The sequence below is a fragment of the Citrobacter sp. Cpo147 genome (assembly GCF_030332405.1).
Lineage (GTDB): Bacteria > Pseudomonadota > Gammaproteobacteria > Enterobacterales > Enterobacteriaceae > Citrobacter > Citrobacter portucalensis.
The window spans coordinates 111,593-169,263 of the sequence record NZ_JAOWHX010000039.1 but is presented as its reverse complement, the minus strand read 5'-3'; the positions used below and the strand labels follow the sequence as shown (position 1 = coordinate 169,263).

The 57,671-nt window shown below is 53.2% G+C and carries 54 protein-coding genes and 4 tRNA genes (1 of these 58 cut by a window edge); 33 read left to right on the top strand and 25 right to left on the bottom strand.

The window, feature by feature from the left end:
* The 9 genes in view from OGY06_RS19065 to OGY06_RS19025 are tightly spaced (at most 45 nt apart) and all read left to right on the top strand, a layout consistent with a single transcriptional unit that may run on beyond the window.
* Positions 1-1,785 carry the 3' portion of a sensor domain-containing phosphodiesterase gene (locus OGY06_RS19065; RefSeq protein WP_063940963.1) on the top strand. The gene continues 426 nt to the left of window position 1, outside the view, so the window shows 1,785 of its 2,211 coding nt (coding positions 427-2,211); its start codon lies beyond the left edge, outside the window; it ends in the stop codon at positions 1,783-1,785.
* 45 nt (positions 1,786-1,830) lie between these two features.
* Positions 1,831-3,921, top strand: coding sequence for a methyl-accepting chemotaxis protein (locus OGY06_RS19060; protein ID WP_063940964.1), 2,091 nt, complete (start codon positions 1,831-1,833; stop codon positions 3,919-3,921).
* The gene (locus OGY06_RS19055; protein WP_003825849.1) at positions 3,918-4,985 is read left to right on the top strand and encodes a chemotaxis protein CheB; all 1,068 of its coding nucleotides are present in this window, start codon (positions 3,918-3,920) and stop codon (positions 4,983-4,985) included. The genes OGY06_RS19060 and OGY06_RS19055 overlap by 4 nt, the downstream gene beginning before the upstream one ends.
* Complete coding sequence (locus tag OGY06_RS19050; RefSeq protein WP_063940965.1) at positions 4,982-6,394, top strand: CheR family methyltransferase; 1,413 nt, start codon at positions 4,982-4,984, stop codon at positions 6,392-6,394. The genes OGY06_RS19055 and OGY06_RS19050 overlap by 4 nt, the downstream gene beginning before the upstream one ends.
* A gap of 11 nt (positions 6,395-6,405) precedes the next feature.
* Entirely contained in the window at positions 6,406-8,538 is a 2,133-nt protein-coding gene (locus OGY06_RS19045) for a hybrid sensor histidine kinase/response regulator (RefSeq protein ID WP_125112828.1), read from the top strand.
* 22 nt (positions 8,539-8,560) lie between these two features.
* Positions 8,561-8,920, top strand: a complete 360-nt coding sequence (locus tag OGY06_RS19040) for a response regulator (RefSeq protein ID WP_286605877.1) — start codon at positions 8,561-8,563, stop codon at positions 8,918-8,920.
* Between the two features lie 17 nt (positions 8,921-8,937).
* On the top strand, positions 8,938-10,614 hold the full coding sequence (locus OGY06_RS19035; RefSeq protein ID WP_003825856.1) for a diguanylate cyclase: 1,677 nt from the start codon (positions 8,938-8,940) through the stop codon (positions 10,612-10,614).
* 11 nt (positions 10,615-10,625) lie between these two features.
* Positions 10,626-11,150 (top strand): chemotaxis protein CheW, encoded by a 525-nt coding sequence (locus tag OGY06_RS19030; protein ID WP_003825859.1) that lies wholly within the window; start codon positions 10,626-10,628, stop codon positions 11,148-11,150.
* Entirely contained in the window at positions 11,134-11,493 is a 360-nt protein-coding gene (locus tag OGY06_RS19025; protein ID WP_003825861.1) for a hypothetical protein, read from the top strand. The genes OGY06_RS19030 and OGY06_RS19025 overlap by 17 nt, the downstream gene beginning before the upstream one ends.
* 59 nt (positions 11,494-11,552) lie before the next feature.
* On the opposite strand, the gene OGY06_RS19020 is transcribed toward OGY06_RS19025, so the two are convergent.
* The 6 genes from OGY06_RS19020 to OGY06_RS18995 form a co-directional block, all read right to left on the bottom strand.
* On the bottom strand, positions 11,553-13,175 hold the full coding sequence (locus OGY06_RS19020; protein ID WP_003825862.1) for a serine hydrolase: 1,623 nt from the start codon (positions 13,173-13,175) through the stop codon (positions 11,553-11,555).
* A 94-nt stretch (positions 13,176-13,269) separates the two neighbouring features.
* On the bottom strand, positions 13,270-13,992 hold the full coding sequence (locus OGY06_RS19015; protein WP_003825864.1) for a cysteine hydrolase family protein: 723 nt from the start codon (positions 13,990-13,992) through the stop codon (positions 13,270-13,272).
* A 163-nt stretch (positions 13,993-14,155) separates the two neighbouring features.
* Positions 14,156-15,007, bottom strand: coding sequence for an iron/manganese ABC transporter permease subunit SitD (gene sitD, locus OGY06_RS19010; protein ID WP_286605876.1), 852 nt, complete (start codon positions 15,005-15,007; stop codon positions 14,156-14,158).
* Positions 15,004-15,861 (bottom strand): iron/manganese ABC transporter permease subunit SitC, encoded by an 858-nt coding sequence (sitC, locus tag OGY06_RS19005; RefSeq protein ID WP_008785642.1) that lies wholly within the window; start codon positions 15,859-15,861, stop codon positions 15,004-15,006. The genes sitD and sitC overlap by 4 nt, the downstream gene beginning before the upstream one ends.
* A 2-nt stretch (positions 15,862-15,863) precedes the next feature.
* Complete coding sequence (sitB, locus tag OGY06_RS19000; protein WP_003825870.1) at positions 15,864-16,679, bottom strand: iron/manganese ABC transporter ATP-binding protein SitB; 816 nt, start codon at positions 16,677-16,679, stop codon at positions 15,864-15,866.
* A complete protein-coding gene (locus OGY06_RS18995; protein ID WP_125112827.1) occupies positions 16,676-17,593 on the bottom strand; it encodes a metal ABC transporter substrate-binding protein in 918 nt (305 codons plus the stop codon). Before OGY06_RS18995 ends, sitB begins: the two co-directional genes overlap by 4 nt.
* 187 nt (positions 17,594-17,780) lie before the next feature.
* Here OGY06_RS18995 and OGY06_RS18990 point away from each other — a divergent pair, with 187 nt between their 5' ends.
* Positions 17,781-18,125 carry a nitrous oxide-stimulated promoter family protein gene (locus OGY06_RS18990; RefSeq protein WP_003825888.1) on the top strand — a complete coding sequence of 115 codons (345 nt, stop codon included), beginning with the start codon at positions 17,781-17,783 and terminating at the stop codon, positions 18,123-18,125.
* Positions 18,126-18,247: 122 nt separating this feature from the next.
* Here the strand turns inward: OGY06_RS18990 and OGY06_RS18985 are convergent, their stop codons facing one another.
* The 7 genes from OGY06_RS18985 to hypA form a co-directional block, all read right to left on the bottom strand.
* Complete coding sequence (locus tag OGY06_RS18985; RefSeq protein ID WP_003825890.1) at positions 18,248-18,676, bottom strand: TOBE domain-containing protein; 429 nt, start codon at positions 18,674-18,676, stop codon at positions 18,248-18,250.
* A gap of 44 nt (positions 18,677-18,720) precedes the next feature.
* The gene (gene flhA, locus OGY06_RS18980; protein WP_032944751.1) at positions 18,721-20,799 is read right to left on the bottom strand and encodes a formate hydrogenlyase transcriptional activator FlhA; all 2,079 of its coding nucleotides are present in this window, start codon (positions 20,797-20,799) and stop codon (positions 18,721-18,723) included.
* Between the two features lie 220 nt (positions 20,800-21,019).
* Entirely contained in the window at positions 21,020-22,030 is a 1,011-nt protein-coding gene (gene hypE, locus OGY06_RS18975; RefSeq protein ID WP_003825897.1) for a hydrogenase maturation carbamoyl dehydratase HypE, read from the bottom strand.
* On the bottom strand, positions 22,027-23,148 hold the full coding sequence (hypD, locus tag OGY06_RS18970; RefSeq protein ID WP_003825899.1) for a hydrogenase formation protein HypD: 1,122 nt from the start codon (positions 23,146-23,148) through the stop codon (positions 22,027-22,029). Before hypD ends, hypE begins: the two co-directional genes overlap by 4 nt.
* Positions 23,149-23,421, bottom strand: a complete 273-nt coding sequence (hypC, locus tag OGY06_RS18965; RefSeq protein WP_003037411.1) for a hydrogenase 3 maturation protein HypC — start codon at positions 23,419-23,421, stop codon at positions 23,149-23,151.
* Positions 23,412-24,284, bottom strand: a complete 873-nt coding sequence (gene hypB / locus OGY06_RS18960) for a hydrogenase nickel incorporation protein HypB (protein WP_003037409.1) — start codon at positions 24,282-24,284, stop codon at positions 23,412-23,414. The genes hypC and hypB overlap by 10 nt, the downstream gene beginning before the upstream one ends.
* A 103-nt stretch (positions 24,285-24,387) precedes the next feature.
* The gene (gene hypA / locus OGY06_RS18955; RefSeq protein ID WP_003825904.1) at positions 24,388-24,759 is read right to left on the bottom strand and encodes a hydrogenase maturation nickel metallochaperone HypA; all 372 of its coding nucleotides are present in this window, start codon (positions 24,757-24,759) and stop codon (positions 24,388-24,390) included.
* A gap of 198 nt (positions 24,760-24,957) precedes the next feature.
* Here hypA and hycA point away from each other — a divergent pair, with 198 nt between their 5' ends.
* The 9 genes from hycA to hycI all read left to right on the top strand — a co-directional run bounded on the left by hycA (position 24,958) and on the right by hycI (position 32,836).
* The gene (gene hycA / locus OGY06_RS18950; RefSeq protein WP_003825906.1) at positions 24,958-25,416 is read left to right on the top strand and encodes a formate hydrogenlyase regulator HycA; all 459 of its coding nucleotides are present in this window, start codon (positions 24,958-24,960) and stop codon (positions 25,414-25,416) included.
* A gap of 143 nt (positions 25,417-25,559) precedes the next feature.
* Positions 25,560-26,171 carry a formate hydrogenlyase subunit HycB gene (gene hycB, locus OGY06_RS18945; RefSeq protein ID WP_003825909.1) on the top strand — a complete coding sequence of 204 codons (612 nt, stop codon included), beginning with the start codon at positions 25,560-25,562 and terminating at the stop codon, positions 26,169-26,171.
* Positions 26,168-27,994, top strand: a complete 1,827-nt coding sequence (gene hycC, locus OGY06_RS18940) for a formate hydrogenlyase subunit 3 (RefSeq protein ID WP_063940968.1) — start codon at positions 26,168-26,170, stop codon at positions 27,992-27,994. The genes hycB and hycC overlap by 4 nt, the downstream gene beginning before the upstream one ends.
* A 2-nt stretch (positions 27,995-27,996) precedes the next feature.
* Complete coding sequence (locus tag OGY06_RS18935) at positions 27,997-28,920, top strand: respiratory chain complex I subunit 1 family protein (protein ID WP_003825914.1); 924 nt, start codon at positions 27,997-27,999, stop codon at positions 28,918-28,920.
* A 17-nt stretch (positions 28,921-28,937) separates the two neighbouring features.
* Positions 28,938-30,647 (top strand): formate hydrogenlyase subunit HycE, encoded by a 1,710-nt coding sequence (gene hycE / locus OGY06_RS18930; protein WP_003037393.1) that lies wholly within the window; start codon positions 28,938-28,940, stop codon positions 30,645-30,647.
* Between the two features lie 9 nt (positions 30,648-30,656).
* Positions 30,657-31,199, top strand: coding sequence for a formate hydrogenlyase complex iron-sulfur subunit (locus OGY06_RS18925; RefSeq protein WP_003825918.1), 543 nt, complete (start codon positions 30,657-30,659; stop codon positions 31,197-31,199).
* A complete protein-coding gene (gene hycG, locus OGY06_RS18920; RefSeq protein ID WP_003037388.1) occupies positions 31,199-31,966 on the top strand; it encodes a formate hydrogenlyase subunit HycG in 768 nt (255 codons plus the stop codon). Before OGY06_RS18925 ends, hycG begins: the two co-directional genes overlap by 1 nt.
* Positions 31,963-32,373 (top strand): formate hydrogenlyase maturation HycH family protein, encoded by a 411-nt coding sequence (locus OGY06_RS18915; protein ID WP_003037385.1) that lies wholly within the window; start codon positions 31,963-31,965, stop codon positions 32,371-32,373. The genes hycG and OGY06_RS18915 overlap by 4 nt, the downstream gene beginning before the upstream one ends.
* Entirely contained in the window at positions 32,366-32,836 is a 471-nt protein-coding gene (hycI, locus tag OGY06_RS18910) for a hydrogenase maturation peptidase HycI (RefSeq protein WP_003825921.1), read from the top strand. The genes OGY06_RS18915 and hycI overlap by 8 nt, the downstream gene beginning before the upstream one ends.
* A gap of 56 nt (positions 32,837-32,892) precedes the next feature.
* Here hycI and OGY06_RS18905 read toward each other — a convergent pair whose 3' ends face one another.
* The 3 genes from OGY06_RS18905 to ascF all read right to left on the bottom strand — a co-directional run bounded on the left by OGY06_RS18905 (position 32,893) and on the right by ascF (position 36,206).
* Complete coding sequence (locus OGY06_RS18905; RefSeq protein ID WP_003825923.1) at positions 32,893-33,132, bottom strand: SymE family type I addiction module toxin; 240 nt, start codon at positions 33,130-33,132, stop codon at positions 32,893-32,895.
* 172 nt (positions 33,133-33,304) lie between these two features.
* Complete coding sequence (locus tag OGY06_RS18900) at positions 33,305-34,729, bottom strand: 6-phospho-beta-glucosidase (RefSeq protein ID WP_286605875.1); 1,425 nt, start codon at positions 34,727-34,729, stop codon at positions 33,305-33,307.
* Positions 34,730-34,751: 22 nt separating this feature from the next.
* Positions 34,752-36,206 (bottom strand): PTS cellobiose/arbutin/salicin transporter subunit IIBC, encoded by a 1,455-nt coding sequence (gene ascF, locus OGY06_RS18895; protein WP_286605874.1) that lies wholly within the window; start codon positions 36,204-36,206, stop codon positions 34,752-34,754.
* Between the two features lie 264 nt (positions 36,207-36,470).
* Here ascF and OGY06_RS18890 point away from each other — a divergent pair, with 264 nt between their 5' ends.
* From OGY06_RS18890 to hypF, 3 genes are all read left to right on the top strand, one after another.
* Positions 36,471-37,484 carry a LacI family DNA-binding transcriptional regulator gene (locus OGY06_RS18890; RefSeq protein WP_284962427.1) on the top strand — a complete coding sequence of 338 codons (1,014 nt, stop codon included), beginning with the start codon at positions 36,471-36,473 and terminating at the stop codon, positions 37,482-37,484.
* Positions 37,485-37,629: 145 nt separating this feature from the next.
* Positions 37,630-38,175, top strand: a complete 546-nt coding sequence (gene hydN / locus OGY06_RS18885) for an electron transport protein HydN (protein ID WP_003037366.1) — start codon at positions 37,630-37,632, stop codon at positions 38,173-38,175.
* Positions 38,176-38,318: 143 nt separating this feature from the next.
* Complete coding sequence (hypF, locus tag OGY06_RS18880; RefSeq protein ID WP_286605873.1) at positions 38,319-40,559, top strand: carbamoyltransferase HypF; 2,241 nt, start codon at positions 38,319-38,321, stop codon at positions 40,557-40,559.
* A gap of 163 nt (positions 40,560-40,722) precedes the next feature.
* On the opposite strand, the gene norW is transcribed toward hypF, so the two are convergent.
* Together norW and norV are read right to left on the bottom strand one after the other, a co-directional pair.
* A complete protein-coding gene (gene norW, locus OGY06_RS18875; protein ID WP_286605872.1) occupies positions 40,723-41,856 on the bottom strand; it encodes an NADH:flavorubredoxin reductase NorW in 1,134 nt (377 codons plus the stop codon).
* Positions 41,853-43,301: an anaerobic nitric oxide reductase flavorubredoxin gene (gene norV, locus OGY06_RS18870; protein ID WP_003825935.1), complete on the bottom strand. Its 1,449-nt coding sequence runs from the start codon at positions 43,299-43,301 to the stop codon at positions 41,853-41,855. The genes norW and norV overlap by 4 nt, the downstream gene beginning before the upstream one ends.
* A 191-nt stretch (positions 43,302-43,492) precedes the next feature.
* Between norV and norR the strand changes: the two genes are divergently transcribed.
* Positions 43,493-45,013 carry a nitric oxide reductase transcriptional regulator NorR gene (norR, locus tag OGY06_RS18865; RefSeq protein ID WP_003825937.1) on the top strand — a complete coding sequence of 507 codons (1,521 nt, stop codon included), beginning with the start codon at positions 43,493-43,495 and terminating at the stop codon, positions 45,011-45,013.
* Here the strand turns inward: norR and gutQ are convergent.
* The 7 genes from gutQ to srlA form a co-directional block, all read right to left on the bottom strand.
* Positions 45,010-45,975, bottom strand: a complete 966-nt coding sequence (gutQ, locus tag OGY06_RS18860; RefSeq protein ID WP_003825938.1) for an arabinose-5-phosphate isomerase GutQ — start codon at positions 45,973-45,975, stop codon at positions 45,010-45,012. The genes norR and gutQ overlap by 4 nt on opposite strands.
* Positions 45,968-46,741, bottom strand: a complete 774-nt coding sequence (srlR, locus tag OGY06_RS18855; RefSeq protein ID WP_003037350.1) for a glucitol operon DNA-binding transcriptional repressor SrlR — start codon at positions 46,739-46,741, stop codon at positions 45,968-45,970. The genes gutQ and srlR overlap by 8 nt, the downstream gene beginning before the upstream one ends.
* A 70-nt stretch (positions 46,742-46,811) precedes the next feature.
* Complete coding sequence (gene gutM / locus OGY06_RS18850; RefSeq protein WP_003825941.1) at positions 46,812-47,171, bottom strand: transcriptional regulator GutM; 360 nt, start codon at positions 47,169-47,171, stop codon at positions 46,812-46,814.
* 55 nt (positions 47,172-47,226) lie between these two features.
* A complete protein-coding gene (gene srlD, locus OGY06_RS18845) occupies positions 47,227-48,006 on the bottom strand; it encodes a sorbitol-6-phosphate dehydrogenase (RefSeq protein ID WP_003037345.1) in 780 nt (259 codons plus the stop codon).
* Between the two features lie 17 nt (positions 48,007-48,023).
* Positions 48,024-48,386: a PTS glucitol/sorbitol transporter subunit IIA gene (gene srlB / locus OGY06_RS18840; protein WP_063940974.1), complete on the bottom strand. Its 363-nt coding sequence runs from the start codon at positions 48,384-48,386 to the stop codon at positions 48,024-48,026.
* 13 nt (positions 48,387-48,399) lie between these two features.
* Positions 48,400-49,371: a PTS glucitol/sorbitol transporter subunit IIB gene (srlE, locus tag OGY06_RS18835; RefSeq protein ID WP_063940975.1), complete on the bottom strand. Its 972-nt coding sequence runs from the start codon at positions 49,369-49,371 to the stop codon at positions 48,400-48,402.
* Positions 49,368-49,931, bottom strand: a complete 564-nt coding sequence (gene srlA / locus OGY06_RS18830; protein WP_003825953.1) for a PTS glucitol/sorbitol transporter subunit IIC — start codon at positions 49,929-49,931, stop codon at positions 49,368-49,370. The genes srlE and srlA overlap by 4 nt, the downstream gene beginning before the upstream one ends.
* A 264-nt stretch (positions 49,932-50,195) precedes the next feature.
* On the opposite strand from srlA, the gene mltB reads away from it, so the two are divergent.
* From mltB to OGY06_RS18780, 10 genes are all read left to right on the top strand, one after another.
* On the top strand, positions 50,196-51,275 hold the full coding sequence (gene mltB / locus OGY06_RS18825; RefSeq protein WP_003037336.1) for a lytic murein transglycosylase B: 1,080 nt from the start codon (positions 50,196-50,198) through the stop codon (positions 51,273-51,275).
* Between the two features lie 191 nt (positions 51,276-51,466).
* Positions 51,467-51,964 carry a nicotinamide-nucleotide amidase gene (gene pncC / locus OGY06_RS18820; RefSeq protein WP_218667216.1) on the top strand — a complete coding sequence of 166 codons (498 nt, stop codon included), beginning with the start codon at positions 51,467-51,469 and terminating at the stop codon, positions 51,962-51,964.
* A 92-nt stretch (positions 51,965-52,056) separates the two neighbouring features.
* Complete coding sequence (recA, locus tag OGY06_RS18815) at positions 52,057-53,121, top strand: recombinase RecA (protein ID WP_218667217.1); 1,065 nt, start codon at positions 52,057-52,059, stop codon at positions 53,119-53,121.
* An 86-nt stretch (positions 53,122-53,207) separates the two neighbouring features.
* Complete coding sequence (recX, locus tag OGY06_RS18810) at positions 53,208-53,708, top strand: recombination regulator RecX (protein ID WP_003825957.1); 501 nt, start codon at positions 53,208-53,210, stop codon at positions 53,706-53,708.
* 128 nt (positions 53,709-53,836) lie between these two features.
* A complete protein-coding gene (gene alaS / locus OGY06_RS18805; RefSeq protein WP_286605871.1) occupies positions 53,837-56,464 on the top strand; it encodes an alanine--tRNA ligase in 2,628 nt (875 codons plus the stop codon).
* A gap of 238 nt (positions 56,465-56,702) precedes the next feature.
* On the top strand, positions 56,703-56,888 hold the full coding sequence (csrA, locus tag OGY06_RS18800) for a carbon storage regulator CsrA (protein WP_000906486.1): 186 nt from the start codon (positions 56,703-56,705) through the stop codon (positions 56,886-56,888).
* A 336-nt stretch (positions 56,889-57,224) separates the two neighbouring features.
* A tRNA-Ser gene (locus OGY06_RS18795) sits at positions 57,225-57,317 on the top strand.
* Positions 57,318-57,320: 3 nt separating this feature from the next.
* Positions 57,321-57,397, top strand: a tRNA-Arg gene (locus OGY06_RS18790).
* A 60-nt stretch (positions 57,398-57,457) separates the two neighbouring features.
* Positions 57,458-57,534, top strand: a tRNA-Arg gene (locus OGY06_RS18785).
* A 60-nt stretch (positions 57,535-57,594) separates the two neighbouring features.
* Positions 57,595-57,671, top strand: a tRNA-Arg gene (locus OGY06_RS18780).

Sequence of the window (57,671 nt, the reverse complement as noted above, 5' to 3'; positions counted from 1 at the left end):
GCAATGTTTGTCGCCCACGGACAACGCCCCGATGTGGATAACATTCCGGCGTTGAGTCTGGGCATGCTGGTACGTATTCAGGGGATCATCAACGGTTGCCTGACGGGGATCCCTTTATTTTACAAGATTTACCGCATCATTCGTCGACCGTCTTTCTTGTTGACCTTTCTGCGGGCCATTGCCGAACAGTGTAAAGGCAATATCGGCGTCTACGGCGTTGCGTCCTGGTGCATCTTGCTGTTTTTTCTGATGTTTTTCTTAACATCACCGGATAATTTGGATGTTTTTTTCTCTATCTATAGCCTGATCCTGTTATTCCCGTTGATGTTATGGGGAGCAATCAAGATTGGCCACTTGTTCACAATGCTGGTGTGGACGATCGTATTAATCATCTTAGGCAAACATAACGACAGCTATATCGCCAGCGATGTTAACTTCATGCTGCATCAGGCGCTGGTTTCGACGTTGATCTTTGTCTTTTCACTCACCATTGTGATCATGGGGGTACTGGCAAAATTTACCCGTCAGCGCTTTAACCAGGCGCTGCTGCTGGGGCTGACTGACCCGATGACAGGCATGGCAAATTTACGGGCGCTGAAGACGGAGCTATTTACCACTGAACGCGCAACCGTATGTCTGATACAGATCCCTGAGCTGGAGCTTTTTTCGCGTCGCTATGGTTTTCATTTCCGCGCCCGCTACCAGAAGATCCTTGCTGAGCATTTGCGCAGACATCTGGTGAAAAGCGAGAAAGTCTATTACCACGCGGGTTATGATCTGCTCATCCGGCTGGAAAATGGCACCTGGGAGCGGCTATGCGATCTGTATCAGGCCGCCAACAGTTTTCGTCTCTTTTACAACAACCATCGATTGGGTTTTCGCAGTGGTTTGGGCTATTGCCTGATTAACGATCTGAGTGATGACATTTATCAGCTGGTGGGGAAACTGGGCATGGTGGCGGGTTTATCACTCACCAACGGCAGGCCGGAAAACCTTGAGGCGCAGCATAGCCGGATCCTTGGCAACCACATTGTTGATAAAACAGAAATTCGCACTGCGCTGCAAAATGCGCTGGATAACAATGCGTTTGTCCTGATGGCACAGCCAATAGTTAGTACCCACGGTGAAGCGCCGTATCATGAAATATTGATCCGTATGCTTAATGAACGGGGTGAATTTATTCCACCGAACAGTTTCCTGCCGGTTGCTCATGATGCGGGGCTGGCACCGGATATCGATCTCTGGGTTATCGAAAATACCCTCAAATTTATGCGTAACCACCCGCAGCATTGTTTTTCTATTAACCTGGCACCGGTGACGGTATGTCGTTCAAATATTGTCATGAAGATCACCCAACTCCTGCACGACTACGCGGTGGAGCCACAGCGGATTATTTTTGAAATAACGGAAGCAGATACGTTATCAGACAAAGAACAAACCGTGGAAACGCTACGTTTAATACGTCAGCTGGGATGTCGGGTGGCAATTGATGACTTTGGCACCGGGTTTGCGAGTCATGCGCGCTTGATGAACATCGAAGCAGATATCCTGAAAATAGATGGCTCGTTTATTCGACGGATCACCGAAAGTGAAATTAGTTACTACATCGTTGAGTCATTTTGCCGCGTTGCTGAAATGAAAAAAATGCAGGTGGTCGCTGAATTTGTCGAGAACGCCACTATTCAGGCCTGTCTGGAAAAAATGAATGTGGGCTGGTTACAGGGATATCACATTGGCAAACCTACGCCGCTGTTCACGCTCGAATCACAGGGCGCTAGCTCCTGATGACCAAAAAAAGAGTAATTTCTTCTCAGGTAGAGAATAAAAATCATGAGTGACATTATTAAAGTAAAAAATCGAACGGCGAATACCACTAGTGAGGGACCGCGCGCTCGACTATTGTCCTGGCTGCACAATATCCATCCCGGTGTGGCGATGAAGCTCGGTATGATTTTGGTTGTTTGTATCGCAACGTTGCTGATTGGCGCCTCTTTTATATTATCGTCTTATCTTTCCAGAGAATTGCAGGTCAATGCGCTGGAGATGATTAAAACCAACACGCGGATATTCCACAACAGTATTTCTAACGAGTTTCAGCGTGTGACTCGCGATGCGGAACATTACAGCAATGTTTATATTAATAATTATCAAAACGTTGCCAATAAACCGCTGCGTTATATGGACTCTACTGAATTAAAAGCGGTGCTGAGCAACCCGAATACCAACTCACATTTCACCGAATTAACCAGCGTATTTGCCAGTACGTTTATTCTGCAAGGCGAGCAATTTGTACGTGTCAGCAGTACGTTACTGGCGAGTTCAGGCAATACGGCAACGGCAACAGCACTAGGGCATGATAATCCGGCGTTGCCGCTGCTTTTGAAAAATAAACCCTTTTCCGGTGTGGTCACACTGTTCGGTAAACAGTTTATTAGTCACTACGAACCGATTGCTGACAAATATGGTCAGGTGGTGGGGGCCGTCGCGGTGGGTTTCGACGTCAAACAGAGTTTGCAACCGATCATTCAGCGTTTGTTGAATGTGCATATTGGTAAAGATGGCTACGCCTACGTGCTGGATGCCGGATTTGAACCCGGTCGTATGTTGGTCCATCCCTCGTTGAGCAACCAGCAGGCAATTAATATTACCGATGCCAATGGTTTTAAGCTGTTTGCCGACATGCTCGAACACAAGAATGGCATCACTTACTACAACTGGGTGAGCGGTTATGGCGCATTGCCGAAGACCAAGGTTGCCGTTTATGAATACGTTGAAGGGATTAACTGGATAATCGCCACCACCAACTATGTTGATGATGTCGCCAAGAGCAGCAATCTGGTGCGTAACGGTCTGCTGCTGTTCACCGCGCTGCTGCTGCCCATCATTTTACTGCTGATTGCTGTGGCCAGTCGTTTCCTGATCTCGCGGCGATTAAACCGTGTCCTGGGGATTGCACAAACCATTGCCGAAGGTGACTTAACGGTAGATGTTCAGGTCGATCACCACGATGAGATAGGCGAACTGCTGAGCGCGGTGGAGATGATGCGTCAGCGTCTGCACTCGTTGGTAGGCGGTATGGTTTCTCATGCAAATTCGGTACATCAGGCATCTTTGCATATTACCGAAGCGGTCGATGGGCAGGCATCAACCAGCGTGGAAACCTCATCTTCAGTAGCTGAAATTACCTCCACCATGGAAGAGCTGTCTGCCTCATCGACACAGATAGCCGAACACTCACGGGCGGTTGTGGATATTGCCAACCAGACGCTTGAGGACTGCAATAAAGGCTCCGAGTCGATGTCGCAATTGCTGATGCGTATGACGGATATTGATACCGACAATCAGCAAAACATGCGTGAAATCATGATGCTCGGTAATAAGTCGACGGAAATCAGTCGCGTGATGGTGATCATTAACAGCGTCGCGGATCAGACGAAACTTATCGCCTTTAACGCAGCGCTCGAAGCTGCCAGCGCCGGGGAAGCCGGTAAGCGTTTCTCGGTTGTGGCGGCTGAAATCCGTCGTCTGGCGGATTCGGTGACGGAATCGACGGTTGAAATTGAAAATAAGATCAGCGAGATCCAAAACGCGATTAATCGTCTGGTGCTGAACGCGGAAAAAGGTGGCGAGAGCATTAAAGCGGGCGCAATTGCCTGTAAAGTCAGCGCCGAACACCTGAACGATATTGTTGTGACTGCCGAGCAAACCTCGACGGCAGCGCTGCAAATATCGCTATCAACACAGCAACAGAAAACGGCGAGTAATCAGGTGGTGATGGCGCTGCGTGAGATCGTTGTTGCCAGTAACTATACCTCGCAATCTATCAAAGACATTCTGGTTGTCAGTCAGGATATGACACAACTGTCGAAAGCGCTGAAAGAGGCTTCGTCCTCATTCACACTGACGGAAACAGATGCATGAATAGCAGCAACATTCGGGTGCTGATCCTCGACCTGGGCAGCGCATCGCGTAATGAGCTGGTCAGGCAACTGGAGGATCACCCGCACATTAAGGTGGTGGGGCAAGTAGCCCATCGCAGGCAGGCGATCCGACTGTTGCAACAGCTGATGCCTGACCTGCTGATTCTGACGCTGGATATTTCGAGCGTCGATAACGTCGAGATCGTGGAAACGATCATGGCAACCAGCGCAATCCCGATCCTTGTCATGAGATTTTGTCCAGAGAATCAATGGGATGATGACTACATTTCCCGTGGTGCGTTGGCGGTGTTGCACCATAGCAGTGATTCACCACTCTCAACGGATGCTTTGCATCGTAAAGTAGAATTATTGGTCGGTGTGAAAGTTATTCGACATATCAAGGGATTACGCTATCCAGGCGAACCGGTAATCCCCACTGCACGACCGATGATAGACGTTGTAAAAACGCCACAGGACTGGCCCTTTGTGCTGGCGATTGCCTGTTCGACGGGCGGGCCGCAGGCGCTCAGTAAGCTGTTGCAGGATCTACCCGGTACGTTCCCGTGCCCGGTACTTATTGCCCAACATATTGCCGATGGCTTCGCGAAAAATATGGTGCATTGGCTGGATAGCGTGACCGATCTGAAGGTGCGACTGGCGCAGGAGGACGATCGGGTGGAAGCGGGGTATGTGTATATATTGCCGCCGGAGCAGCACCTGATCGTCAAAAGCAACCAGCGTTTAGCGGCGATCCCAAGACAGGAAAGCGACGTTTACCATCCCAGTTGCAACCTGTTGCTGGAGTCGGTGGCTGAGGTGTTTCGCGAAAAAGCCGTCGGACTGATTATGACCGGCATGGGCAGCGATGGCTGCCGCGGCATTGAGCTTATTGTCCGCCGTGGAGGAACAACGCTGGCGCAGGACGAAGAAAGTTCGGTGGTATTCGGTATGAATAAGAACGCGATTGACAAGCAACTAATACACCGCACGATCCCTCTGGATGGTCTTGCTGCGGTACTGCTTTCGATGGCTTGCCACGGGCATGTTGAGAGTAAATTGCCATGATCCCTAATCTTCCTGACTATGCGCGCCTGATCAAAGAGCGGGTCGGTTTGCATTTCGATAACGCCATGGAAGCATTGCTGAAAACGGCGCTGGGTCGGCGAATGGCCGAGCGAAAAATCAATGATTACTATGAATACTATGAACAACTGCGTAGCTCGCAGAATGAGTTTGATAGTTTCATCACGCTGATTACGATTAACGAAACCTATTTTTTCCGTGAAAGCGATACGCTGGATTTAATCTGCGATAAATGGATCCCGCGTCTGTTGCAACAGCGCAGCGGCCCGGTGCGTATTCTGAGTGCCGGATGCTCTTCCGGAGAGGAAGCCTACTCGTTGGCGATCAAGCTGCATGAGAAATACCTCGGCGGGATGGCCCAGCGCATCGAAATTTACGGCTGTGATATTGACCCGGCAATCCTGGCAAAAGCCCGCAACGCCTGCTATTCAAGCTACTCGTTTCGTGGCGTCGACCCGAGTATTCAGCAACGCTACTTCACCCGCTCGGGAAACCTCTACCGGCTGCATGATGAGATCCGTGAGAAGGTCTCCTTCCATCGCACCAACATTATAAAAGAACAGTTACTGCCGGAAGTGGACATCATTTTGCTGCGCAATGTGTCCATCTATTTTGATACGCCAACGCGTCGCGAGCTGCACAGTAATTTGCTGAAGATGTTGCAACCGCAGGGAGCCTTATTTTTTGGCAATGCGGAAACGCTGGCTAACAATTTCGACATTCTGAAGCTGGAGCAGGAAGAGGGGATTTTCTATTTTTGCCACCATAGTGAAGCGGCAAGGGTTGTGCCTGTCCCCAGAGTTGCGGTGCGCATTCCGCAGTCGAGAGCGGTGGTTGAACAGGTTCCTCTGGTGCCCACGGCGCAGCAGAGTAATGACTGGCTGAAGAAAGCACGCGCCAGCCTCGATGAAAAATGTTTTTCTGAAGCTGAAAAGTGTATCGCCTGTGTATTACGTGACGATCCCCGTAATCAGGATGCGCTGCTGATCCAGGGTGTTATTGCCCTCGAGCAGCGTGAATTTTCTCAAACAGCCGGAAACGCACAGCAGATCCTCGCCCAGGATGAGTGGTCGGCAGAGGCCAAAATGCTGCTCGGCCTGGCGATGATGTGGCAACACCAGACCCAGCAGGCCATCGCCTGGTTCAAGCAGGTGGTTTATCAGGAACCCGGCTACTGGCCTGCACATTATTATCTGGCTGAAATGTACCGGCAAAGCGAGTTATACCAGCCTGCTCAACGGACTTATCGTGTGGTGATGCAGTTACTGAACGACGAGATAAACAATCCGTCATCGGTTTGTCGTCTGCGTTTGCCAATGGTATTTCCTGGCAATACGTTTCGTTTCCTGTGTGAACATCAACTGGCGCAATTCGCCCATCAAAGTGGCTAATAAGAGCGATTATGGCTATCGATCTGAAAAAATTCGTTCTGCGCTTTATTGATGAAGGGAGAGGTCATTTGCAGACGATCAGCGAAGGGGCGTTTCTCCTCTCCGCTGATGAACATACCGACGCCTGGATAGGTGAGATGTTTCGCGCTGCGCATACCCTGAAAGGGGGCGCGCGGATGCTGAAGCTGCAAAGCATTGCCGATGTCACGCATCATCTTGAAGATGTATTGAGTGAACTACGTGATAACAAACTGACGCCGGACAGGGCGCTGGGCAATCTGATCCATGAGTCTGTGGAGTACCTTTCTGGTCAGCTTACCCAGCTTTTTGTCAGCGAAGGGGATAATCAGTTGCCACCGGCGGATGCCGGGCTGTGCGAACGCCTTGCCCGCGCCAGTCGGGGAGAGGATATCACGCTGGCTGTCGAAACTGCCGGGGTAACAGAAAAACCGGTAGTCCCTGCGCCCGCGACGCCAGCCAGCATGGATGCCGGTATTAAGCAGGCGGATTTCGTTCGGGTAAAGCTGAATAAGCTCGATGGCCTGATCGACATTCTGGGGGAGGTGCTCGCCGGACACGATCGCCTGGAACAGCAGATACAAAACCTGAGCCAACTGGTACCACGGTTACCGGGATTAAGCGCTGAACAGCTTCGCCAGCAGATCCACGACTTTAGCGCCCAGTTAAAAGAAAGCGTTCAGCTCCAGCATTTGCAGATGTTTGAACTATACGATGTGGCGGCGCGGATCCGTATGCTGCCACTTTCAACGTTGTTTGAACCCATTTCACTGCAGGTCAGCGAACTGGCTTCCACACTGAACAAGCAGGTGGTGTGCCGCTTTGTTGGCGGAGAGGTGGAAATCGACCGCCAGCTCATTGATCGGCTTTCGGAGTCGCTGACGCATCTACTGCGTAATGCCGTCGATCACGGGATTGGTGAGATCGACGAACGTCTGGCGCTCGGTAAATCCACTCGCGGCACGATTACCATCACTACTCAGCAGGACGGCAGCGGGATATTACTGCGTATCGAAGATGATGGCCGTGGTCTGAACTATGAGGCCATCAGCGCGAAGGCGGTCAGTAAAGGTCTGGTTCCTGCTTCAATGGCCGGGCAGCTCTCCGAGCAGGAATGTAATGAGCTGATTTTTCATCCCGGCTTTTCGACCAGCAAGATCGTCTCCGAGCTTTCTGGTCGCGGCGTTGGTCTTGATGTGGTGCGCAAAACGGTGGTGACAGACCTGCAAGGCGATTTGCAGGTTTATAGCCGCCCGGGAGTCGGAACCAGCTTTAACCTGCGGTTGCCTGTTTCGTTAACCATGATGCGGATTCTGCAATTTGAAGAGCAGGGACACCTGTTTGGACTGGCTGCGCAGTATGTGGTTGAGGTAGTGGAATGCACTGCTCAGGGGATCAGCGATATCGCCGGACGTCCTGCCATTATCTTGCATAACGAGTTTATCCCGGTGGTTTGCGTAGGCAGCTTGCTGGGCATTCATGAACGCCAGAGCAGCTTTTCAACGCCTGGACAGCGATTAATCGTGGTGCAGAACCAGTACAGCAAAATGGCGCTGCAAGTGGATAAGCTGCTCGATGAACGCAAGATGATGATCAAACCGTTACCGAAGCATATGCAACAGCAGTCGCTGGTCTCCGGGATGGTACAAACACCGGATAACCAACTGGTCAGCATCCTGCACGTTCCTGCGCTGATGGCGATGGCGCAACAATCACGGCAAACCAGTACACCAGCGCCCGCCACGAGCGTAACGCAGGATGCCTGGCATGTGCTGGTGGTCGATGACTCACTGAATACCCGTGAGATAGAAAAGAACGTGCTGGAAGCGCACGGCTATCAGGTGACTCTGGCAGAAGACGGGCTGTCGGGGCTGCAAAAAGCGAAACTGACCCAGTTTGATGCCGTACTGACGGATGTCGAAATGCCGTTTATGGATGGTTTTACCTTCACCAAATCGTTGCGTGGGGAGAAAAACTACCAGCATACGCCAATCATCATCGTGACGTCCCGCGCGAAGGAAGAGGACCGGCGACGGGGGATTCAGGTGGGCGCGGATGCCTACATCGCCAAGGGCGATTTCGAGCAGGACAGTTTGATAAAAACATTAAAAATGCTTTTGTGCTGATGGCGCAAAATCGAGAGAGAAAATGCGAATTTTATTAGTTGATGATGATCTTTTTGCGGCTGAACTGGCATTCATATTTTTGCAAATGGACGGCTACGATGTGGTGATTGTGGAAAGCGCGATTTCCGCCCTGGCATGCCTGGACTCGGATAACAGCATCGACCTGGTGATTAGCGATCTGCATATGCCAGAGATCAGTGGGTTGGATTTGCTGGCGCTGTTACGCGCTCAGGATTGGGCTAAGCCTTTTATTTTACTGAGTGCCAATGAAGTAACGGGCAGCGACGCTCTGTACGACCGTTGGGTGAAAAAAGATGAAAACCTCGCGGAAAATCTGGGGGCTGCTGTCAATGCGCTACTGCAACCATCTGCGATTAACTGAATAAGCCTACGTGTCTGATGAAACAAGAAAATAAGCATATAGCGATGGCGGCAGCGCAGGAAAAAATAGCGCGTTTGCGGCAGGGGTTTCTACGCCGAATTCCCGACATGCTGGCACAAGCGGAAAGATTACTCGTTCAACTGGTCGCAGAGCCTAGCGAAGCCTGCCGCAAACAGCTACATATCCTGCTGCACAGTATTCACGGTTCGGCAGGGTCCTTTGGCTTTAGCCCGCTGGCGAATGCCTCAGCAGAAGGTGAGCGTTTACTAACAGAGCCGGAAACAGAGCAAAGCACATTGCATTACGATGAGCTGCGGCGAATCATCAGGTGGTTGTACACCCTGACCCAGGAGCAGCTCAATCTTGAACATCGTATCAGCGATACGGAGTTCACATTACCGATCACCGCGCAGCGCCCGGAAGAGGGATATGTTCGGCGGGCCAATAAGCCTATCTACCTGTGTGATGATGATATTGACCAGGTCGAGCTTCTCGCGACCCAACTGCGCTGTTTTGGTTTTACCTGCCATGTGTTCGCGAACACGCAGGATTTCACTCAGGCCGTATTGTCGCAACCGCCCGCCGTGGTGATTATGGATGTTAGCTTTCCGGACAACGCCTACGGTGGACCGCTGGCGATGTCGGATCTGAAACAAAAAGTGGGCAAACCTTTCCCGGTGCTGTTCCTCTCGTGTCATAGCGATTTCAATGCCCGCGTCAACGCCATCAAATCTGGCTGCGATGGCTACTACGTAAAACCTGCGTCTATCACCGATTTAGTCCAGGAACTTCATCGCCTGACTCAACCGTCGCTGAAAAAGCCTTACCAGGTATTGTTGATCGATGACGAACCGGCGGTGGCGGAATACAACGCGGAGATGCTGCGCTTGGCGGGCATGGAAGTGCATGTGCTGGAAAAACCTCACTATCTACTGCATGTACTGAATGCGCAGCCGATCGATCTGGTGTTGATGGATTACCACATGCCGGAGTTCAGCGGTGAGGAACTGACAAAACTGATTCGCCAAATACCGCAGCATATTGGCCTGCCTATCGCCTATCTCTCCAGTGAGACCAACAAGCATGCGCAGTTGGGAGCAATGAGCATCGGCGCGGAGGATTTTATCCTCAAACAGAGCGACCCTGAGGAGCTGATCCGCGCCGTATCGATTCGCGCGGAAAGAATGCGCGTCCTGCGTGCCCGTATGTCGCAGGACAGTCTGAGCGGGTTATATAACCACTCAACGACCACCCATTTTCTCAAAAGCGCGATTGCCGAGTCGAACTACAGCGGCAACCCGTTTTGTATGGTGATGGTGGACCTGGATCGCTTTAAAAGTATTAACGATACCTACGGCCATGCGGTCGGTGACCAGGTAATTGTCGGTATTTCGCAGTTGTTCTCCCATCGATTACGCAGCACCGATATCGTTGGCCGTTACGGTGGTGAAGAGTTTGTCATCATTATGCCCAACACCAGCAGTGACAAGGCTGCGCGCGTGGTCGAACGATTGCGCAGGGATTACGAGCAGGTCACGTTTTCCGTTAACGACGCCAGTTTTCACAGTACCTTCAGCGCGGGCATTGCCCAGTGGCAGTTTGGCGATCGGATTGAAACGCTGCGCGAGCGTGCCGATCAGGCGCTGTATGCCGCGAAGCAAAATGGCCGTAACACTTTCTGCATTGCCGAGTAAAAGGAGTCAATATGAGCCAACAGCTGGAGCAGATGCTTGCGCTGAACCATGGTGAAAAACCGGAGTGTGAAAACGTTGATGAACCCCAGCGCACGCTGGTGTTATTTCAACTGGCGGGTAAAAATTTTGCCTTCTATGGGGCGCAAATTAAAGAGATCCTTGCTGAGCGCCCGATCTCCTGGGTTCCCTGTTGTGCGCCAATGCTTGAAGGGGTCATCAACTATCGTGGACGGGTGGAATCGGTGATGAGACTGGACAGCCTGATCGATAAACCTACCGTTAATTCGGCAGGTAAGCGCACTATTCTGATTGGATGCGCCGAGAAAATGCAAAGTGGGATCCTGATAGATAAATTGATTGATGTATTGGAAGTCGCCGAAAGCCAAATTCATTTGCCAGGAGATTCGTTGCCCCCGGCGTTACAAAGCATCGCTGTGGGGGTGGTGAACGTGATGGAAACCTGGTACACGCTGCTCGATCTAAATCTGGTCTTTGAGCGTTATCAGGAGACCAGCGGTTATGACGGCTCCCACTAATTTGGCGGCGGTACGTATTACTTTGGGAGCGCTAACGTTGTATATACCGGCAAACCAGGTTGGTGTGTGCTCGTTAGTGACTCAGGTTGTGCCTGAAATCCCCCGATTTAGCCAGTGGCTGGGGATTGCGGATGAGCCGCAGGAGGGATGGCATTTGCATTTGCGCGTCCCTGACAGTGGCGTTGAAACCGGCTGGTACCTATGGGGACAACTTGAGAATGTGATGCTCTCCGGCGACATTATTTTTGCCGTACCTCCGCTTCTGGCGCGTAACTGTCATCTACCTGCGCTTCGTGCCCTGGTGGGCCGCGAGGCGTTTAGCCCGCTATTAAGCTGGCGCTGACACGCTGCGGGAGCTTTAACGGTCCCGCAGCATGAGAAGGCTGGGAGTGCTATATCCCGTTACTGGATATAAGCATCAACAGCCCGACTGACCAGCTTAGTCATAAAGTTGTCAATCTTATCAATGGTCTGCTTGTCCTGAAGATCGTAGGTTTTTGCTACGTCATCCAGGTTTTCATAACCGACCCAAACTCGCCCGATCTTATCCTGCCATACGGAGACACGTAACGGCAGATCCAGCGCGACACCCTGTTTATCCTGCATCAGTTTTGTGCCGACTTTAGGGTTACCAAATACCAGGACTTTCGTTGGCCTCAGGTTCATTCCCGCGCCCTCGGCATTTTTCTCGTGATCAATTTCAGTGAATACCGGAACGCCTTCGCTTTTCAGAATGGCTTTCAGTCGGGAGACCGTTTCATCGACAGAGAATTTACTTTCCTGGTTTTTGATCTTCTCTGAATTTAACCCAGAACCCAGCCCGATTTTATAGGCTTCAGCGATATCACGAGCCACCTGAGTCATGTCTACGCCTTCTTTGTTGGTCAGCATTGTCACGCAAACCAGTTCATCACCGGCGGTAAAACGACTCAGATAGGCACTAAATCCACCTGTGGTTCCTTTGATTTCCAGAAAACCAGGATGGCGGGTAAATTCCCAGCCGGCCATGGCAGGCACGACTTTGCCATTTTTCAGTTTTGCCGGGCTATAGATAATGTCGCGCAGCTTTTTGTCTTTAACCAGCGTGCTGCCGGCAAGACCGATATCCCACTTACTGATGTCTTCCGCTGACGACCACAGACCACCATAGGCGTACAGATTATCAGTGGCGATCGCGCTGACAGGCGCCAGTTTGTCACCCGCTGCGACGTAACCTGTTGCAGGCTCAACAGGGTTGATCCAGTCAATTTCTGACTTAAATTTCGAATGCTGATTATGTTGCTTATCAGGCGTCGGGCGATCAAGGAATGCTTTCGTTGGCATGTCTTTTGCGAACATGGTGCTTTGCAGACCTAACGGCGCAATTTGGTATTTGTTGACGAAGTCCACGTAACTCATTCCGCTGACTTTCTCGATAGCCATACCTAGCAGGATAAAGTCAGTTGCGCTGGAGTTGATATCCGTGCCGTTTTTAAATTCGAGCGGTTTATCTTTAACAAGATCAACCAGCTGCGCAGGTGTATATTTTTGCTCTTGTTTATAGCCGAAAGATCTGAAATCAGGGATCCCGGATGAGTGCTGCATTAATTCCAGAATCGTAATGTTATGCCAGCTTTCCGGTAGGCCAGGCAAATAAACACTCACAGGAGTATTCAGATCCAATTTGCCTTGCTCTACAAGTTGCATTACTGCGACTGCAGTAAAAGCTTGCGTGATAGGGCCAATTCCCCACATGGTTTTGGTGGAAGCAAGCTCATCATTGGCTGCTGTTGCCAGACCGTATCCCGCTGAGCGCGGAATATAAGGCGCCTGAACAATCGCCATGGATAAACCCGGCAGATTATTTTTCGCCATTACCTCGGCAATGATCTGATCGATATATTTGCCGTTGACCTTTAATTGTGGATCACCACGGTTAACTAAGTAAGTTGTCTCATTTGTATTGGCAGCGGCCAATACCTGAGTAGCTGAAACTGACATGGAAAGTAAAATACATGCCGAAATAACCTTTAACTTAAGATTCATGGAAAAGCTCCGCGCTTAATGAAATTTATTTTGATGGCTAATGGATAAGCGATGTTGTACATACAATTACCCTCGGTAACCGTACTCATAGCTATTACTTAGCTGCTGCCTTTACCTTTTCAACCGTGGTGTCGGTGTCCCATAAATCATTGGCAATGATGCGGTAGTTGGTTAGAGCGGCGAGATAACCGTCACCTTCCGGAATGCGCGGACCCGCTGTCGCATCTTTAACGACGACAACTTCAAAACCTTGCTCAATCAATTCACGCATATGGGATTCAATACACAGATTGGCAGCCATACCGGCGAGAATGACCTGTGAGACACCGCGTTTTCTTAATTGCAGTACCAGGTCGTTGGTTTCTGGTCCGAAAATCTTATGCGGTGAGGCAATGACCGTTTCGCCATCATAAATATATGGCTTAAACTGCGGTAAAAAGTCTGCGCCGGAATTTTCAAAATTTTCCATTGTCAGTGGACCTTTACGATTGAACATTCCAGTGCCGTGCATAAATGTTTCTCCCGGTGCGGTAGATTGCCATTTATGGTCGTGCGGAAAGTAATAATGCGGAGAGACAAAAACAGGCATTTGTGCTTCTTTTGCCATTTTGAACAACGTCTCGAGATTTTCTACGGTATTATTTTCAATAATGCTGTCTTTGAAAACCTCCCAGCCAATACCCTGAGGGCTTAAAAAATCGATCTGTGGATCGACTACCACCAACGCAGCTTCCTTATTATTAAGTGTTATACCTTTGCGTGGTAAGCCATAGGCCTCTGGTTCAGAATAGATTTCTGACATGCTCATCTTGCTCATAAAATTTACCTGTATTTTTATCTAATGTGATAGTGACTATCTGATTATTAAATAGCGCTGGTAAATATGGCATGGTTTCAGAACGGGGCATTTGTTCAGGACGCTGGGAATATTGTCATTACGTATTCTAAAAACGATAGCGGGCATATCACTGCCCACTCCATCAGAGGTCGTATTGCTGGCGTCGCCGTTCTAAACGACGATCGCGCAGGGTGGAATAAATAAAGGTCATCACAAACAGTAGCGAAAATAGTACGACGATGGTGGGGGCCGGTGCACTGTCGATGAAAAAAGACAGGTACACGCCCATAAACGAGGTAACGACCGACATAATCACCGCCAGCCACAAGGCGTGGGAAAATTTCCGCGTCATTAAAATCGCAATGGCGCCAGGCGCAATCAGTGAGGAGATCGACAAAATAATCCCTACTGATTTTAGCGTGGCGACAATCGTCAGGGCGATCATGCACAGCAGGCCGTAATGTAGCAGCGCAGTATTAAGCCCACTGGCCCTTGCCTGATGCGGGTCGAACGCATGCAGCAGCAGATCTTTCCACTTAAGCCCAATAATAAGCGCTATCCCAAGCGTAATAACCGCGGTTTGTATGATGTCGCTGAACGATACGCCCAGCATGTCGCCGAACAGAATATGATCGAGATGGACCTCTGACTGGATAGAGACGTACAGCACCAGTCCTGCACCAAACATGCCGGAAAAGACGATTCCCATCAGGGTATCGCGTTTGATGCGGCTGTTATCGTCGAGATAACCCGTCGCCACCGCACAGAACAGCCCGGCGATAAATGCGCCAATTGCCAGTGGGATGCCCGCAATCCACGCCAGTACAATTCCCGGGAAAACCGCGTGGCTCATTGCATCGCCCATCAGAGCCCAGCCTTTGAGTACTAAAAATACAGACAGCAGCGCGCAGGGCACGGCGACAATGGTGGAGATTACCAGCGCATTGACCATAAAACCAAACTGAAAGGGTTCCAGCAGCGTTGTTAAGATCATACTGACTCCTTGTTCACCAGACGGGCGCGGCGGCGATTCGCCAGCAGACCGTGTTTTGGCGCGAAGACAAATGCCAGCAGGAACAGCAGCGTTTGCAGAACGACAATAATTCCGCCGGTTGCACCGTCCAGCCAGTAGCTCAGCCAGGCGCCGAAAAAGCTGGTCAGGCTGCCAATAGCTACGGCGATAGTGAGCAGGCGTGGAAAACGATCGGTCAGCAGCCAGGCCGTTGCACCTGGCGTAACCACCAGGCAAATCACCAGAAATGCGCCGACGGTTTGCAGCGCGGCGACTGTGGAAACGGAGAGCAGCGTAAAAAATAACAGCTTCAACCGGCCCGGATTCAGACCGATAGAGCGCGCGTGGTTTTCATCAAAAAAAACCACCATCAGATCTTTCCACTTCAAAAACAGGATGGTTAGCGAAATAACCCCGATGATGGCCAGTTGTAGAATATCTTCTGGCGCAATCGCCAGCACGTTGCCGAGAATAATGGTCTGAATGTTCACCGACATCGGATTGAGCGACACCATAAACAGCCCGATACCGAAAAAAGACGAAAAAATCAGTCCGATAATCGCATCTTCCTTCAGGCGCGAACGTTGATTAAGAAACAGCATACTGCCCGCCGCCAGTCCGCCGGAAAGGAATGCGCCAAGCGCGAAGGGAAGCCCTAACATATAAGCGCCTGCCACGCCCGGAACGATAGAATGCGACAGCGCATCGCCAATCAGCGACCAGCCTTTGAGCATCAGATAGCAGGAGAGAAACGCACACAGGCCGCCGACCATCGCCGAGACCCACATGGCGTTGAGCATGTACTGGTAGCCAAACGGTTCCGTTAGCCAGTTCATGGTTATTCCCCCTCGTTTGCCGTGCGTCGCGAAATAAACGGGCGTTCATCATCGGTAATCACGTGCTGTTCACCGCCGCTCAGCGCAACGTGACGCAGTACGCCGCTGAATGCCAGTTCAAGATTCTCGGGGGTAAAGGTGGTTTCGGTGGGGCCACTTGCCAGCACCGTGCCCTTAATCATCACCGTGTAATCACAAAACTCAGTGACGGATCCCAAATTATGGGTAGAGACCAGCATGGTTCGGCCCTCATCACGCAGTTCACGCAGCAGGTCGATGATCCGGGCCTCGGTTTTTACATCCACGCCGGTAAAGGGTTCATCCAGTAAAATAACCTGTCCGTCCTGTGCGATGGCCCTTGCCAGAAAAACACGCTTTTTCTGCCCACCGGACAGTTCACCTATCTGACGATGGCGATAATCCAGCATATCAACCCGCGCCAGCGCCGCATCTACGCAGGCGTGGTCAATTTGTTTTGGTCGACGCAGCCAGCCCATATGGCCAAAGCGTCCCATCATCACCACATCTTCCACCAGTACCGGAAACGACCAGTCCACCTCTTCTGACTGGGGGACATAGGCGATCAGATTCTGTTTGAGCGCCTTATTTACCGGCTGTTGCAGAATTGAGATTTCCCCCTGCGCCAGGCGGACAAAACCCATCAGCGCTTTAAAAAGCGTTGATTTTCCTGAACCGTTTACGCCGACCAGAGCGGCAATTGAGCCGCCCGGAACCTGAAAAGTGGCGTCCCGCAATGCGGTATGACCATTGCGATACGTCACCGTAACCTGATTTACGGTAATCGCAGAGTGACTCATGGTTGGCTCTCCAGACCCTTGTTGATGCCGTTAACAATGGTTTGCGTGGTGACGCGCAGTAAATCCAGATAGGTCGGTACCGGACCGTCGGCTGCACTGAGCGAATCGACATACAGCACGCCGCCGTAATGTGCGCCAGACTCACGGGCAACCTGACGCGCAGGTTTGTCGGACACCGTGCTTTCGCTAAATACCGTTGGGATATGATGTGCTCTGATGGCATCGATAACCTTGCGTACCTGCTTGGGCGTACCTTGCTGATCAGCATTGATCGGCCACAGATACAGCTCCTTGAGATTGTTATCACGAGCTAAATAAGAGAATGCGCCTTCGCTGGTGACCAGCCAGCGTTTATCAGCAGGGAGCTTTGCCAGCTCTGTATGCAGTGGCGCCAGAGTCTGCTGGATTTTCGCTTTATAATTCTGCGCATTATTCTGGTAGGTTGCGGCATTGTCCGGATCGTATTTGATCAGCGCATCACGAATGTTATCCACGTAGATAAGCGCGTTCTCCGCTGACATCCAGGCGTGCGGGTTTGGTTTACCGTTGTACGGCCCTTCGCTGATGCCCATTGGTTGCACGCCGTTTGAGACCATCACTTCCGGTACGCCGGACAAATTTTGGTAGAAGCGGGCAAACCATAGTTCGAGGTTAAGGCCGTTGGAGAGAATAAGCTGTGCGCCTTGCGCCCGTTTAATATCGCCTGGGGTTGGTTGATATTCGTGAATTTCAGCACCCGGTTTGGTGATAGAACTAACGTCCGCCGCGTCGCCTGCCACATTGCTTGCCATATCGGCAATCACCGTAAAGGTGGTTACCACTTTGAATTTTTCTTTCGCCCAGGCGGGTGACAGCGTCAGCGCTGTTAACACGCTGGCAAGGAGAAATGACTTCAGATGGGGCAGATGCGGCATAGTATCCCTCGCAACAAAATGGTTAATTTATCATCGAATATAGCCTTTGCTATGTTATATAGCACATGGCATAAATAAATGAAAATAATTCTTATTTGCGTAGGTTGCTAAGGATGTATCACCTTCAGGTAATAGTTCTGTGCTTAGTTAAGGTGTATTATTTATGCAACTTAATTGTGGAGGCATCATGTCCGGCAAACGCATTGCACGTGAAAAAATGACGATCCAGAGAATGATTTCGCTCTACGAGAGCCAGTGCCCGCAGGCTTCAGACGAGCCGGGGCATTACGATGCGTTATTTGCCTATGCGCAAAAGCGCCTCGACAAGTGCGTATTTGGTGAGGAAAAACCGGCCTGTAAACAGTGTCCAGTGCACTGTTATCAACCGGCTAAACGCGAAGAGATGAAGCAAATTATGCGTTGGGCTGGGCCGAGAATGCTCTGGCGTCACCCGATTCTGACCGTACGCCACCTGATTGATGACAAACGTCCAGTGCCGGAGTTACCCGAGAAGTACCAGCGGAAAAAATAAGGTCGCTGTGCGCCGGATGGCGGCTGCGCCTTATCTGGCCTACGAGAATAAGTGCATCTGCCGCGTAGGCCCGATGCGCATTGCGCCATCGGGCAACTTAGCCATGCGGTGATGAATGGCGATTACGCTTTGGTGGCAATCAGAATAGCTGAGGCTTTGATCAGCGCAACAACACGGCTTCCCTGACTCAGTTTCATCTCTTGCTGACTTTCGTTGGTGACGACGGCAACAATCTCGAAGCCTGCGTCAGTTTTGATATGTACCGTGGCGTTGACTGCGCCTTCTGTGACCTGGGAAACACTGCCAGCAAACTGGTTGCGCGCAGAGAACTTCAGACCACAGTCTTCAGTTGCCAGCGTCACCCATGGCGCTTTAATCAGAGCAATTGCTTCTTTCCCTTTCGCCAGACCCAGCGCCTGCTGGCTGCTATGGGTTACAATCGCGACCAGTTTTGCGCCGCCAGCCAGCGTCAGTTCAACTTCATCATTCACTGCGCCCGTAGCGACTGCGCTCACCGTACCGGTTAATTGATTACGTGCTGATACCGCCATACTGCCTCCTTTCGTTGAGATATCACCCAGTATAGCCACACTAGCTAAACCAGTGCATCCTTATCAATACCCAATCTCTTCATGCGTGAGAGTAACGTTGTACGTTTCAGCCCCAGCCTTTGTGCCGCGCCTTTGGGACCGGCAACCACCCCGTTGGTTTCTTTCAGTACGCGCATAATCAACTGGTATTCATCTTCACCGTCCTGTGCAACTTCGGTTGCCACCGGAGGCGTAGACGGCGTCAAAGGGGCAATATCCGGAAGGGACAGTTGCAGTACGTTGCCTCGGGTAAGCAGAACCGCACGTTCCACCACGTTTTCCAGCTCACGCACGTTACCCGGCCATTCCATACAGCTCAGCGTGCGCAGAGCCTCGGCGGGAATACTGTCGATATTGCGTCCCATCCGACGAGCAATTTTAAAGGTGAAGGCTTTTACCAGCAGCGGAATATCTTCCGGGCGCTCACGCAGCGGCGGCAGATGGATCGGGAAGACGTTCAGTCGGTAATACAGATCGTTACGAAATTCGCGATCGGCAACCATCTTCTTCAGATCGCGGTTGGTCGCGGCGATCAAGCGCACGTCGGTCTGGATCAGCTTATTACTGCCCAGGCGTTCAAATTCCTGCTCTTGCAGAACCCGCAGTAGCTTAGGTTGAAGCTCCAGCGGCATATCGCCAACTTCATCGAGGAACAGCGAACTTTTATCTGCCAGCTCGAAACGACCAATCCGCTGCGTGCTGGCACCGGTAAACGCGCCACGCTCGTGACCAAACAGATCGCTTTCCAGTAATCCGGCAGGCATTGCCGCGCAGTTCATCTTCACCATCCGACGGGCGTTACGTCCGCTCAGGTTGTGAATGGCTCGTGCGATCAGCTCTTTACCCGTTCCGGTCTCACCCAGAATCAAGACGGTGCTGTCGCTTTGCGCCACCATTTCGACCTGCTTGAGTACGCTGTACATCGCTTCGCTGCGACCAATGATTTCGCCGAACTCACTCTCTACGTTGTTGAGTTGTTCAGTCAACGCCAGGTTTTCATCGACCAGACGTTCCTTTAGGCGGTGGATCTCCTGATAGGCGAGGGCGTTATCCACGGCAATTGCCACACGCTCAGCAATCTGGCGCAATAGCTTGAGGTTGGCGGTAGTGAAAACTTTCTCTTCGCACTGTGCTAGTTTGAGTACACCGAGCATAGTATTGCCGGACATCAGCGGTAGCAGACACAGGGTTTGTAGCTGGTTGCCCCAGGTTTCGAACAGCATCCGTTCGTAAGGGGCAAGGATGTCACGTTCGCTCAGGTTAATCAGCAGCATCTCTTTGCTTTTGAAGACCCGTTCAGAGAGCGTTCCCGCTTCGTCCACTTCACTCTGTTCGTGTGCCGGATGATGTTCATCCAGATAGTGAGTGGAATAGATACTGAGTTTATTTTTGCGATCGCTGCGTAACACGATGCTGATGGCATCGATGTCGAAGTAGTGGTGGATCTCTTTGGCGACTTCGCTGACCAGCTCATCAATATCCAGTCGGGAGAGCACGGCATTGGTGATGGCGACCAGGATGCGAAAGTTGTCACGCTCACGACACAGCAGATCGTAATCGACGTTGTTGCTGACTCTGCTTTGAATTTGTTCAGCAACGACGCCGACTATCTGAGTGAAGGTCTGTAGACGGTTATATTCTTTTTCACTCCACGGACGGTCTTCGTTACGGATGAATTCGCAACCGCCAAAGATGCGCCCATCTGCCGCCAGCGGCAGCAGGCAGTAGTGGCCAAATTCAGAATACAGTCCACCTGAAGCCAATTGTGGCCATGTTTCCGTAAACTCATGATAGTTGCAGTGCAACGCATCAGGGCGAGACAAAATACGGCGTACCGGACCATGTGCCAGCACCGTTTCGTCTTCATAATCGATGGGTTTACCATTTTCACGCGTTGCAAAATAACGCGCACGTTGCGTTTGTGCCTGCCATAAGACAATAGCCGCGCAGTCGGCCAGCGCTGAACGCTTGACCAGCTGCGAAAGCGCCTCGCTAAGAGACGGGAGATCGGGCTGCTGTAATAATGTACGAGTAATATCGAACAGGCCTTGCTGTCCGAGGTCACTCATCGGTGTATACGACATATTGCTTTTCCAGGGAAAGCACCGCAGAACGGTGCGAAAACGGTAAATGAATTATAGGTATAAGTCGTAAATTATTGCCGGATGGCCTGCCACTGAACTGGCCAGGATATACAATCCGTTGGCCCGATCAGCAAAGCGGTATCAGGCATAATGCAGCATTAACGCCGGATGTTGACGCTAATGCGTCTTATCCGGCCTACAGCATGCTGCCAACCGGCTGCTAGCATATACGAGGTAATGGTTCGGCGTGTGGTAAATCGAGGGTTCGTTTCACGCCGTAGAGTCCGGCAAGACGAACACCTTTGCGTTCGACCACTTCACCAATCATTGCAGCATCGCACCCTAACGGATGCGCGCGCAGCGCGGCAAGTACGGTTTCAGCGGCCTGGCGTTCAACGGCAATCACTAGTTTGCCTTCGTTAGCAAAGTTGAGCGCATCCAGACCCAGCAGCTCGCAAACGCCACGCACCGCAGGCTTCACGGGCAGGGCAGCTTCAGACAGCTCAATACCAAATCCGCATGCAGCGGCAAATTCATGCGTGACCGCATTCACGCCGCCACGGGTGGCGTCACGTAGCGCCTTCACGCCAGGAATATCACGCAGCGTCTGGATAAGCGGCGTTAATACCGCACAATCGCTGACCAGTTCGCCATCCAGACCTAGCTGTTCACGTAGGTTAAGGATAGTTGCGCCGTGATCGCCAAGAGAGCCACTTACCAGCAGCACATCACCCACGCTGAGAGTCTGTGCACCCCAGTGAATGTTGGCGGGAATTGCCCCCATTCCGGCAGTGTTAATGAACAGCTTGTCTGCTGCACCACGCTGCACGACTTTGGTATCGCCAGTCACGATGGCGATACCTGCTTCGCGCGCGGTTGCTGCCATGCTGTTAACAACGGTTTTCAGTGTCTCCATCGGCAGGCCCTCTTCGAGGATAAAACCGCAGGAAAGGTAGCGTGGAATAGCTCCGCTGACCGCCACGTCGTTAGCCGTACCGCAGATGGCCAGCTTGCCGATATTGCCGCCGGGGAAGAACAATGGATCGATAACGTAGCTGTCAGTTGAAAACGCCAGACGGTCGCCTTCTGCCACCAGTTGTGCCAGTTCCAGACGCGCTTGATCTTCTTGTTCCGCCAGCCACGGATTCGCGAAAGCCTCCATAAACAGACTGTTGATCAACTGCTGCATAGCCTGACCGCCGCTACCGTGGGCGAGTTGTACGCTGTTCATGCTTCACACTCCTGCTGACGATACTGATACCAGGCGGCACATGCGCCTTCTGAGGAGACCATCAGGGCGCCAAACGCGGTCTCCGGGTTACACGTTTTGCCAAATAACGGGCACTGATGTGGTTTACATCTGCCCGTCAGCACTTCCCCACAACGCGCGCGCGGATCGTCATACACCTGCTGCGGCGCTGGCTGGAAATGTGCTTCGGCATCAAAGCGCTGATAGTCCGGCGTCAGGTGAACGCCAGAAGATTCGATAACGCCCAGACCGCGCCATTCGCTGTCACCATTGACGCAGAACACCTCGGCAATGGCCTGTTGCGCTAACGCGTTACCGGCATCCGGTACCACGCGGCGGTACTGGTTTTCTACCTGGCTTTGGGCTGCAATTTTCTGCTCAATTAACATCACTACGCCTTGCAGGAGATCGAGCGGTTCAAAACCGGCGACCACCAGCGGGCGATGGAAATCTGAAGCAATGAAGTTGTAGGCGTCGGTGCCAATCACCATGCTGACGTGGCCCGGTGCTAAAAAGGCGTCGATACCGTTGTCCGGCTGTTCCAGCAGGCTACGCAGCGTAGGGATAAGCGTGATGTGCTGGCAGAAAAAGTAAAAGTTCTGCACGTCACGCTGCTTTGCCTGTTGCAGGGTGATAGCGGTCGTTGGCATTGTGGTTTCAAAACCCAGGCCAAAGAACACCACTTTACGCGTTGGGTTTTCCTGTGCCAGCTTCAGTGCATCCATCGGTGAATAGACAATACGGATATCCGCACCGCGCGCCTTGGCTTGCAGCAGGGAGCCTTGCTTACCCGGGACGCGCATAGCGTCGCCAAAGGTGCAGAAAATCACTTCTGGATGGCTGGCAATTTCTACACAGCTGTCGATTCTGCCCATTGGCAGAACGCAAACCGGGCAACCCGGACCATGAATAAACTCCACGTTTTCCGGTAACAACTGGTCGAGCCCGAATTTGAAGATAGCGTGGGTATGACCACCACAAACTTCCATGATTCGCAGCGGGCGTTCAGCCGTGTAGGAGAGGTGGGCGGCACGTTCACACAGGTGCTCTATCAACTGCATCACCTGCTCTGGTGCGCGGTATTCGTCAACAAAACGCATTTATTTTTCCTCGCCGTACAGCAACGCGCCGACATCCGGCTCAACGTCAAACATGTTTTGCAGCGCGTCGAGCGTATCGCGCGCTTCAGCTTCATTAATGATGCTCATGGCAAAACCGACGTGGACCAGTACCCACTGGCCGAGGCGCGGTTGGCCATGTTCATCACAGCTACCGACCAGCGTCAGGTCAACGTCGCGCTGAATACCGCAAACGTCGACTTTGGCCTGGTTGCCATCAATGGTGCGGATTTGACCCGGAACACCTATGCACATCGCTGCGTCTCCAGCCAGGAGAGCCATTGATCCATCCCTTCACCACTGGTGGCGGAAATTAGGATAATCTCAATCCCCGGGTTCACTTCCCTGGCGCTGGCGATGCATTTTTCAACGTCAAAATTGAGGTACGGCAGCAGATCCACTTTATTGAGCAGCATCAGCGATGCGGCGGCAAACATATGCGGGTATTTCAGCGGTTTGTCTTCACCTTCGGTTACTGAAAGCACGGCCACTTTATGGCGCTCGCCGAGGTCGAAGCTGGCCGGGCAGACCAGGTTGCCGACGTTTTCAATGAACAGAATACCGTTATCGTCAAGCGGCAAACGCGGCGCGGCGTCAGCAATCATTTGTGCGTCAAGGTGGCAACCTTTACCGGTGTTGACCTGAATGGCGGGTGTGCCAGTGGCGCGAATACGGGCGGCATCGTTCACCGTCTGCTGGTCACCTTCAATAACGGCGCACGGCACGCTATCTTTCAGCTTCATCAGCGTTTCGGTCAGCAGGGTGGTTTTACCAGAGCCCGGGCTTGAAACAAGGTTCAGTACCAGATGCTGACGGGCCGCAAAGCGGGCACGGTTGCGCTCGGCGAGGCGGTTGTTTTTGTCCAGTACGTCAATTTCCACTTCCAGCATACGGCGTTGACTCATACCTGGTGCGTGGGTTCCTGCCTCACCGTGACCGTAGTGCAAATCGCCTTCTTCGGTCTGGCTCGGTGTGAAATTTGAGGTCTTCACACCGGTAATATTCAGCGCCGGACGAGCCGCTGGGGCAAATGGCGCGCTGCGAAACGCCGAGTGGGGATTATGCTCATCACCCTCTATATATAGGTTGCCTTCAGCGCAACCACATGTCGTACACATCGCTCACTCCTGATCTTTTTACTTGCGATACATCTGTTGCCGGATGGCTGCGTTGCCTTATCCGGCCTACAAACGAGCTCTTTCTGTAGGCTGGATAAGACGCTTAAGCGTCGCCATCCGGCGCTGGAGTTTCATCTATTTCAATACGTCGAATCTGTAAGCCGTCATCGGCCACAATTCTCAGCATATCGCTGTTGCATTGCGGACATCGGCGCACGCGTTGCGTCAGTAACGTGACGTATTGCTGACAAGATTCGCACCAACATTCGGCTTCTTGTTCTTCGAGGTGGAGTTTACAACCTTCTGCAAGGGTCCCGCGGCATACCAGATCAAAACAAAAGGAGAGAGCGCTGGTTTCTACGCAAGAAAATGCGCCAATTTTGAGCCAGACCCCAGTTACTCGCTGAGCACCGTGTTGCGTGGCCTGTTGTTCAATCAATTCCAGTGCCCGTTGGCAGAGGGTTATTTCGTGCATACCGCCTCCTGTGAAGTTGCCGTATTAAAAGCAATAAGCATGCCAGGTTGATTTTTTTCATTTGTGACAATGACGACGATGACGAAATGACATGTCGTCACCCGCCTTTTATTTTTTATCTATATGAAAATTAAGTGATTTAATTTTGGCATGAAATGTGCTTAAGGCTGTTCATCTCTGCTAAACGGGTAACCTGACATGACTATTTGGGAAATAAGCGAAAAAGCCGATTACATCGCTGAACGGCATCGTCGCCTACAGGACCAGTGGCGTATTTACTGCAACTCGCTGGTTCAGGGGATCACCCTGTCAAAAGCGCGTTTGCATCATGCGATGAGCTGCGCGCCGGACAAGGATCTCTGCTTCGTCCTTTTTGAACACTTCACTATCTACGTCACGCTGGCGGACGGCTTTAACAGCCATACCATCGAATACTACGTCGAAACGAAAGACGGTGATGATAAACAGCTGATTGCACAGGCAGAATTGACTATCGACGGTAAGGTCGATGAGCGTATTAGCAACCGCGACCGCGAGCAGGTGCTGGATCACTATCTCGAAAAAATCGCCACCGTCTACGACAGCCTGTACACCGCGGTTGAGAACAATATGCCGGTGAATTTAAGCCAGCTGGTTGAGGGACATAGCCCGGCTTAAGCCTCGGGTGCTGCCCACTTTGTCATGGTGCGGTCTACATACTGCGTCACGACGTTTTAGGGAATGGGCATGTCGAAAAATGTCGAAATGACATTTGGTAGACATGTTTTCGTCAAAAATGACTATCACCTGAGGAATGCCTGGTGAATCGTTTTGTAATTGCTGACTCCACTCTTTGTATTGGCTGCCACACCTGTGAAGCCGCCTGCTCAGAGACACATCGCCAGCATGGCCTGCAGTCAATGCCGCGCCTGAAAGTGATGTTAAATGAAAAAGAATCCGCGCCGCAGCTTTGCCACCAGTGTGAAGATGCGCCTTGCGCCACCGTGTGTCCGGTTAATGCCATTAACCGCGTTGATGGCGCCGTACAGCTGAACGAAAGCTTGTGCGTAAGCTGCAAACTGTGCGGGATCGCTTGTCCGTTTGGCGCGATAGAGTTTTCCGGTAGCCGTCCGCTACATATTCCGGCAAACGCCAATACGCCAAAAGCGCCTCCGGCTCCGCCAGCGCCTGCTCGCGTGAGTTCGCTGTTGGACTGGGTTCCCGGCGTTCGTGCCATCGCGGTGAAATGCGATCTGTGTAGTTTTGACGAGCAAGGTCCTGCCTGCGTGCGCATGTGTCCGACCAAAGCCCTGCATCTGGTGAGCAACATGGATATCGCCCGCGCCAGCAAACGTAAGCGTGAGCTGACTTTCAATACCGATTTCGGCGATCTCACCTTGTTTCAGCAGGCTCAGAGTGGGGATGCAAAATGAGCGCAATTTCACTGATTAACAGCGGCGTAGCCTGGTTTACAGCGGCTGCGGTTCTGGCATTTCTGTTTTCATTTCATAAATCGCTGAGCGGCTGGATTGCTGGAGTTGGCGGTGCGGTCGGCAGCCTGTTTACGGCAGCCGCGGGTTTTACCGTTCTGACTAATGCGCTGGCGGTGAGCGGCGTGATGCCGTTTATTGGTCACAGTCTGCAAATTACTCCGCTGAATGCTATCTGGCTGATTACGCTGGGCCTGTGCGGCCTGTTTGTCAGCCTGTACAACATTGACTGGCATCGTCATCCGCAGGTGAAAGCTAACGGCCTGCTGGTGAATCTGCTGATGGCCGCGGCGGTATGTGCGGTGGTTGCCAGCAACCTCGGTACGCTGGTGGTGATGGCGGAAATCATGGCGCTGTGTGCCGTGTTCCTTACCGGATGCAGTAAAGAAGGCAAACTGTGGTTTGCACTGGGGCGTATTGGTACGCTACTGCTGGCGGTCGCCTGCTACCTGGTGTGGCAACGTTACGGCACTCTGGAGCTGCGTCTTCTTGACCTGCGCACCCAGGAGCTGCCGCTCGGGTCTGACATCTGGCTGCTGGGCGTGGCAGGTTTTGGCCTGCTGGCCGGCATTATTCCGCTGCACGGTTGGGTGCCACAGGCACACGCCAATGCCAGCGCACCGGCTGCGGCGCTGTTCTCTACCGTCGTCATGAAGGTTGGTCTGCTGGGTATTCTCTCCCTGTCGTTGCTGGGCGGTAACGCGCCGCTGTGGTGGGGGATTACGCTGCTGGTGCTGGGCATGATCACCGCGTTTGTTGGCGGTCTGTATGCGCTGATGGAGCACAACATCCAGCGTCTGCTGGCGTACCACACGCTGGAAAACATCGGCATTATTCTGCTGGGTCTGGGTGCTGGCGTGACCGGAATTTCCCTGAATCAACCGGCGCTGATTGCGCTGGGTTTGACCGGCGGTCTGTATCATCTGGTTAACCACAGCCTGTTCAAAAGCGTTCTGTTCCTGGGTGCAGGCAGCATCTGGTTCCGTACCGGTCATCGTGATATCGAAAAACTGGGCGGTATCGGTAAACGTATGCCGGTTATCTCGCTGGCGATGCTGGTTGGTCTGATGGCGATGGCCGCGCTGCCGCCGCTGAACGGTTTTGCCGGTGAGTGGGTTATCTACCAATCCTTCTTTAAGCTCGGCAATAGCGGCGCATTTGTCGGTAGCCTGTTAGGACCGTTGCTGGCGGTAGGGCTGGCAATTACCGGCGCGCTGGCGGTGATGTGTATGGCGAAAGTCTATGGCGTTACGTTCCTTGGCGCACCGCGCACGAAGGAAGCTGAAAATGCCTGCTGCGCGCCAATCCTGATGGGGGTGAGCGTCGTCGCGCTGGCTATCTGCTGCGTGATTGGCGGCGTTGCTGCGCCGTGGCTGCTGCCGATGATCTCCTCTGCCGTTCCGCTGCCGTTGGAAACCGCGAACACCACCGTTTCTCAGCCAATGATCACGCTGCTGCTGATCGCGTGTCCGCTGCTGCCGTTCATCATCATGGCCATTTTCAAAGGCAACCGTCTGCCATCGCGTTCACGCGGTGCGGCGTGGGTGTGTGGTTACGATCATGAGCAGTCAATGGTGATTACCGCGCACGGTTTTGCCATGCCGGTGAAAGAAGCCTTTGCCCCGGTACTCAAACTGCGTAAATGGCTGAACCCGGTATCACTGGTTCCGGGCTGGCAGAATGCGGCTGCACCGGTGCTGTTCCGTCGCCTGGCGCTGATTGAGCTGGCGGTGCTGGTGGTGATTGTGGTTTCACGAGGAGCCTGAGAATGAGTGTTTTATATCCGTTAATTCAGGCGCTGGTGCTGTTTGCCGTTGCGCCGCTGCTGTCCGGTGTTACCCGCGTGGCGCGTGCGCGTTTGCACAATCGCCGCGGTCCGGGCGTTTTGCAGGAATACCGCGACATTATCAAACTGCTGGGCCGTCAGAGCATTGCGCCTGCGGATTCCAGCTGGGTTTTCCGCCTGACGCCGTTTGTGATGGTGGGCGTGATGCTGACTATCGCCACTGCGTTGCCGGTAGTGACCGTTGGCTCGCCGCTGCCACAACTGGGCGATCTGATCACCTTAATTTACCTGTTCGCCATCGCCCGTTTCTTCTTCTCTATCGCGGGACTGGATACCGGTAGCCCGTTTACCGCCATTGGCGCCAGCCGTGAAGCGATGCTCGGCGTGCTGGTTGAACCTATTTTGCTGCTGGGACTGTGGGTAGCGGCACAGGTTGCGGGTTCAACCCATATCAGCAATATCGCCGATACCATTTACCACTGGCCTGCTGCGCGCAGCATCCCGCTGATTCTGGCACTGTGCGCCTGTGCTTTCGCCACCTTTATCGAAATGGGCAAACTGCCGTTCGATCTGGCGGAAGCAGAGCAGGAGTTGCAGGAAGGTCCATTGACTGAATACAGCGGCAGCGGTTTTGCCGTGCTGAAATGGGGCATTAGCCTCAAACAGCTGGTCGTTCTGCAAATGTTCGTTGGCGTGTTCCTGCCGTGGGGACAGATGGAAACCTTCACCGCCGGCGGGCTGCTGCTGGCGCTGGTGATTGCCGTCGTCAAGCTGGTCCTCGGCGTGCTGGTCATCGCCCTGTTCGAAAACAGCATGGCGCGTCTGCGTTTTTGCGCCACTTCACGCGTGACCTGGGCCGGTTTTGGGTTTGCGTTTTTAGCGTTCGTCTCCTTGCTGGTGGCGTGATTTAAGAGAGTTTGAGCATGTCTGAAGAAAAATTAGGTCAACAATATCTCGCTGCGCTGCACCAGGCCTTTCCGGGCGTGGTGCTGGATGAAGCCTGGCAGACCAAAGATCAGCTGACGATCACCGTCAAGGTGAACTACCTGCCGGAAGTGGTTGAGTTCCTGTACTACAAACAGGGCGGCTGGTTATCCGTGCTGTTTGGTAACGACGAACGTCAGCTGTGCGGTCATTACGCCGTTTATTACGTGATGTCGATGGAGCAAGGCACCAAGTGCTGGATAACCGTCCGCGTTGAAGTCGATGCCAATAAACTGGAGTTCCCGTCCGTCACGCCGCGCGTTCCAGCAGCGGTCTGGGGCGAGCGTGAAGTGCGCGACATGTACGGTTTGATCCCGGTTGGTTTACCGGATGAGCGCCGTCTGGTGTTACCGGATGACTGGCCGGATGAACTCTATCCGCTGCGTAAAGACAGTATGGATTATCGTCAGCGCCCGGCGCCGACTACCGATGCTGAAACCTACGAGTTCATCAACGAACTGGGCGACAAGAAAAATAACGTGGTGCCGATTGGCCCGTTGCACGTCACCTCCGATGAACCCGGTCACTTCCGCCTGTTCGTTGACGGCGAGAACATTATCGACGCCGATTACCGTCTGTTCTATGTCCACCGCGGCATGGAGAAACTGGCGGAAACCCGTATGGGTTATAACGAAGTGACGTTCCTGTCGGATCGCGTGTGCGGCATCTGCGGCTTTGCGCATAGCACCGCTTATACCACCTCCGTTGAGAATGCGATGGGCATCGTGGTGCCGGAACGTGCGCAGATGATACGCGCCATTCTGCTGGAAGTTGAGCGTCTGCACTCGCACCTGCTCAACCTCGGCCTGGCCTGTCACTTCACCGGTTTTGACTCCGGCTTTATGCAGTTCTTCCGCGTGCGTGAAACGTCGATGAAGATGGCGGAGATCCTCACTGGGGCACGTAAAACCTACGGTTTGAACCTGATCGGCGGTATTCGTCGTGACCTGCTGAAAGAAGATATGATCCAGACCCGTCAACTGGCGCAGCAGATGCGTCGTGACGTGCAGGAACTGGTCGATATGCTGCTCAGCACGCCGAACATGGAACAGCGTACGGTTGGTATTGGTCGTCTGGATCCGGAAATTGCCCGTGACTTCAGTAACGTCGGCCCGATGGTTCGCGCCAGTGGCCACGCACGTGACACCCGCGCCGATCACCCGTTTGTCGGTTATGGTCTGCTGCCGATGGAAGTTCACAGCGAGCAGGGCTGCGACGTTATTTCTCGCCTGAAAGTCCGTATCAATGAAGTCTACACCGCGCTGAATATGATCGACTTTGGTCTGGATAACCTGCCGGGCGGCCCGCTGATGGTGGAAGGCTTTACCTATATTCCTCACCGTTTCGCACTGGGCTTTGCTGAAGCGCCGCGTGGAGATGACATCCACTGGAGCATGACCGGCGACAACCAGAAACTGTATCGCTGGCGCTGCCGTGCGGCGACTTACGCCAACTGGCCGACGCTGCGCTACATGCTGCGTGGCAATACCGTTTCCGATGCCCCGCTGATTATCGGTAGCCTCGATCCTTGCTACTCCTGTACTGACCGTATGACTGTGGTCGATGTGCGTAAGAAGAAGAGCAAAGTCGTGCCGTACAAAGAACTTGAGCGCTACAGCATCGAGCGTAAAAACTCGCCGCTGAAATAAGGAATCGCCATGTTTACCTTTATCAAAAAAGTCATCAAAACCGGGGCGCCGACGTCGTCGTATCCGCTGGAGCCGATTGCGGTCGATAAAAACTTCCGTGGCAAACCGGAACATAATCCGCAGCAGTGCATCGGCTGTGCGGCCTGTGTGAATGCGTGCCCGTCGAACGCGCTGACGGTAGAAACCGATCTGGTCACCAATGAGCTGGCGTGGCAGTTCAACCTTGGGCGCTGCATTTTCTGCGCCCGCTGCGAAGAAGTCTGCCCGACAGCGGCAATCAAGCTGTCGCAGGAGTATGAGCTGGCGGTGTGGAAGAAAGATGATTTCCTGCAGCAGTCTCGTTTTGGGCTGTGCAATTGCCGCGTATGTAACCGTCCGTTTGCGGTGCAAAAAGAGATTGATTACGCCATTGCGCTGCTTAAGCACAACGGTGATACCCGCGCGGAAAACCACCGTGAAAGCTTTGAGACCTGCCCGGACTGTAAGCGCCAGAAATGCCTGGTGCCGTCTGACCGTATTGAACTGACTCGCCATATGAAAGAGGCCAGCTGATGAGCAATTTATTAGGCCCACGTGACGCCAACGGTATTCCGGTACCGATGACGGTGGATGAATCCATTGCCAGCATGAAAGCATCGCTGCTGAAAAGCATTAAGCGTTCAGCGTATGTTTACCGCGTGGACTGCGGCGGCTGCAACGGTTGCGAAATCGAAATCTTTGCCACGCTTTCTCCGCTGTTTGATGCCGAACGTTTTGGCATCAAAGTCGTACCGTCACCGCGCCATGCGGATATTCTGCTGTTTACCGGCGCGGTAACTCGTGCCATGCGCTCTCCGGCGCTGCGTGCCTGGCAGTCTGCGCCAGATCCGAAAATTTGTATCTCTTACGGTGCCTGCGGTAACAGCGGCGGTATCTTCCACGACTTATACTGCGTATGGGGCGGCACGGACAAAATCGTACCGGTGGACGTGTATATTCCTGGCTGTCCGCCGACGCCTGCGGCAACGCTGTACGGTTTTGCCATGGCGCTGGGTCTGCTGGAGCAAAAAATTCACGCGCGTGCGCCGGGTGAACTGGACGAACAGCCGGCGGAAATTCTGCATCCGGACATGGTTCAGCCGCTGCGCGTGAAAGTGGATCGCGAGGCTCGCCGTCTGGCGGGATACCGCTATGGTCGCCAGATTGCTGATGACTATATGACGCAGTTAGGGCAGGGCGAGCATCAGGTGGCGCGTTGGCTGGAAGCGGAAAACGATCCGCGTCTGACCGAGATCGTCACGCATCTTAATCATGTTGTCGAAGAGGCGCGTATCCGATGAGTGAAACGGTGGTGTTCAGTCAACTGAGCCGTAAGTTTATTGATGAGAACGATGCGACGCCCGCTGAGGCGCAGCAGGTTGTCTATTACAGCCTGGCGATTGGTCACCACCTTGGGATCATCGATTGCCTGGAAGCGGCGTTAACTTGCCCATGGGACGAATATCTGGCATGGATTGCTACCCTTGCTGAGGGAAGCGAAGCACGCCGGAAAATGGAAGGCGTGCCGAAATACGGCGAGATCGTTATCGATTTCAACCATGTGCAAATGCTGGCGCGCGCGTTCGATGATGCGCGTGCCGTGCAGACCCCGCAGCAGCAGGAGTGGAGCAAACTGATGCTTAGCATGCTGCACGACATACACCAGGAAAGCGCCATCTATCTGATGGTGAGGAGACACCGTGACTGACGTTTTATTATGTGTGGGTAACAGCATGATGGGCGATGACGGCGCGGGCCCGCTGCTGGCTGAAATGTGTGCTGCAAATCCTCAAGGCAACTGGGTTGTCATCGATGGCGGTAGCGCGCCGGAGAACGATATTGTTGCCATCCGCGAACTGCGTCCGCAACGTTTGTTGATTGTTGATGCCACCGATATGGGGCTGAACCCAGGTGAAATCCGCATTATCGATCCCGATGATATTGCCGAGATGTTCATGATGACGACCCATAACATGCCGCTGAACTACCTGGTCGATCAGTTGAAAGACGATGTTGGTGAGGTGATTTTCCTCGGCATTCAACCGGACATCGTCGGTTTTTACTACCCGATGACACAGCCGATCAAAGACGCGGTTGATACCGTCTATCAGCGATTAGCCGGTTGGGAAGGATACGGTGGATTCTCCGAGCTGGAAGCGCCAGAAGAGTAAACCGTATCAGTGCCGGATGTGAACGACATCCGGCCTGTTTTCCCAGTGTATCCTCGTCAGTCAATTGCCTGTTCAATAATTAATTTCCCCTGCATCACTGATACATTCACTGCCGTTCCGGTCGGAAATCCAGCTTGTTCCAGCCAGTCGCCGTTCAGCGTGAGCGAGGCGTGACGACTGATTCGTCGCGTGTAACCCGTTTTTGGATCTTCATGGCGTTTTCTGACATAGCTGACTTTCAGGCGACGTACCGGTTTGGTGATTGCCACTGCTGTTTTGCCCTTTTTATCAAACATGCACGCTTCCTTGTGGTGAACGGCCAGGATTAAAAACTACTGAATAAAATGCCAGTAAAAAAGGGGGAGGGCAAACCTGAAACTGGAAGGACGATTCCAAATCTGGAATGTAATAAATGAAATGAAAATATGTACTTCTGCCGGAAGGCTGTAACCCCCTCCGGCAGATCCGTCATGCCAGATCGGCACCGTTACTGGCGATGACTTTTTTGTACCACCAGAATGATTTCTTGCGTGTACGTGCCAGCGTGCCGTTGCCCGCGTCATCGCGGTCCACGTACACAAAACCGTAGCGTTTGCTCATCTCACCGGTTGAGGCAGAAACCAGATCGATACAGCCCCAGGTGGTGTAACCCATCAGCGGCACGCCATCTTCAATCGCGTCTGCCATGGCGCGAATATGTTCGCGTAAATAGCTGATGCGATAGTCGTCATTGATCTCACCGTTAGCATCAATTTCATCTTTCGCTCCCAGCCCGTTTTCCACCAGAAACAGCGGCTTCTGATAGCGGTCATACATCATATTCATGGTGATGCGCAGGCCGAGCGGATCGATGCCCCAACCCCATTCACTGGCGGCAATGTACGGATTACGCAGCGACTTCACCACGTTGGCAGCGCTGGTATTGCCCGTGTTCATTTCAGCGGAGGCGCAGCGCGATGCGTAATAGCTGAACGAGATGAAATCGACGGTGTTTTTCAGGATGTCGTCGTCTTCCGGGGCTTTTTCGATTACCACGCCTTTTTCGCGAAACACGCGGGCAGAGTAAGCCGGGTAGGCCCCGCGCGCCTGCACATCAATAAAGAACAGGTTTTCACGGTCTTTTTCCAGTGCGGTCCACACATCTTCCGGCTTACACGAGTAAGGATAAAAATTACCGCCAGCCAGCATACAACCGACCTGGTTTTGCGGATTAATTTCATGAGCTATTTTAGTCGCAAGGGCGCTGGCTATCAGTTCGTGGTGAGCGGACTGATATTTCACCTGATCCTGATTTTCACCTTCTTCAAATACCAGCCCGGCGCCTGAAAAGGGGCTGTGCAGCATGATGTTGATTTCGTTGAACGTCAGCCAGTACTTCACCAGACCGTCAAAGGCCTCGAAGCAGGTACGGGCGTAGCGGGTAAAGAACTCCACCATTTTGCGGTTACGCCAGGAGCCGTACTCAGTGACCAGATGCATAGGCACATCGAAGTGACACAGCGTGACTAATGGCTCAATACCGTATTTTTTACACTCGGCAAACACGGCCCGATAAAACGCGATTCCGTCTTCATTCGGCGTCAGCTCGTCGCCGTTAGGGTAGAGGCGGCTCCAGGCAATGGAAGTACGAAAAACCGTAAACCCCATTTCCGCCATCAGCGCGATATCTGCTTTATAGCGATGATAAAAGTCGATCGCCTGATGGCTGGGATAAAATTCGTCATCCCGCAGCGTAAAGCGCCTTTCCTGACCCAGTTTGACGGGCATGCGGTGTGTGCCGTGGGGGATCATATCGACGGTAGTCAGCCCTTTGCCGCCTTCCCGGTATGCCCCTTCAGACTGGTTGGCGGCCAGTGCGCCGCCCCATAAAAATCCTTGCGGAAAAACAGACATAATTAACCTCAGTTCATACCAGTCAAATGCTGGCTCCATTGATATTGCCCGGTTGTGCGGCCTGGTTTTTTCTGGCCTGCGCGGCTGCATCTTCGACAGGAATATCTTCAAAGCCGAGAATCAGCGTTAGTACAAAAGAAAGCACTAGCGCCAGCGCCATCACGCCAAATACCCAAACGATGGTCATCGGATTGGCCGGATCGAAAAACTGGACGCTGGTGAACAGACCTGGAGCCGCCATGGAGTGGCTTGCAAGTCCGGCCATTCCAGCAACAGCACCGCAGATAAAACCGCTGATAAGGCTCGCAATCAGCGGACGTTTCAGGCGGATTGCCACGCCATACAGCGCGGGTTCGGAAATGCCCGCCATGATGGCTGAGGCGGCGGCCGCTAACGCCGTCTGGCGCAGCTCCGGGTTTTTGGTTTTCCATGCCACTGCCAGCGATGAACCACCTAACGACAAATTGGCGCCAATTTCCGATGGCATTACCATGCCTTCTTTTCCGGTTTCGGCAATGGTCTGAATAATGGTTGGCGTAAAGACACGGTGCATACCGGTCATTACCAGCAGCGGCCACAGCGCGCCCATAATGGCTACCGACAGCCAGCCGAGATAGCCGTGGATGGTATAGACCAGCGCTGAAATCGCGCTACCGATCCAGATACCGATTGGGCCAATGATGACGATGGCGAGCGGGGCGGCGATCAGCACGATCAGCATCGGTTTGAGGAAGTTTTTGGTCACCGCCGGAGTTATACGATCGACCCAACGTTCGATGTATGACAAGCACCAGGTCATGACCAGCGCCGGGATCACCGTGTAGGTGTATTTCACCGCCGTCACCGGGATCAGGGCAAACTCAACGTGCTCACCCTGCGCGGCCTTCGCCATCAGGTCGATAAAGCTGGGATGCACCAGTACGCCCGCGATGGCGATAGCCAGCGACATGTTGGTTTTGAATTTGATAGCGGCCGACGCGGCGACCATCAGCGGCAGGAAGAAGAATGCGCCGTCACCGATAACGGTCAGAATGGTGAGCGTGGACGATCCTTTCACCAGCACGCCAGTCATTTCCAGAACCATCGCCAGCAGCTTGAGCATTGATCCGCCGATAATCGCTGGGATCAACGGCGACATAGTGCCGATCAGCGCATCAAGGATCCCCGCGCCAATCCGCTTCAGCGTCAGTTGGGGTTTGATTTGCGGCTCAGCAGGCTGCATGTTGGCAGGCAACAGGCTGACCACTTCACGATACGCCTGCGAAACGGTGTTGCCGATAATCACCTGACACTGGTTCTCGTTACGCACCACGCCGAGCACGCCAGTGAGGGTTTTCAGCGTAGCACTGTCGACCAGCGAGTCATCTTTGAGAACGAAACGCAAACGGGTCATACAGTGGGTCACTGCTGTGATGTTGTTGACGCCTCCCAGAGCCGTCACAACGGAGCGCGCCAGCGCTGCATAATTCTTGGACATCGGATTTAATCCTGTTTTATCAGTAGAGTACGTTATGTTTTATCCGTTTACGTGGGTCGCTTTTCTGAGTTGATGAAACGCAGATAGGAAACCGGTTCCACAAAATCATGTTTAAATTGCATTAAATTATCAAGGTTTAATTTTGATCATTTTTTGTAATTGTGACTCCGATCACCAGATGTCAGCGTCTGTGATTTAGCAGCAAGGACAGCGGCAAAACGGTGAAGTACACTGCGTCACATTGAGAGAAAAGGGATGAGTAATATGACCACGATGCTGGAGGTGGCGAAGCGTGCCGGGGTGTCGAAAGCGACGGTTTCCCGGGTGCTTTCCGGAAACGGCTATGTCAGCCAGGAAACCAAAGACCGCGTGTTTCAGGCCATTAAAGAGAGTGGTTACCGCCCAAATTTGCTGGCGCGCAGTCTGGCGGCGAAAACCACGCAGACGCTGGGTCTGGTGGTAACGAATACCCTTTATCACGGCGTCTATTTCAGCGAGCTGCTGTTTCATACCGCGCGGATGGCGGAAGATAAAGGACGCCAGCTGTTACTGGCTGACGGTAAGCACAGCGCTGAGGAAGAGCGCCAGGCGATCCAGTACCTGCTCGACCTGCGCTGTGACGCGATTATGATTTATCCGCGTTTTCTCAGCGTGGATGAGATAGACGATATCATCGATGCCCACAGCCAGCCGATTATGGTGCTTAATCGACGCCTGCGGAAAAACAGTAGCCACAGCGTATGGTGCGATCAAAAGCAGACCAGCTTTAACGCCGTTACTCAGCTCATTGCCGCCGGGCATAAAGAGATTGGTTTTATTACTGGCTCGATGGATTCGCCAACCGGCGTGGAGCGACTTTCAGGTTATAAAGACGCGCTGGCACATCATGGTATCGCCCTAAATAATGATCTGATTGTTAAAGGGAAATGGACGCCAGCCTGCGGCGCTGCGGGTGTGGATACTTTGCTTTCGCGCAAGGTCAATTTTACCGCATTGGTGGCCAGCAATGACGATATGGCGATCGGCGCGATGAAGCAGTTGCACGGGCATGGTGTGAGCGTTCCCGCACAGGTGTCGGTGATTGGCTTTGATGATATCGCTCTCGCGCCATACACTATTCCGGCGCTTTCCAGCGTTAAAATCCCGGTAACAGAAATGATTCAGGAAACGATTGGGCGTCTGATCTTTATGTTGGGTGACGGGGCGTTTACGCCGTCAAAGACCTTCACCGGTGAACTCATTGCGCGCGACTCAGTTGCGCCGCTAGTTTCGCGCTGACGGCTGTCATTTGTCATCGTCACTAGTGACGATGACACGCCTTTCTTGCGTTCTTCAAAACAAAATTCCTTTAATAACAGTAAATTAAATTCTGGCACGATTTGTGTATGCTTCGGCAGATATTCTGTCATTGCTGGAGAAATTGATGAACCGTTTCATCATTGCAGACGCCAATAAATGCATTGGTTGCCGTACCTGTGAAGTGGCCTGCGTGGTATCCCATCAGGATAACCAGGACTGCGCATCGCTGACCCCTGAAACCTTTTTACCCCGTATTCACGTCATCAAAGGCGTTAATGTCTCCACGGCGACGCTGTGCCGCCAGTGCGAAGACGCGCCGTGCGCTAACGTCTGTCCAAACGGTGCGATCAGCCGTGATAAAGGTTTTGTTCATGTAATGCAGGAACGTTGCATTGGCTGTAAAACCTGCGTTGTGGCTTGTCCTTACGGCGCAATGGAAGTGGTCGTGCGTCCGGTCGTGCGTAACAGCGGCGCAGGTCTGAACGTCCGTGCAGAAAAAGCGGAAGCCAATAAGTGCGACCTGTGCCACCATCGTGAGGCCGGTCCTGCCTGTATGGAAGTGTGCCCGACTCACGCGCTGATTTATGTGGATCGCAATAAGCTTGAGCAACTGAGCGCGGAAAAACGTCGTCGCGCTGCGCTGGATTCCACCGCATCTTTGCTGTTCTGATATCTGAAAATCCGCGTAAAATACGGTAGTACTTATGCCGGATGGCGGCTTCGCCTTATCCGGCCTACTGTTCGCATCCACGTAGGCCTGATAAGCGTAGCGCTATCGGGCAAACCGGGATAGATGACTGCGGGAACGACTTAATGACAATAAACAACCACTCCGGCGTACAGCTGCGTATTCGCGGTAAGGTACAGGGCGTCGGATTTCGCCCCTACGTCTGGCAACTGGCGCGGCGGTTACAACTGCATGGCGATGTGTGTAACGACGGTGACGGTGTGGTTGTGCGCTTACAGGAAGATCCAGCGGAATTTATTGCGCAGTTGCATCAACACTGCCCACCGCTGGCGCGCATTGACAGCGTTGAAAGCGAACCATTCGCCTGGACGCAGCAGCCTGCCGATTTCTCGATTCGTCAAAGTGCTGGCGGTACGATGAATACGCAAATCGTTCCGGACGCCGCGACCTGTCCCGAATGCCTTGTAGAAATGAACACCCCCGGCGAACGTCGTTACCGATACCCCTTTATCAACTGCACCCACTGTGGTCCGCGTTTTACGATTATCCGCGCCATGCCCTACGATCGTCCGTTTACCGTAATGGCGTCATTCCCACTCTGCGCGCAATGTGACAAAGAGTATCGCGATCCGTACGACCGTCGCTTCCACGCCCAGCCAGTGGCTTGTCCAGCATGCGGCCCTCATCTGGAGTGGTTCTGTGCGGGTGAGCGAGCGGAGAAAGAAGAGGCGCTGCAGGCGGCGGTATCGCGGCTGAAAGCAGGCGGTATTGTGGCGGTTAAAGGCATTGGTGGGTTTCATCTGGTGTGCGATGCGCGAAATGATAACGCCGTAGCGCTACTCAGGCTGCGCAAACACCGTCCGGCGAAACCTCTGGCAGTGATGCTGCCCTCTGATGAAGGATTGCCTGAACCCGCTCGTCGTTTGCTGACTACCCCTGCTGCGCCGATCGTGCTGGTGCAGAAACGCTATGTCGCTGCATTGAGCGAGGGTATTGCGCCAGGGTTAACGGAGGTTGGCGTCATGCTGCCAGCGAATCCGTTACAGCATTTGCTCTTACAAGAGATGAATTGTCCGCTGGTGATGACCTCTGGCAACCTCAGCGGCAGGCCTCCGGCCATTACCAACGCCCAGGCGCTGGAAGATTTACACGACATTGCCGACGGTTTCCTGCTGCATAATCGCGAAATTGTGCAGCGGATGGATGACTCCGTGGTGCGCGACAGTGGGGAAATGCTGCGTCGTTCCCGAGGATATGTGCCAGATGCGGTCGCACTACCGCCAGGATTTCGCGACGTGCCGCCAATGCTGTGCTTAGGGGCGGATCTGAAAAATACTTTCTGTCTGGTGCGCGGCGAGCAGGCGGTTATCAGCCAGCATTTGGGCGATCTCAGCGATGACGGCATTCAGCAACAGTGGCGTGATGCGCTACGCCTGATCCAGAACATTTATGACTTTATGCCGCAGCGTATTGTGCATGATGCACACCCTGGCTATGTTTCAAGTCAGTGGGCCAGTGAAATGGAGCTGCCAACTGAAACGGTGCTGCATCACCATGCGCATGCCGCTGCGTGTCTTGCGGAGCACGGCTGGCCGCTCAATGGCGGTGATGTGATTGCTCTGACGCTAGACGGTATCGGTATGGGGGAAAACGGCGCGCTGTGGGGTGGTGAGTGTTTGCGGGTTAACTATCGTGAATGCGAACACCTTGGCGGCTTACCGGCGGTAGCGCTGGCGGGCGGTGATCTGGCGGCAAAACAGCCGTGGCGTAATCTGCTCGCGCAGTGCCTGCGTTTTGTTCCTGACTGGCCGCATTATCCGGAAACATCGGTGCTGCAACATCAAAACTGGAACGTGCTGGTGCGCGCGATTGAACGGGGAATTAACGCTCCGCTGGCGTCATCGTGCGGACGACTGTTTGATGCCGTTGCCGCCGCGTTGCAATGTGCACCGGAATCATTGAGTTATGAAGGTGAAGCGGCTTGTGCGCTTGAGGCGATGGCATCGCAATGTGATGGTGTTGATCATCCGGTCACGCTGCCGCTTGATGACACTCAGCTGGACTTAGCGGTTTTTTGGCAGCAATGGCTGAACTGGCAGGCCAAACCAGCAGAAAGGGCATGGGCGTTTCACGACGCGCTGGCGTGTGGGTTTGCCACTCTGATGCGAAAGCAGGCTGAAGTGCGCGGGATCAAGACGTTAGTATTCAGTGGTGGCGTGATGCATAACCGCTTATTGTCGGCCCGTCTGGCGTTTTATCTGCGTGATTTTACCTTACTGTTCCCGCAGCGTTTACCGGCGGGCGACGGCGGGTTGTCATTGGGGCAGGGCGTGATTGCCGCGGCGCGAGCGTTGGCGCAAAAATAAAAAAAAAGCCCCGGGACTGGCGGGGCAAGAAAAACATGTCGGGGCATACCGACAAGTGGCAACGCACATCCATGTGCGTGAGGTTAATAAATCAGTAGCAGCGTTGCCGGGCAAAGTCGTAGGCCGGATAAGACGCGAAGCGGCGCCATTCGGCATCCCAGACTTACACAGGCAACGTTTTCAGTAGCGCAAAGGCCTCTTTCATGCGGTCTTCACTGACGACAAACGCACACAGCTGGCCTTCGTCGTTCATCCCTCTGGCGACCATTCCCTGCGCTTCGGCGGCGATGTGCCAGTTCAGATCGCGGCGCTGGGTTTCCCCGGCCAAATGCAGAGGCAATTCTGGCGTTTTGACTTTTACCAGCATGGCTGGCAGTTTCAATGGCGCATTGCCGCCAAGCAGGTTTTTCGCCAGATACATGGCGCTCAGTTGAATTGGTTGCAGGAACGGAAGTACCTGACCGTTAATTTCCGCACAGTCGCCGAGTGCGTAAATATCTGGATGGCTGGTTTGCAGGTAGCTGTCGACGCAGACGCCACGGTTGATGTTCAATCCAGCGCGGCGTGCCAATGTAGTTTCCGGGCGCAGACCGGTTGCGGCGATCACCGCATCGACCTCTACGCTGCGGCTACGATCGAGCGTGGCGAGAATACCCGACGCCGTTTTCTCCAGCCCCTGAAGCTGCGATTTCAGCAGCAGATGTACACCCATATCGGTCAGACGATGCTGTAAGCGACTGCTGACTTCCGGCGGCATCAGCGAAGCCAGAATGCTGGCGGCGTTGTCGATAAGCGTCACCGCTTTACCGGCACGACAGAAATCCATCGCCAGTTCGCTGCCAATCAAGCCGCCGCCGACAATCAGTACCCGCTGTGCGTCGCGCAGCTGAGTTTCACAGGCGCGGTACTCTTGTTGACTGTTCAACGTGAGCATTAACTCACGTCCGGTAACGGGCGGTACAAAGGCTGAAGCGCCCGTCGCCAGTACCAGCTTGTCGTACTGCCACTGCTGATCCTGGCTTTTCACTACGTGAGCATCAGCGTCGATGTCGGTTACCCAGGTGTGCGGGAACAGGCGTAAATTAAACTGTTCGGCAAACTCACCCGCCGACTGGCGGGTGAGGTCGTCTGCACGTTGCGACTGACTGATAACATGGCTGAGATCGGGCTTGTTGTACTCATCCATGCTGTCCGCAGCAATCAGGGTCAGCGGGACATTTGCATCCTGCTTACGGATATTTTTGACTAACTGGCGGGCAGCGAAGCCCGAACCAATAATGACAATTCCGCGGCTCATTTTGCCTCCGTTGCCAGTACGTCGAAGACGTCTTTACCTAATGAACATTCCGGGCACAGGAAGTTATCCGGCACGTCGCTCCACGGTGTACCCGGCGCGACATCCTGCAGCGGTTCACCTTTTGCTGGGTCGTAAATCCACTGGCACACGCTGCACTGCATGCTAGGGCCAAGATCGGCGGCAGCCGCAGCGGCGCAAGCGCACTCTTCTTCTTTGGAAGCTGCTTTCACGGTTGCTTCCGGCAGTGGAGCAAGCGCCCACTGACGCGCGATTTCACGGCCGTGCTGGCGGCACAGTTCCAGCGCATCCAGGTCCGGACGCCATTTCGCCTTCAGGCTCAGCGACATTTCGAAACCTGCATCCTGCAAACGCGTGGACAAACGGTCTACTGCACCGCCGCTCCAGCCGTGTGAACCAAAGGCGCTGGCGCGTTTGTTACGAAAACGCAGGCCGGTCATCTCTTCCACGAGACCCGCGATTTTCGGCATCATCACATTGTTCATCGTCGAAGTACCGACCAGCACGCCTTTAGAGCGGAAGACGTTAGTCAGAACTTCGTTTTTATCGCTACGGGCGACGTTAAAGATTTTCACCGCCACGTTCGGGTCAACTTCGTTGATGCCCTGGGCAATGGCGTCCGCCATCATGCGGGTATTGTTGGACATGGTGTCGTAGAAAATGGTGATCCGGTCTTCCTGGTAATCCGCCGCCCATTTCAGGTACATCTCAACGATTTGCGTTGGGTTGTCGCGCCATACCACGCCGTGAGAAGTAGCAATCATATCGACCGGCAGGTTGAAGCCGAGGATCTCAGTGATTTTCGGTGTAACCAGACGGCTGAACGGCGTCAGGATATTGGCGTAGTAACGCTGGCACTGTTCGAACAGTTCGGTCTGGTCAACTTCGTCATTAAACAGACGTTCGTCGCAGTAGTGCTGACCGAAGGCGTCGTTACTGAACAGCACCGCGTCGCCGGTCATGTAGGTCATCATGCTGTCAGGCCAGTGCAGCATTGGCGTTTCAACGAAGATCAGCTGTTTGCCGTTACCAATGTCCAGTGAATCACCGGTTTTCACCACGTTGAAATTCCACTCCGGGTGATGGTGATGCCCGTTGATGGAGTCAATGGCGTTGGCTGTGCAGTAAATCGGCGTGTCCGGGATGCAGGACATCAGCTCAGTCAGCGCCCCTGCATGGTCTTCTTCCGCGTGGTTAATAATGATGTAGTCGATATCCGCGAGGTCAATTTCACTGCGCAGGTTCTGCACGAATTCACGGCTAAACTTGTGGTCTACTGTATCGATCAGGACATTTTTTTCTTCACGGATGAGATAGCTGTTGTAGCTGCTGCCGCGCAGCGTTTTGTATTCAGTACCGTGGAAATCACGAACTTCCCAGTCACGTTGGCCAACCCAATGAATGTTATTTTTAACCAGAATAGACATAGCAACCTCAGTAATTAATTCAGCGTTTTTCTAAAAAAGATGTTTTGCTTATTGCAGGTTGCGTGCCAACTTTTTATTTTATTGATTTTAATGGTTTTATTGTTTTTTGCTTATTAAGTGGTAGTCAAAATGACTATTCATTTTATTGTCAATATGACAATATGAATTGTCAAAATGACAATGAGGTAGTTATGAGCTTTTCCGTAGACGTGCTGGCGGGCATCGCCATTGAATTACAAAGCGGTATTGGACATCAGGACCGTTTTCAACGTCTGATAACCACCTTGCGTCAGGTGCTGGAGTGCGACGCGTCGGCGCTATTGCGCTACGAGTCGCGACAGTTTATTCCGCTGGCGATCGATGGGCTGGCGCAGGATGTCCTCGGCAGGCGCTTTACTCTGGAAGGGCATCCGCGTCTGGAGGCGATTGCCCGCGCCGGAGACGTGGTTCGTTTCCCTGCCGACAGCGATTTGCCAGACCCATATGATGGTCTGATTCCGGGGCAGGAGAGTCTGAAAGTGCATGCCTGTATTGGGCTGCCGTTGTTCGCCGGTCAAAATTTGATTGGTGCGTTAACCCTGGATGGCATGGAGCCCGATCAGTTCGATGTTTTCAGCGATGAGGAGCTTAGGCTGATTGCCGCGCTGGCGGCGGGCGCGCTGAGCAATGCGCTGCTGATTGAACAACTGGAAAGCCAGAATATGCTGCCAGGCTCATCAACGGCTTTTGAGCAGGTGACGGAAACCCAGATGATTGGCCTGTCGCCCAATATGATGCAGTTGAAAAAAGAAATTGAGATTGTGGCGGGGTCCGATCTCAACGTGCTGATTAGCGGCGAAACAGGTACCGGGAAGGAGCTGGTGGCTAAAGCTATCCATGAAGGTTCGCCGCGCGCGGTGAATCCACTGGTGTATCTGAACTGTGCGGCGTTGCCGGAAACCGTAGCCGAAAGTGAGCTGTTTGGTCACGTAAAAGGCGCATTTACCGGGGCTATCAGCAATCGTAGCGGTAAGTTTGAAATGGCCGACAATGGGACGCTGTTTCTCGACGAGATAGGCGAACTCTCGCTGGCGCTACAGGCTAAGCTGCTGCGCGTATTGCAGTACGGCGATATTCAGCGCGTGGGTGACGATCGCAGCCTGCGTGTGGATGTGCGGGTGCTGGCGGCGACGAACCGTGATTTACGCGAAGAGGTGCTGGCCGGGAATTTCCGCGCGGATTTGTTCCACCGTCTGAGCGTCTTCCCCCTTTCTGTACCGCCTCTTCGCGAGCGCGGCGAAGATGTGGTGCTGCTGGCCGGCTATTTTTGCGAGCAATGCCGACTGCGGCTGGGTCTTTCCCGCGTGGTGCTAAGCCCCGGCGCGCGTAGTCATCTGCTGAATTACGGCTGGCCTGGAAATGTGCGCGAGCTGGAACATGCCATTCACCGGGCGGTTGTTCTGGCAAGGGCTACCAGGGCAGGTGATGAAGTGGTGCTGGAGACGCAGCATTTTGCCCTGCAGGACGAAGGTCCGACTCCGCAGGCGGCGGAAGTTGTTGCGGAGATCCCGCAACATCACAATCTGCGTGAAGCAACAGAGTCGTTCCAGCGGGAGATGATCCGCCGGGCATTGGTGCAAAATAATCACAGTTGGGCGGCAAGTGCGCGGGCGCTGGAAACAGACGTCGCCAACCTGCACCGGCTGGCGAAACGTCTGGGTCTGAAGGATTAGATAATACCGGCCTGATAAAAATCCTGCAGATTGATAGCACCGGTGAGTTTACCGTTTTCATCGACCACCGGTGCGGCAGTGATTTTACGCTTCATCAGGATCTCTTTGGCGTCAATCGCGCGGCTCTGCGCCTGTAGCGTAATGCCATTCTGAGTCATAGCTTCGCTAACCTGGGTGGTAAGCGCTCCGCCGCCAACCAGCCAGCGGCGCAGGTCGCCGTCGGTAAAGACCCCTTTCACCAGTGACTGATCGTCGCAGACCGCGACCAGGCCAAGACCCGTGCGGCTGAGTTCCAGCATCGCGTCCATCACGCTGGTGGTGAGCTTCACCTGAGGTATGGCATCGTCACGGCGCATCAGATGATGCACTTTATTCAACAGACGAGCGCCCAGCGCACCTGCCGGATGTGAGCGGGCAAAATCTTCTTCGTTAAAGCCGCGCGCCTGCATTACGGCGATCGCCAGCGCGTCGCCCATCATCAACGTATTTACGGTGCTGGACGTCGGTGCCAGGCGCATCGGACAGGCTTCGCGCTCAACGGAAATATCCAGCACGGCTTTGGCTGCCAGACCCAACGGTGAGGTCGGTTTTCCGGTCATTGCCAGCAGTGCGACGGATTTGTCTTCCAGGCGTGGGATGATGAGATCCAGCTCTTTCGCACCGCCGGAGTAGGAGATAAACAGCATGACATCACGGCTTTCGATCATCCCTAAGTCGCCGTGCAGCGCTTCCGCCGGATGCACAAAAAAGGCGGGTGTGCCGGTACTGGCGAGGGTCGCCGCAATTTTTTTGCCAATATGACCTGATTTACCAATACCGGAGACAATGACTTTGCCTTCACAGTGGATAATCGTATTGGCGGCGCGGACAAAATCATCGCCCAGGCGTTCTGGCAGTCGGCTGGCTTCCTGTAGTTCCAGCATTAACGTCTGACGGCCCGCGTTCAGTAGTGCATCACTCATTGGTTTCTCCGGTTATGATCACTTCAATCCCTTTTGCTTCCAGCGCCTGACGAAACGCAGGGTCGATGCCCGCATCGGTAATCAGCTTGTCGACGCTTTCCAGACTGCATACAACATTAGGGCTTTTGCGCCCAAATTTTGACGAGTCAGCCATCAGAATCACTTCGCGAGCGGCATTGCACATCGCTTTACTGACGCTAAACACCTCATTAAAGGTGGTCACGCCGGCATTGAGGTCAATGCCGTCGGTGCCCATGAAGAGTTTATCAAAGCTGAACTGCTCAAAGGCGTTTTCTGCCAGCTGACCGTGAAATGACGCAGATTTTTTGCGAAAGGTCCCGCCGGGCATCAGGATAGTTTGCTCGTTGTCCAGCTCCGAAAGGGCGTTAACAATGTGCAGACTGTTGGTCATGACGGTGATGTTGCTAAAGCGCGTGAGCATCGGCACCATCTGCAGTACGGTGCTACCCGCATCCAGAATAATAGAGTCGCCATCGTGTATAAAACGGACGGCGGCTTCGGCAATCTGCTCTTTTTTATGCGTATTGATTAGCGTTTTGTGATCGATTGGCGGGTCGGATTCGTCTTTATTTAATACTACGCCGCCATAGGTACGAATGACGGTTCCGGCATTTTCCAGAATGACCAGGTCTTTGCGAATGGTCGTGCCGGTCGTGTCAAAGTAGTGGGCCAGTTCTTCAACCGAGCATTTTCCCTGCTTTTGCAGATGCTCCAGTATGGCAGCCTGACGCTGACGAGGTTTCATAGGCGTGATTACCCTGACTTAATAGGTTGCAAAATGATAATTTCGCAAGCTATTAGCATTCACAACGAAATTACCCATGTTTCAGTTTAAGCGCCAATGATAGTGCATTCTGCGCTAATGGATCATGGGGAAAGATCACATCAGGCTGTAAATCATCAAGATGTTTACCCATTATTGTGGCAATTTTGCCGGGTCTGGCGAATACCGTAAGACCTTTCATAAACAACGTATCGGTAACCCGTTGCTGCTCATCCAGCGCAATGGCTACCACCACGCGCGGTTTAAAACGCCCACCGGAGCGACCAACACCAACCCGACCTTGCTGGCAGAGTTGATCAAACGCCCGGTTAAAGCGGGATATTTGCCAGCCACCAAGCGCCAGTTGCAGGCACCAGGCGATAGCGGCGACAGTAATCAGTGCGGAAACCATTATGTACTCCTTTGATTTTGCCGGATAAGCGCAGCCGCTATCCGGCAATTCAACATTAAAACATCACCTGACCGCCGGTGACGTTGATGGACTGCCCGGTGCAGTAAGAGGCTTTCGGACTGGCGTAAAACAGCAGCATGTTTAGCACGTCCTGATAATCGCAGCCGCGCTTAAGCGGAACCTTATCAATGTAATACTGCTCCACTTCGTCTGGCTTAAGACCCAGCTTGGTCGCATATTGCGGTAATAACGACTGGAACATCGGTGATTTCAGCAGGTTACCGAGCATCAGAGAATGTACGGTGATCCCGTACTCTGCCAGATCCAGCGCCAGCGACTGAGTTAAGCCCACGCCGCCAAATTTTGCCGCGCTGTAGCCTGAATTGTGTTTGCTGCCCACTTTCCCTGATTTTGAGTTGATCTGGATAATGCGTCCCTGCACGCCATCGCGGATCATCAGGCGTGAAAATTCACGTGCACAGAGGAAGTAGCCGACCAGATTGACCTGCAGCGAGCGGTCGAAATCCCCAAGCTGAAAGTCGCTGATAAAAGCGGCTTTAGCGATACCCGCGCTGTAAACCAGCAGATCGACACGACCGAATATTTCATCCACTCCGCGCGACAGCGCCAGCACGCTCTGTTCGCTGGTGGCATCTGCGCCAAAACCGTACGCGGTACCTTCGCCAAACTCGGCGTTAATTTCTTGCGCGACGTTGGCAGCTTTATCGCTTTGAATATCCACTACCGCGACGCGGTATCCTTCTGTCGCAAGCCCACGGCAAAGGAATGCCCCCAGGGTCTGGCCTCCACCAATGACAACGGCAACCTGATTCATTTTTATCTCCTTCAATCTTAAGCAACAAACTTCAAAATACAGCCCGGGGCGATACCGTCCGGGACGGGGCCCGCAACGTGTACAGTGCCGGGGAATTCCGCTTCGCTCTGCCCGTCAAAGCGCAGGGTTATATGCCCGAGTTCACGTAAGTTTTGTTCCGCAACGCTGCCAACGGCGGTGACCGGGTAGTGGTGCTGGCCCAGTTCAAACTGGATCCCGGCTTGCAAAGAGCCGTTCAGCTCCCCGTGGCAATGGATGAAACAAAACTCTTCGATATCCGCTGGCGCGCCTTCACGAAAGGTAATCAGCATCTGGTCGCACAGTGCATCCGGGGCGCTCTGGCCGATACGGGTAATGGTGGTTTGATAAATTACGGTCATTTTTGAGTGCCCCTTATTGGTAAATAAAGCCAGAAACAAACCAGGCGATGAGAACGGTAGGCGCGCCGGTCAGAAAACGGCTCACCAGTACGGATGGCACGCCGACGCGGACCGTGTCCTGACGCGCTTCGGCCAGCGACAACCCAACCGGAATAAAGTCACATGCAGCCTGGGCGTTAATGGCGAACAGGGCAGGTAGCGCCAGATGCGGAGGAATGTTCCCCAGACCAATCTGTACACCGATCAGCACGCCGATAACCTGGGCGATAACCGCACCGGGGCCGAGGAAAGGCGACAGCAGCGGGAAAGAGCAGATCAGCGCCAGAGTAACCAGTCCCAACGGATGGCTGGCCAGCGGCGCGAGTCCATGGGCAATCCAGTCTCCCAGACCCGAAGCCATAATGATGCCGATCAGTGCCGAGACGAACGCCATAAATGGCAGAATAGTTTTCAGGACGGTATCGATGGTGTCGCGCCCGGACTGGAACAGAACCGCAACGGCTGAACCCATGCCCATTCCCACTTTTGCCAACAGGCCGTCGCTTTGTTCGGTAATCTTTTTACTGGTGTCGTAATCGCGACCGATAGTGCTGCTTGCAGGTTGCGGCGCAGCGGATGCATCGCCGACAATCGTGATGTTTTCTTCTTTCACGCCAGAGACATAGATATCTTCGACAATGTACTGAGCCAGCGGGCCGGATTTACCAGTAGCGTGAATATTCACCGTCGGTATACGGCGTTTGGGATAGATCCCACAGCGCAGCGTGCCGCCGCAGTCGATGATCGCCACACCAATTTCGTTCTCCGGCGGCTCGCCTTCTTTGAAGCCATCAATAGCCTGCCAACCGGTCAGGCTTGCTATCCTGTCGACTATTGCGGGGCGAGTTCCGGCGGTGATATAGACAATTTTCTTGCCCGGTTCGGCATCCAGTTCAAGCGGGCCGCCCCAGCCGCCGGTGCCTTTTTCAATACGAATACGCGTCATGATGTTGCTCCCGCCAGATGCACTTTCTGCTCAAGTTGAATGCCCATTTTTTTCTCAAAGATGGCGGTGGTGAAATCAGTCACCCAGCCGCGGAAGAAGTTGGTCACCAGACCGACCAGCAAATAGCTCACCGCTAGCGGGCCAAGCGGAAGCCCCAGCGTGGTCAGTCCGCTGGCGATCCCCAGATAGACGAACAGTTCACCTGGGTTGATGTGTGGGAATAAGCCGTTCATGGAATGGCAACTGTATGAGGCGGCGGCGTAGTAGCTGGGCTTGTACTTTTCTGGCATAAAGCGGCCCAGGCTCAGCGTCATTGGGTTACAAAACACAAATGTGCCGATGCACGGCAGCAGCAGATAGCGGGACAACGGGTTTCCGGCGCAGCGCTGGGCAAAACGTTCAATGCGCTGCTGACCGATAAAGTTAATTAGCGCATTCATGATGACCAGCAGACTGATCAGCAGAGGCAGAATACCGGTTACCATGCCGGTAAAGACCTCTCCGCCTTTCTGGAACAACCCGATAAACCACTCAGCACCGAGTGTGATGGTGTCGATCATTATTCTCTCCTGTAGGGTTTTTAGTTATCTTGCCAAACGGTAACTAATTTTAATCAGATCGAAAGATTTAAAAGTGTTATTTTGATCTCAAAATGAAAGATAAATATTTTAATTTGAAAGATTGTGCGTAAGAGATCGCAAATGTGCCGGCCGGGGGGGCAAGAGGGGGGAAATTCTGTGAAGGAGAGTGACTACTACTTCCTTGTATGGAGGAGGATGCTTTACCATACTTCTCCCAGGCTGAATTTGTTTAATGGATGTCTCATGTTCAAGCGTCGTTATGTAGCGTTACTCCCCCTTTTCGTACTGCTCGCTGCCTGTAGCAGCAAACCTAAACCTTCAGAGACTCAAACGACTACGGGGGCGCCATCCGGCGGCTTCCTGCTTGAGCCACAGCACAACGTCATGCAAACGGGCGGTGATTTTGCCAATAATCCGAACGCGCAGCAGTTCATCGAGAAAATGGTGAACAAGCACGGCTTTGACCGCCAGCAGCTGCAGGAGATCCTGTCGCAGGCCAAGCGTCTGGACTCGGTATTGCGTTTGATGGATCGCCAGGCACCGACGACTCAGCCGCCAGCCGGTCCTAACGGTGCATGGCTGCGCTACCGCAAACAGTTCATCACGCCTGACAACGTGCAAAATGGCGTGGCCTTCTGGAATCAATATGAAGATGCGCTGAACCGTGCGTGGCAGGTCTATGGTGTTCCGCCGGAAATTATCGTTGGCATTATCGGCGTTGAAACGCGCTGGGGCCGCGTGATGGGCAAAACCCGTATTCTGGATGCGCTGGCGACGCTGTCGTTTAACTATCCTCGTCGTGCGGAATACTTCTCTGGTGAACTGGAAACCTTCCTGCTGATGGCGCGAGATGAAAGCGACGATCCGCTCGATTTGAAAGGTTCTTTTGCCGGCGCGATGGGTTACGGCCAGTTTATGCCGTCTTCCTATAAACAATATGCCGTTGATTTTAATGGTGATGGCCACATTAACCTGTGGGATCCGGTTGATGCCATCGGTAGCGTGGCGAACTATTTCAAGGGCCACGGCTGGGTGAAAGGCGATACGGTCGCGGTTCCGGCAAATGGTCAGGCACCAGGGCTGGCGAACGGCTTTAAAACCCAGTACAGCATTTCTCAGCTTGCTGCCGCGGGTCTGACGCCACAGCAGTCGTTGGGTAATCATCAGCAGGCCAGCCTGCTGCGCCTGGATATTGGTACCGGCTATCAGTACTGGTATGGATTGCCGAACTTCTACACCATCACCCGCTACAACCACAGTACCCACTACGCGATGGCCGTGTGGCAACTGGGTCAGGCGGTCGCGCTGGCGCGCGTGCAGTAACCGCTCCACCGGCCTACAGGACGATATCGCTTGTAGGCCGGATAAGATGCCCTGACATCGTCATCCGGCAGGTCTTATTTCTGCAACGGAGCAATTTTTGGAATCCCCCTCGTAAAACGTTCTCTCCATCCCCACATTGGTTATGAAAGTGCTATCTTGTCCGGCATATTTTTTAACTGACAGAGGCTGAAATGACTGACAGTGAACTGATGCAGTTAAGCGAGCAGGTTGGCCTGGCGCTGAAAGCGCGTGGGGCGACCGTTACGACGGCGGAATCCTGCACCGGCGGCTGGGTGGCCAAAGCGATTACGGATATTGCCGGAAGCTCCGCCTGGTTTGAGCGTGGGTTTGTGACCTACAGCAACGAAGCCAAAGCGCAGATGATTGGCGTGCGCGAAGAGACGTTGGCCCAGTATGGGGCGGTGAGCGAGCCAGTGGTGGTGGAAATGGCGATTGGCGCGCTAAAAGCTGCCCGCGCGCATTTCGCGGTCTCGATCAGCGGTATTGCGGGTCCGGATGGCGGCAGTGAAGAAAAGCCCGTGGGTACCGTATGGTTCGCCTTTGCCAGCGTGAGCGGCGAGGGGATTACCCGCCGGGAATGCTTCAGCGGCGATCGCGACGCGGTACGTCGACAGGCGACCGTCTACGCGTTACAAACCCTGTGGCAACAATTTCTACAAAATACTTGATACTGTATGAGCATACAGTATAATTGCCTCAACAGAACATTATCTACCACGTTTCGCGGTTTAACCCGAAAGCGGCATGACAGGAGTAATTAATGGCTATCGACGAAAACAAACAGAAAGCGTTGGCGGCAGCGCTGGGTCAGATCGAAAAGCAATTCGGTAAAGGCTCCATCATGCGCCTGGGTGAAGACCGTTCCATGGATGTGGAAACTATCTCCACCGGTTCGCTTTCTCTGGATATCGCATTGGGCGCGGGCGGTCTGCCAATGGGCCGTATCGTCGAAATCTACGGGCCTGAATCCTCCGGTAAAACAACGCTGACCCTGCAGGTTATTGCCGCTGCGCAGCGTGAAGGTAAAACCTGTGCATTTATCGATGCGGAACACGCGCTGGATCCGGTCTATGCCCGTAAGCTTGGCGTTGATATCGACAACCTGCTGTGTTCTCAGCCGGATACCGGTGAACAAGCGCTGGAAATCTGTGATGCGCTGGCGCGCTCCGGTGCGGTTGACGTTATCGTTGTCGACTCCGTTGCCGCATTGACGCCGAAGGCAGAAATCGAAGGCGAGATTGGCGACTCTCACATGGGCCTTGCGGCGCGTATGATGAGCCAGGCGATGCGTAAGCTGGCCGGTAACCTGAAGCAGTCCAACACGCTGCTGATTTTCATCAACCAGATCCGTATGAAGATTGGCGTTATGTTCGGTAACCCGGAAACCACCACCGGTGGTAACGCCCTGAAATTCTATGCGTCTGTTCGTCTGGATATCCGTCGTATTGGCGCGGTGAAAGAAGGCGACAACGTGGTCGGCAGCGAAACTCGCGTTAAGGTTGTGAAAAACAAAATTGCAGCGCCGTTCAAACAGGCTGAATTCCAGATCCTCTACGGTGAAGGCATCAACTTCTACGGCGAACTGGTTGACCTGGGCGTGAAAGAGAAGCTGATTGAAAAAGCCGGTGCATGGTACAGCTATAACGGTGAGAAAATCGGTCAGGGTAAAGCGAATGCGACCAACTGGCTGAAAGAGAACCTGGCAACTGCGAAAGAAATTGAGAAGAAATTACGTGAGTTACTGCTCAATAACCAGGATTCAACGCCTGATTTCTCCGTTGATGACAGCGGCGAAGACGTAAAAGAAACGAACGAAGATTTCTGATAATCTGTTTTGAATCGCATGTTGTGAATCACATATAGTAAAGGGCTGCATATCATGCAGCCCTTTTTCATTTCTGAAGGCTTACTATGACAGAAGCAACTTCCCGCCGTTCCGCTTATTCCCGACTGCTTGACCGCGCCGTACGTATTCTGGCGATGCGCGACCACAGCGAGCAGGAACTGCGGCGCAAGCTGGCCGCTCCGGTGATGGGGAAAAATGGACCAGAAGAAATTGATGCCACGCCGGAGGATTACGACAAGGTCATCGCCTGGTGTATTGAAAGTCGTTATCTGGATGATGATCGTTTCGTGCGGCAGTTTATCGCCAGCCGTAGCCGCAAAGGTTATGGACCAGCCCGAGTGCGCCAGGAATTAAACCAAAAAGGGATCGCACGTGAAGCTATCGAGCGGGCCATGCGTGAGTGCGAAGTTGACTGGGCAGTGCTTGCACGCGAGCAGGCCATTCGGAAGTACGGTGAACCTTTACCTGTCGATTTTTCAGATAAGATAAAGGTCCAGCGTTTTTTGCTCTATCGCGGCTATCTGATGGAAGATATTCAGGCAATATGGCGAAATTTTGACGATTGACCGCATACGGGATTTTACTTCCCAGTAAAGAAAACTTATCTTATTCCCACTTTTCGATTGCCAGAGGCGCAGTTTGCGTGCCGATGCTGGTAATGACATTTCGTTAGCTTGATTTCTTCAGGATAATTATGAGCAAGAGCACCGCTGAGATCCGTCAGGCGTTTCTCGATTTTTTCCATAGTAAAGGACACCAGGTAGTTGCCAGCAGCTCCCTGGTACCGAACAATGACCCTACTTTGTTGTTTACCAACGCCGGGATGAACCAGTTCAAGGATGTTTTCCTTGGCCTCGACAAGCGTAATTATTCCCGCGCAACCACCTCGCAGCGTTGTGTACGTGCGGGCGGTAAGCACAATGACCTGGAAAACGTCGGTTACACTGCACGTCACCACACTTTCTTCGAAATGCTGGGCAACTTCAGCTTCGGCGATTACTTCAAACACGACGCTATTCAATATGCATGGGAACTACTGACCGGTGAAAACTGGTTTGCCCTGCCAAAAGAGCGTCTGTGGGTAACCGTCTATGAAACTGACGATGAAGCCTATGAAATCTGGGAAAAAGAAGTCGGTATTCCGCGCGAACGTATCATCCGTATCGGTGATAACAAAGGTGCGGCTTATGCTTCAGACAACTTCTGGCAGATGGGTGATACCGGTCCTTGCGGTCCATGCACAGAAATTTTCTACGACCACGGCGACCATATCTGGGGTGGACCTCCGGGAAGCGCAGAAGAAGATGGGGATCGCTACATTGAGATCTGGAACATCGTCTTCATGCAGTTCAACCGTCAGGCTGACGGCACCATGGAACCGCTGCCGAAACCGTCCGTGGATACCGGTATGGGTCTGGAGCGTATTGCGGCCGTGCTGCAACACGTTAACTCCAACTATGAAATCGACCTGTTCCGCTCATTGATCGAATCCGTGGCGAAAGTCACTGGCGCAACCGATCTGAGCAACAAGTCTCTGCGCGTTATTGCCGACCATATCCGTTCCTGTGCATTCCTGATTGCCGATGGCGTTGTGCCGTCGAATGAAAACCGTGGCTATGTGCTGCGCCGTATCATTCGTCGCGCGGTACGTCATGGCAACATGCTGGGCGCGAAGGATACCTTCTTCTACAAGCTGGTTGGTCCGTTGGTGGACGTCATGGGCTCTGCAGGTGAAGAACTGAAGCGTCAGCAGGCTATGGTTGAACAGGTTCTGAAAACCGAAGAAGAGCAGTTTGCGCGTACTCTGGAGCGTGGTCTGGCGCTGCTGGACGAAGAACTGGCAAAACTGTCTGGCGATACGCTGGATGGCGAAACCGCATTCCGTCTGTATGACACCTACGGTTTCCCGGTTGACCTGACGGCAGACGTTTGCCGCGAGCGTAACATTAAGGTTGATGAAGCGGGCTTTGAAGCTGCAATGGAAGAACAGCGCCGTCGTGCGCGTGAAGCCAGCGGCTTCGGCGCAGACTACAATGCGATGATTCGCGTTGATGGCGCCTCTGAATTTAAAGGCTACGAGCACCTGGAACTGAACGGCAAAGTGACCGCGCTGTTTGTTGATGGTAAAGCGGTAGACGCAATTAACGCAGGTCAGGATGCCGTTGTCGTACTGGATCAGACTCCGTTCTATGCGGAATCTGGTGGTCAGGTTGGCGACAAGGGTGAGCTGAAAGGCGCAGGCTTCGCGTTTGCCGTTAGCGACACGCAGAAATATGGCCAGGCCATTGGTCACATCGGCAAGTTGTCTGCGGGTTCTCTGAAAATTGGTGATGCGGTACAGGCTGATGTGGATGAAGCCCGTCGTGCGCGTATTCGTTTGAACCACTCCGCAACGCACCTGATGCACGCAGCGCTGCGCCAGGTTCTGGGCACACATGTGGCACAGAAAGGTTCGTTGGTTAACGATAAACTGCTGCGCTTCGACTTCTCTCATACCGAAGCAATGAAGCCTGCTGAAATCCGTGCCGTTGAAGATCTGGTGAACGCGCAAATCCGTCGCAACTTGCCGATTGAAACGAACATCATGGATCTCGAAGCGGCAAAAGCCAAAGGCGCAATGGCACTGTTTGGCGAGAAATATGACGACCATGTGCGCGTTCTGAGCATGGGTGATTTCTCTACCGAACTGTGTGGCGGTACTCACGCCAGCCGTACAGGTGATATCGGTCTGTTCCGCATTGTGTCCGAGTCAGGTACTGCGGCAGGCGTTCGTCGTATTGAAGCCGTAACCGGTGAAGGTGCTATCCAAACCGTGCATGCTGAGAGCGATCGCTTAAGCGATATTGCGCAGCTGCTGAAAGGCGATAGTCAGAATATCGGTGACAAAGTTCGTTCCGTGCTGGAGCGTACACGTCAACTGGAAAAAGAATTGCAGCAATTGAAGGAACAGGCTGCGGCGCAGGAGAGTGCAAATCTTTCCAGCAAAGCGTTTGATATCAACGGCGTGAAGCTGCTGGTCAGCGAACTCGCGGACGTTGAGCCGAAAATGTTGCGTACCATGGTTGATGATCTGAAAAATCAACTGGGGTCTACCGTTATCGTTCTGGCAACGGTAGTGGAAGGTAAGGTTTCTCTGATTGCGGGTGTGTCTAAGGACGTGACAGATCGCGTGAAAGCAGGGGAACTGGTTGGAATGGTCGCTCAGCAGGTCGGCGGCAAGGGTGGCGGTCGTCCGGACATGGCGCAAGCCGGTGGTACGGATGCAGCGGCTCTGCCTGCAGCGTTAGCCAGTGTGAAAGGCTGGGTCAGCGCAAAACTGTAATAATTATAAGCGTAAGTCGACGCTGCGGACTTCAATCCGCAGCGTTTGTATCAACGCTATCGACAACGATAAAGTCAGGTTGAAGTTGTGTATATCGGCTAAACTTAGGTTTAACAGAATGTGATGCCGTGACTGCTTACACTTAGGTGTTTGTCATCGCTTACTTTTTGGCGTTATATGATGGATAATGCCGGGATACAGAGAGACCCGACTCTTTTAATCTTTCAAGGAGCAAAGAATGCTGATTCTGACTCGTCGAGTTGGTGAGACCCTCATGATAGGCGATGAGGTCACCGTGACAGTTTTAGGGGTGAAGGGCAACCAGGTGCGCATTGGCGTAAACGCCCCGAAAGAAGTTTCTGTCCATCGTGAAGAGATCTACCAGCGTATCCAGGCTGAAAAATCCCAGCAGTCCAGTTACTAAGGTTTTCGCGTCTCACCTCTCTGGTGAGGCGCAACCTGATTGAGTGACCCTTTTTCTTCTCTTTTCTTCTTCGTCTTCCCCATTTTTTCGATTCCACTGCGCGTAATGCCTTTTCCTGCGAAGTTTCCGTTTGCTCACTCCTTCAGGAAATTGCCAATTTATCTGTTGATAAAACACTCTTTTTGCCGTTTTTGCAGACTAATTGCGCGTGAAATGTGCAAACGATAAAAGCTCTGGAAAAATTGTTTGACTTATAAGTCCCAGAAAGTAATATGTGCGCCACGCAGCGACGATGAGCAGAAACAAGTTCTTCGAAGCACTCGCAAGAGGCGTGTTGGTGAGGTGGCCGAGAGGCTGAAGGCGCTCCCCTGCTAAGGGAGTATGCGGTCAAAAGCTGCATCCGGGGTTCGAATCCCCGCCTCACCGCCATTTGCATCCGTAGCTCAGCTGGATAGAGTACTCGGCTACGAACCGAGCGGTCGGAGGTTCGAATCCTCCCGGATGCACCATATTACTTGATATCGCTTTAGCAGCGATATCAAATCTGCAGTAAAGTAAGTTTCCCTGATGCATCCGTAGCTCAGCTGGATAGAGTACTCGGCTACGAACCGAGCGGTCGGAGGTTCGAATCCTCCCGGATGCACCATCTCTTACTTGATATCGCTTATCACGGTATCAGTATCGGCAGTAAAGCAAGTTTCCCGATGCATCCGTAGCTCAGCTGGATAGAGTACTCGGCTACGAACCGAGCGGTCGGAGGTTCGAATCCTCCCGGATGCACCA

Bases quoted from the DNA above. Each gene is read 5' to 3' on its own strand.
- OGY06_RS19060 (WP_063940964.1), top strand. From the start codon at position 1,831: ATGAGTGACATTATTAAAGTAAAAAATCGAACGGCGAATACCACTAGT.
- OGY06_RS19055 (WP_003825849.1), top strand. From the start codon at position 3,918: ATGAATAGCAGCAACATTCGGGTGCTGATCCTCGACCTGGGCAGCGCA.
- OGY06_RS19050 (WP_063940965.1), top strand. From the start codon at position 4,982: ATGATCCCTAATCTTCCTGACTATGCGCGCCTGATCAAAGAGCGGGTC.
- OGY06_RS19045 (WP_125112828.1), top strand. From the start codon at position 6,406: ATGGCTATCGATCTGAAAAAATTCGTTCTGCGCTTTATTGATGAAGGG.
- OGY06_RS19040 (WP_286605877.1), top strand. From the start codon at position 8,561: ATGCGAATTTTATTAGTTGATGATGATCTTTTTGCGGCTGAACTGGCA.
- OGY06_RS19035 (WP_003825856.1), top strand. From the start codon at position 8,938: ATGAAACAAGAAAATAAGCATATAGCGATGGCGGCAGCGCAGGAAAAA.
- OGY06_RS19030 (WP_003825859.1), top strand. From the start codon at position 10,626: ATGAGCCAACAGCTGGAGCAGATGCTTGCGCTGAACCATGGTGAAAAA.
- OGY06_RS19025 (WP_003825861.1), top strand. From the start codon at position 11,134: ATGACGGCTCCCACTAATTTGGCGGCGGTACGTATTACTTTGGGAGCG.
- OGY06_RS19020 (WP_003825862.1), bottom strand. From the start codon at position 13,175: ATGAATCTTAAGTTAAAGGTTATTTCGGCATGTATTTTACTTTCCATG.
- OGY06_RS19015 (WP_003825864.1), bottom strand. From the start codon at position 13,992: ATGAGCAAGATGAGCATGTCAGAAATCTATTCTGAACCAGAGGCCTAT.
- sitD (WP_286605876.1), bottom strand. From the start codon at position 15,007: ATGATCTTAACAACGCTGCTGGAACCCTTTCAGTTTGGTTTTATGGTC.
- sitC (WP_008785642.1), bottom strand. From the start codon at position 15,861: ATGAACTGGCTAACGGAACCGTTTGGCTACCAGTACATGCTCAACGCC.
- sitB (WP_003825870.1), bottom strand. From the start codon at position 16,679: ATGAGTCACTCTGCGATTACCGTAAATCAGGTTACGGTGACGTATCGC.
- OGY06_RS18995 (WP_125112827.1), bottom strand. From the start codon at position 17,593: ATGCCGCATCTGCCCCATCTGAAGTCATTTCTCCTTGCCAGCGTGTTA.
- OGY06_RS18990 (WP_003825888.1), top strand. From the start codon at position 17,781: ATGTCCGGCAAACGCATTGCACGTGAAAAAATGACGATCCAGAGAATG.
- OGY06_RS18985 (WP_003825890.1), bottom strand. From the start codon at position 18,676: ATGGCGGTATCAGCACGTAATCAATTAACCGGTACGGTGAGCGCAGTC.
- flhA (WP_032944751.1), bottom strand. From the start codon at position 20,799: ATGTCGTATACACCGATGAGTGACCTCGGACAGCAAGGCCTGTTCGAT.
- hypE (WP_003825897.1), bottom strand. From the start codon at position 22,030: ATGAACAGCGTACAACTCGCCCACGGTAGCGGCGGTCAGGCTATGCAG.
- hypD (WP_003825899.1), bottom strand. From the start codon at position 23,148: ATGCGTTTTGTTGACGAATACCGCGCACCAGAGCAGGTGATGCAGTTG.
- hypC (WP_003037411.1), bottom strand. From the start codon at position 23,421: ATGTGCATAGGTGTTCCGGGTCAAATCCGCACCATTGATGGCAACCAG.
- hypB (WP_003037409.1), bottom strand. From the start codon at position 24,284: ATGTGTACGACATGTGGTTGCGCTGAAGGCAACCTATATATAGAGGGT.
- hypA (WP_003825904.1), bottom strand. From the start codon at position 24,759: ATGCACGAAATAACCCTCTGCCAACGGGCACTGGAATTGATTGAACAA.
- hycA (WP_003825906.1), top strand. From the start codon at position 24,958: ATGACTATTTGGGAAATAAGCGAAAAAGCCGATTACATCGCTGAACGG.
- hycC (WP_063940968.1), top strand. From the start codon at position 26,168: ATGAGCGCAATTTCACTGATTAACAGCGGCGTAGCCTGGTTTACAGCG.
- OGY06_RS18935 (WP_003825914.1), top strand. From the start codon at position 27,997: ATGAGTGTTTTATATCCGTTAATTCAGGCGCTGGTGCTGTTTGCCGTT.
- hycE (WP_003037393.1), top strand. From the start codon at position 28,938: ATGTCTGAAGAAAAATTAGGTCAACAATATCTCGCTGCGCTGCACCAG.
- OGY06_RS18925 (WP_003825918.1), top strand. From the start codon at position 30,657: ATGTTTACCTTTATCAAAAAAGTCATCAAAACCGGGGCGCCGACGTCG.
- hycG (WP_003037388.1), top strand. From the start codon at position 31,199: ATGAGCAATTTATTAGGCCCACGTGACGCCAACGGTATTCCGGTACCG.
- OGY06_RS18915 (WP_003037385.1), top strand. From the start codon at position 31,963: ATGAGTGAAACGGTGGTGTTCAGTCAACTGAGCCGTAAGTTTATTGAT.
- OGY06_RS18905 (WP_003825923.1), bottom strand. From the start codon at position 33,132: ATGTTTGATAAAAAGGGCAAAACAGCAGTGGCAATCACCAAACCGGTA.
- OGY06_RS18900 (WP_286605875.1), bottom strand. From the start codon at position 34,729: ATGTCTGTTTTTCCGCAAGGATTTTTATGGGGCGGCGCACTGGCCGCC.
- ascF (WP_286605874.1), bottom strand. From the start codon at position 36,206: ATGTCCAAGAATTATGCAGCGCTGGCGCGCTCCGTTGTGACGGCTCTG.
- OGY06_RS18890 (WP_284962427.1), top strand. From the start codon at position 36,471: ATGACCACGATGCTGGAGGTGGCGAAGCGTGCCGGGGTGTCGAAAGCG.
- hydN (WP_003037366.1), top strand. From the start codon at position 37,630: ATGAACCGTTTCATCATTGCAGACGCCAATAAATGCATTGGTTGCCGT.
- hypF (WP_286605873.1), top strand. From the start codon at position 38,319: ATGACAATAAACAACCACTCCGGCGTACAGCTGCGTATTCGCGGTAAG.
- norW (WP_286605872.1), bottom strand. From the start codon at position 41,856: ATGAGCCGCGGAATTGTCATTATTGGTTCGGGCTTCGCTGCCCGCCAG.
- norV (WP_003825935.1), bottom strand. From the start codon at position 43,301: ATGTCTATTCTGGTTAAAAATAACATTCATTGGGTTGGCCAACGTGAC.
- norR (WP_003825937.1), top strand. From the start codon at position 43,493: ATGAGCTTTTCCGTAGACGTGCTGGCGGGCATCGCCATTGAATTACAA.
- gutQ (WP_003825938.1), bottom strand. From the start codon at position 45,975: ATGAGTGATGCACTACTGAACGCGGGCCGTCAGACGTTAATGCTGGAA.
- srlR (WP_003037350.1), bottom strand. From the start codon at position 46,741: ATGAAACCTCGTCAGCGTCAGGCTGCCATACTGGAGCATCTGCAAAAG.
- gutM (WP_003825941.1), bottom strand. From the start codon at position 47,171: ATGGTTTCCGCACTGATTACTGTCGCCGCTATCGCCTGGTGCCTGCAA.
- srlD (WP_003037345.1), bottom strand. From the start codon at position 48,006: ATGAATCAGGTTGCCGTTGTCATTGGTGGAGGCCAGACCCTGGGGGCA.
- srlB (WP_063940974.1), bottom strand. From the start codon at position 48,386: ATGACCGTAATTTATCAAACCACCATTACCCGTATCGGCCAGAGCGCC.
- srlE (WP_063940975.1), bottom strand. From the start codon at position 49,371: ATGACGCGTATTCGTATTGAAAAAGGCACCGGCGGCTGGGGCGGCCCG.
- srlA (WP_003825953.1), bottom strand. From the start codon at position 49,931: ATGATCGACACCATCACACTCGGTGCTGAGTGGTTTATCGGGTTGTTC.
- mltB (WP_003037336.1), top strand. From the start codon at position 50,196: ATGTTCAAGCGTCGTTATGTAGCGTTACTCCCCCTTTTCGTACTGCTC.
- pncC (WP_218667216.1), top strand. From the start codon at position 51,467: ATGACTGACAGTGAACTGATGCAGTTAAGCGAGCAGGTTGGCCTGGCG.
- recA (WP_218667217.1), top strand. From the start codon at position 52,057: ATGGCTATCGACGAAAACAAACAGAAAGCGTTGGCGGCAGCGCTGGGT.
- recX (WP_003825957.1), top strand. From the start codon at position 53,208: ATGACAGAAGCAACTTCCCGCCGTTCCGCTTATTCCCGACTGCTTGAC.
- alaS (WP_286605871.1), top strand. From the start codon at position 53,837: ATGAGCAAGAGCACCGCTGAGATCCGTCAGGCGTTTCTCGATTTTTTC.
- csrA (WP_000906486.1), top strand. From the start codon at position 56,703: ATGCTGATTCTGACTCGTCGAGTTGGTGAGACCCTCATGATAGGCGAT.